At 41.4% G+C, this 56677-nt stretch carries 62 protein-coding genes and 1 riboswitch (2 of these 63 only partly in view); of the genes, 25 read left to right on the forward strand and 37 right to left on the reverse strand.

From position 1 onward, the window contains the following. Positions 1-139, forward strand: partial view of a hypothetical protein gene (locus ACNAZ4_RS17055; RefSeq protein WP_415816275.1) — the 3' portion only. The gene continues 11 nt to the left of window position 1, outside the view; the window shows 139 of its 150 coding nt (coding positions 12-150); the start codon falls outside the window, past its left edge; the stop codon is at positions 137-139. Positions 140-236: 97 nt separating this feature from the next. Here the strand turns inward: ACNAZ4_RS17055 and ACNAZ4_RS17060 are convergent, their stop codons facing one another. Both ACNAZ4_RS17060 and ACNAZ4_RS17065 read right to left on the reverse strand, forming a co-directional pair. Continuing rightward, on the reverse strand, positions 237-479 hold the full coding sequence (locus tag ACNAZ4_RS17060; protein WP_415816277.1) for a hypothetical protein: 243 nt from the start codon (positions 477-479) through the stop codon (positions 237-239). A gap of 125 nt (positions 480-604) precedes the next feature. Beyond that, on the reverse strand, positions 605-793 hold the full coding sequence (locus ACNAZ4_RS17065; RefSeq protein ID WP_415816279.1) for a hypothetical protein: 189 nt from the start codon (positions 791-793) through the stop codon (positions 605-607). Between the two features lie 251 nt (positions 794-1044). On the opposite strand from ACNAZ4_RS17065, the gene ACNAZ4_RS17070 reads away from it, so the two are divergent. From ACNAZ4_RS17070 to ACNAZ4_RS17080, 3 genes are all read left to right on the forward strand, one after another. Then, complete coding sequence (locus ACNAZ4_RS17070) at positions 1045-1293, forward strand: hypothetical protein (RefSeq protein ID WP_415816281.1); 249 nt, start codon at positions 1045-1047, stop codon at positions 1291-1293. 70 nt (positions 1294-1363) lie between these two features. Beyond that, a riboswitch (TPP riboswitch) is annotated at positions 1364-1462 on the forward strand. Between the two features lie 50 nt (positions 1463-1512). Next, positions 1513-1911, forward strand: a complete 399-nt coding sequence (locus ACNAZ4_RS17075; protein ID WP_415816283.1) for an ATP-binding cassette domain-containing protein — start codon at positions 1513-1515, stop codon at positions 1909-1911. Then, positions 1901-2677 (forward strand): energy-coupling factor transporter transmembrane component T family protein, encoded by a 777-nt coding sequence (locus ACNAZ4_RS17080; protein WP_415816285.1) that lies wholly within the window; start codon positions 1901-1903, stop codon positions 2675-2677. The genes ACNAZ4_RS17075 and ACNAZ4_RS17080 overlap by 11 nt, the downstream gene beginning before the upstream one ends. A 44-nt stretch (positions 2678-2721) precedes the next feature. Here the strand turns inward: ACNAZ4_RS17080 and ACNAZ4_RS17085 are convergent, their stop codons facing one another. The 4 genes from ACNAZ4_RS17085 to ACNAZ4_RS17100 all read right to left on the reverse strand — a co-directional run bounded on the left by ACNAZ4_RS17085 (position 2722) and on the right by ACNAZ4_RS17100 (position 6178). Next, entirely contained in the window at positions 2722-3654 is a 933-nt protein-coding gene (locus tag ACNAZ4_RS17085; RefSeq protein WP_415816287.1) for a c-type cytochrome, read from the reverse strand. A gap of 142 nt (positions 3655-3796) precedes the next feature. Next, on the reverse strand, positions 3797-4225 hold the full coding sequence (locus ACNAZ4_RS17090; protein ID WP_415816289.1) for a ferritin-like domain-containing protein: 429 nt from the start codon (positions 4223-4225) through the stop codon (positions 3797-3799). Between the two features lie 61 nt (positions 4226-4286). Beyond that, a complete protein-coding gene (locus tag ACNAZ4_RS17095; RefSeq protein ID WP_415816291.1) occupies positions 4287-4880 on the reverse strand; it encodes a class I SAM-dependent methyltransferase in 594 nt (197 codons plus the stop codon). Between the two features lie 164 nt (positions 4881-5044). Beyond that, complete coding sequence (locus ACNAZ4_RS17100) at positions 5045-6178, reverse strand: zinc-dependent alcohol dehydrogenase (protein ID WP_415816293.1); 1134 nt, start codon at positions 6176-6178, stop codon at positions 5045-5047. Positions 6179-6320: 142 nt separating this feature from the next. On the opposite strand from ACNAZ4_RS17100, the gene ACNAZ4_RS17105 reads away from it, so the two are divergent. Further along, a complete protein-coding gene (locus ACNAZ4_RS17105) occupies positions 6321-6527 on the forward strand; it encodes a hypothetical protein (protein WP_415816295.1) in 207 nt (68 codons plus the stop codon). A 3-nt stretch (positions 6528-6530) separates the two neighbouring features. Then, a complete protein-coding gene (locus ACNAZ4_RS17110) occupies positions 6531-6782 on the forward strand; it encodes a sigma-G-dependent sporulation-specific acid-soluble spore protein CsgA (protein WP_415816297.1) in 252 nt (83 codons plus the stop codon). Positions 6783-6856: 74 nt separating this feature from the next. Here ACNAZ4_RS17110 and ACNAZ4_RS17115 read toward each other — a convergent pair whose 3' ends face one another. Together ACNAZ4_RS17115 and ACNAZ4_RS17120 are read right to left on the reverse strand one after the other, a co-directional pair. After that, complete coding sequence (locus ACNAZ4_RS17115; protein WP_415816299.1) at positions 6857-7720, reverse strand: YihY/virulence factor BrkB family protein; 864 nt, start codon at positions 7718-7720, stop codon at positions 6857-6859. A gap of 119 nt (positions 7721-7839) precedes the next feature. Continuing rightward, on the reverse strand, positions 7840-8595 hold the full coding sequence (locus tag ACNAZ4_RS17120; protein WP_415816301.1) for a TraR/DksA C4-type zinc finger protein: 756 nt from the start codon (positions 8593-8595) through the stop codon (positions 7840-7842). A 148-nt stretch (positions 8596-8743) separates the two neighbouring features. Between ACNAZ4_RS17120 and ACNAZ4_RS17125 the strand changes: the two genes are divergently transcribed. Continuing rightward, complete coding sequence (locus ACNAZ4_RS17125) at positions 8744-9523, forward strand: hypothetical protein (protein ID WP_415816303.1); 780 nt, start codon at positions 8744-8746, stop codon at positions 9521-9523. Positions 9524-9569: 46 nt separating this feature from the next. Here the strand turns inward: ACNAZ4_RS17125 and ACNAZ4_RS17130 are convergent, their stop codons facing one another. The 3 genes from ACNAZ4_RS17130 to ACNAZ4_RS17140 all read right to left on the reverse strand — a co-directional run bounded on the left by ACNAZ4_RS17130 (position 9570) and on the right by ACNAZ4_RS17140 (position 15354). Next, a complete protein-coding gene (locus ACNAZ4_RS17130; RefSeq protein ID WP_415816305.1) occupies positions 9570-10334 on the reverse strand; it encodes a 3D domain-containing protein in 765 nt (254 codons plus the stop codon). Between the two features lie 583 nt (positions 10335-10917). Further along, positions 10918-12978: a formate dehydrogenase subunit alpha gene (fdhF, locus tag ACNAZ4_RS17135; RefSeq protein WP_415816307.1), complete on the reverse strand. Its 2061-nt coding sequence runs from the start codon at positions 12976-12978 to the stop codon at positions 10918-10920. A 216-nt stretch (positions 12979-13194) separates the two neighbouring features. Beyond that, positions 13195-15354 carry a PAS domain S-box protein gene (locus ACNAZ4_RS17140; protein WP_415816309.1) on the reverse strand — a complete coding sequence of 720 codons (2160 nt, stop codon included), beginning with the start codon at positions 15352-15354 and terminating at the stop codon, positions 13195-13197. Positions 15355-15665: 311 nt separating this feature from the next. Here ACNAZ4_RS17140 and yhfH point away from each other — a divergent pair, with 311 nt between their 5' ends. From yhfH to ACNAZ4_RS17155, 3 genes are all read left to right on the forward strand, one after another. Beyond that, entirely contained in the window at positions 15666-15797 is a 132-nt protein-coding gene (gene yhfH, locus ACNAZ4_RS17145; RefSeq protein WP_415816311.1) for a protein YhfH, read from the forward strand. An 855-nt stretch (positions 15798-16652) separates the two neighbouring features. Then, positions 16653-16820 (forward strand): hypothetical protein, encoded by a 168-nt coding sequence (locus tag ACNAZ4_RS17150; protein WP_415816313.1) that lies wholly within the window; start codon positions 16653-16655, stop codon positions 16818-16820. Between the two features lie 54 nt (positions 16821-16874). Beyond that, positions 16875-17126 carry a transcriptional regulator SplA domain-containing protein gene (locus ACNAZ4_RS17155; protein WP_415816315.1) on the forward strand — a complete coding sequence of 84 codons (252 nt, stop codon included), beginning with the start codon at positions 16875-16877 and terminating at the stop codon, positions 17124-17126. A gap of 286 nt (positions 17127-17412) precedes the next feature. Here the strand turns inward: ACNAZ4_RS17155 and ACNAZ4_RS17160 are convergent, their stop codons facing one another. The 3 genes from ACNAZ4_RS17160 to ACNAZ4_RS17170 all read right to left on the reverse strand — a co-directional run bounded on the left by ACNAZ4_RS17160 (position 17413) and on the right by ACNAZ4_RS17170 (position 19082). After that, positions 17413-17571: a hypothetical protein gene (locus tag ACNAZ4_RS17160; protein ID WP_415816317.1), complete on the reverse strand. Its 159-nt coding sequence runs from the start codon at positions 17569-17571 to the stop codon at positions 17413-17415. 20 nt (positions 17572-17591) lie between these two features. Further along, positions 17592-17795 carry a YozQ family protein gene (locus tag ACNAZ4_RS17165; protein ID WP_415816319.1) on the reverse strand — a complete coding sequence of 68 codons (204 nt, stop codon included), beginning with the start codon at positions 17793-17795 and terminating at the stop codon, positions 17592-17594. A 111-nt stretch (positions 17796-17906) separates the two neighbouring features. Then, a complete protein-coding gene (locus ACNAZ4_RS17170) occupies positions 17907-19082 on the reverse strand; it encodes an MFS transporter (RefSeq protein ID WP_415816321.1) in 1176 nt (391 codons plus the stop codon). A 205-nt stretch (positions 19083-19287) separates the two neighbouring features. Here ACNAZ4_RS17170 and ACNAZ4_RS17175 point away from each other — a divergent pair, with 205 nt between their 5' ends. Beyond that, complete coding sequence (locus ACNAZ4_RS17175) at positions 19288-19458, forward strand: XapX domain-containing protein (RefSeq protein ID WP_415816323.1); 171 nt, start codon at positions 19288-19290, stop codon at positions 19456-19458. Between the two features lie 56 nt (positions 19459-19514). Here the strand turns inward: ACNAZ4_RS17175 and ACNAZ4_RS17180 are convergent, their stop codons facing one another. Further along, positions 19515-20354 carry a formate/nitrite transporter family protein gene (locus tag ACNAZ4_RS17180; protein ID WP_415816325.1) on the reverse strand — a complete coding sequence of 280 codons (840 nt, stop codon included), beginning with the start codon at positions 20352-20354 and terminating at the stop codon, positions 19515-19517. A gap of 309 nt (positions 20355-20663) precedes the next feature. Next, positions 20664-22583, reverse strand: a complete 1920-nt coding sequence (locus ACNAZ4_RS17185) for an endonuclease MutS2 (RefSeq protein ID WP_415816327.1) — start codon at positions 22581-22583, stop codon at positions 20664-20666. Between the two features lie 481 nt (positions 22584-23064). Here ACNAZ4_RS17185 and ACNAZ4_RS17190 point away from each other — a divergent pair, with 481 nt between their 5' ends. Then, the gene (locus tag ACNAZ4_RS17190) at positions 23065-23748 is read left to right on the forward strand and encodes a Crp/Fnr family transcriptional regulator (RefSeq protein WP_415816492.1); all 684 of its coding nucleotides are present in this window, start codon (positions 23065-23067) and stop codon (positions 23746-23748) included. Positions 23749-23848: 100 nt separating this feature from the next. On the opposite strand, the gene ACNAZ4_RS17195 is transcribed toward ACNAZ4_RS17190, so the two are convergent. Then, the gene (locus ACNAZ4_RS17195) at positions 23849-24529 is read right to left on the reverse strand and encodes an LrgB family protein (protein ID WP_415816329.1); all 681 of its coding nucleotides are present in this window, start codon (positions 24527-24529) and stop codon (positions 23849-23851) included. Next, positions 24510-24908 carry a CidA/LrgA family protein gene (locus tag ACNAZ4_RS17200; protein WP_415816331.1) on the reverse strand — a complete coding sequence of 133 codons (399 nt, stop codon included), beginning with the start codon at positions 24906-24908 and terminating at the stop codon, positions 24510-24512. The genes ACNAZ4_RS17195 and ACNAZ4_RS17200 overlap by 20 nt, the downstream gene beginning before the upstream one ends. A gap of 363 nt (positions 24909-25271) precedes the next feature. On the opposite strand from ACNAZ4_RS17200, the gene ACNAZ4_RS17205 reads away from it, so the two are divergent. Next, positions 25272-25871: an SCO family protein gene (locus ACNAZ4_RS17205; RefSeq protein WP_415816333.1), complete on the forward strand. Its 600-nt coding sequence runs from the start codon at positions 25272-25274 to the stop codon at positions 25869-25871. Between the two features lie 128 nt (positions 25872-25999). Here the strand turns inward: ACNAZ4_RS17205 and ACNAZ4_RS17210 are convergent, their stop codons facing one another. Continuing rightward, positions 26000-26137: a hypothetical protein gene (locus ACNAZ4_RS17210; RefSeq protein ID WP_415816335.1), complete on the reverse strand. Its 138-nt coding sequence runs from the start codon at positions 26135-26137 to the stop codon at positions 26000-26002. A gap of 326 nt (positions 26138-26463) precedes the next feature. Here ACNAZ4_RS17210 and ACNAZ4_RS17215 point away from each other — a divergent pair, with 326 nt between their 5' ends. After that, positions 26464-28083, forward strand: coding sequence for an ABC-F family ATP-binding cassette domain-containing protein (locus ACNAZ4_RS17215; RefSeq protein WP_415816337.1), 1620 nt, complete (start codon positions 26464-26466; stop codon positions 28081-28083). Positions 28084-28130: 47 nt separating this feature from the next. Here ACNAZ4_RS17215 and ACNAZ4_RS17220 read toward each other — a convergent pair whose 3' ends face one another. After that, on the reverse strand, positions 28131-28265 hold the full coding sequence (locus ACNAZ4_RS17220; protein ID WP_415816339.1) for a YuzL family protein: 135 nt from the start codon (positions 28263-28265) through the stop codon (positions 28131-28133). A gap of 95 nt (positions 28266-28360) precedes the next feature. On the opposite strand from ACNAZ4_RS17220, the gene ACNAZ4_RS17225 reads away from it, so the two are divergent. The 3 genes from ACNAZ4_RS17225 to modB all read left to right on the forward strand — a co-directional run bounded on the left by ACNAZ4_RS17225 (position 28361) and on the right by modB (position 30227). Continuing rightward, a complete protein-coding gene (locus tag ACNAZ4_RS17225; protein WP_415816341.1) occupies positions 28361-28612 on the forward strand; it encodes a YkuS family protein in 252 nt (83 codons plus the stop codon). A 178-nt stretch (positions 28613-28790) separates the two neighbouring features. Further along, positions 28791-29564, forward strand: a complete 774-nt coding sequence (modA, locus tag ACNAZ4_RS17230; protein WP_415816343.1) for a molybdate ABC transporter substrate-binding protein — start codon at positions 28791-28793, stop codon at positions 29562-29564. Between the two features lie 6 nt (positions 29565-29570). Then, positions 29571-30227 carry a molybdate ABC transporter permease subunit gene (modB, locus tag ACNAZ4_RS17235; RefSeq protein WP_415816345.1) on the forward strand — a complete coding sequence of 219 codons (657 nt, stop codon included), beginning with the start codon at positions 29571-29573 and terminating at the stop codon, positions 30225-30227. A 170-nt stretch (positions 30228-30397) separates the two neighbouring features. On the opposite strand, the gene ACNAZ4_RS17240 is transcribed toward modB, so the two are convergent. The 4 genes from ACNAZ4_RS17240 to ACNAZ4_RS17255 all read right to left on the reverse strand — a co-directional run bounded on the left by ACNAZ4_RS17240 (position 30398) and on the right by ACNAZ4_RS17255 (position 35446). After that, a complete protein-coding gene (locus tag ACNAZ4_RS17240) occupies positions 30398-31051 on the reverse strand; it encodes a DUF4352 domain-containing protein (RefSeq protein WP_415816347.1) in 654 nt (217 codons plus the stop codon). A gap of 66 nt (positions 31052-31117) precedes the next feature. After that, the gene (locus ACNAZ4_RS17245; protein ID WP_415816349.1) at positions 31118-32506 is read right to left on the reverse strand and encodes an alkaline phosphatase; all 1389 of its coding nucleotides are present in this window, start codon (positions 32504-32506) and stop codon (positions 31118-31120) included. Positions 32507-32670: 164 nt separating this feature from the next. Then, positions 32671-33834, reverse strand: a complete 1164-nt coding sequence (locus ACNAZ4_RS17250) for a D-alanyl-D-alanine carboxypeptidase family protein (RefSeq protein ID WP_415816351.1) — start codon at positions 33832-33834, stop codon at positions 32671-32673. A 412-nt stretch (positions 33835-34246) separates the two neighbouring features. Next, positions 34247-35446, reverse strand: a complete 1200-nt coding sequence (locus tag ACNAZ4_RS17255; RefSeq protein WP_415816353.1) for a DHH family phosphoesterase — start codon at positions 35444-35446, stop codon at positions 34247-34249. A gap of 243 nt (positions 35447-35689) precedes the next feature. Between ACNAZ4_RS17255 and ACNAZ4_RS17260 the strand changes: the two genes are divergently transcribed. From ACNAZ4_RS17260 to pflA, 3 genes are all read left to right on the forward strand, one after another. Next, positions 35690-36058 carry a cupredoxin domain-containing protein gene (locus ACNAZ4_RS17260; protein WP_415816494.1) on the forward strand — a complete coding sequence of 123 codons (369 nt, stop codon included), beginning with the start codon at positions 35690-35692 and terminating at the stop codon, positions 36056-36058. A 345-nt stretch (positions 36059-36403) separates the two neighbouring features. Beyond that, positions 36404-38629: a formate C-acetyltransferase gene (pflB, locus tag ACNAZ4_RS17265; protein WP_415816355.1), complete on the forward strand. Its 2226-nt coding sequence runs from the start codon at positions 36404-36406 to the stop codon at positions 38627-38629. Between the two features lie 75 nt (positions 38630-38704). Next, positions 38705-39445, forward strand: coding sequence for a pyruvate formate-lyase-activating protein (pflA, locus tag ACNAZ4_RS17270; RefSeq protein ID WP_415816357.1), 741 nt, complete (start codon positions 38705-38707; stop codon positions 39443-39445). Between the two features lie 104 nt (positions 39446-39549). Here pflA and ACNAZ4_RS17275 read toward each other — a convergent pair whose 3' ends face one another. Then, entirely contained in the window at positions 39550-41136 is a 1587-nt protein-coding gene (locus tag ACNAZ4_RS17275) for a cation:proton antiporter (protein ID WP_415816359.1), read from the reverse strand. Positions 41137-41256: 120 nt separating this feature from the next. Further along, on the reverse strand, positions 41257-41574 hold the full coding sequence (locus tag ACNAZ4_RS17280) for a hypothetical protein (protein ID WP_415816361.1): 318 nt from the start codon (positions 41572-41574) through the stop codon (positions 41257-41259). A 177-nt stretch (positions 41575-41751) separates the two neighbouring features. Here ACNAZ4_RS17280 and ACNAZ4_RS17285 point away from each other — a divergent pair, with 177 nt between their 5' ends. The 3 genes from ACNAZ4_RS17285 to abc-f all read left to right on the forward strand — a co-directional run bounded on the left by ACNAZ4_RS17285 (position 41752) and on the right by abc-f (position 44962). Next, positions 41752-42030, forward strand: coding sequence for a hypothetical protein (locus ACNAZ4_RS17285; protein WP_415816363.1), 279 nt, complete (start codon positions 41752-41754; stop codon positions 42028-42030). Positions 42031-42056: 26 nt separating this feature from the next. Then, positions 42057-42827 carry a membrane protein insertase YidC gene (gene yidC / locus ACNAZ4_RS17290; RefSeq protein ID WP_415816365.1) on the forward strand — a complete coding sequence of 257 codons (771 nt, stop codon included), beginning with the start codon at positions 42057-42059 and terminating at the stop codon, positions 42825-42827. Between the two features lie 416 nt (positions 42828-43243). Continuing rightward, positions 43244-44962, forward strand: a complete 1719-nt coding sequence (gene abc-f / locus ACNAZ4_RS17295; protein ID WP_415816367.1) for a ribosomal protection-like ABC-F family protein — start codon at positions 43244-43246, stop codon at positions 44960-44962. A 78-nt stretch (positions 44963-45040) separates the two neighbouring features. Here abc-f and ACNAZ4_RS17300 read toward each other — a convergent pair whose 3' ends face one another. The 9 genes from ACNAZ4_RS17300 to ACNAZ4_RS17340 all read right to left on the reverse strand — a co-directional run bounded on the left by ACNAZ4_RS17300 (position 45041) and on the right by ACNAZ4_RS17340 (position 52174). After that, positions 45041-45619, reverse strand: a complete 579-nt coding sequence (locus ACNAZ4_RS17300) for a GNAT family N-acetyltransferase (RefSeq protein ID WP_415816369.1) — start codon at positions 45617-45619, stop codon at positions 45041-45043. A gap of 137 nt (positions 45620-45756) precedes the next feature. Beyond that, the gene (locus ACNAZ4_RS17305) at positions 45757-45963 is read right to left on the reverse strand and encodes a DUF6501 family protein (protein ID WP_415816371.1); all 207 of its coding nucleotides are present in this window, start codon (positions 45961-45963) and stop codon (positions 45757-45759) included. A 70-nt stretch (positions 45964-46033) separates the two neighbouring features. Next, entirely contained in the window at positions 46034-46237 is a 204-nt protein-coding gene (locus ACNAZ4_RS17310) for a hypothetical protein (protein ID WP_415816373.1), read from the reverse strand. A gap of 240 nt (positions 46238-46477) precedes the next feature. Beyond that, a complete protein-coding gene (locus ACNAZ4_RS17315) occupies positions 46478-47146 on the reverse strand; it encodes an SOS response-associated peptidase (protein ID WP_415816375.1) in 669 nt (222 codons plus the stop codon). A gap of 115 nt (positions 47147-47261) precedes the next feature. Then, positions 47262-47531 carry a hypothetical protein gene (locus ACNAZ4_RS17320; protein WP_415816377.1) on the reverse strand — a complete coding sequence of 90 codons (270 nt, stop codon included), beginning with the start codon at positions 47529-47531 and terminating at the stop codon, positions 47262-47264. Between the two features lie 185 nt (positions 47532-47716). Continuing rightward, positions 47717-48262 carry a GNAT family N-acetyltransferase gene (locus ACNAZ4_RS17325; RefSeq protein WP_415816379.1) on the reverse strand — a complete coding sequence of 182 codons (546 nt, stop codon included), beginning with the start codon at positions 48260-48262 and terminating at the stop codon, positions 47717-47719. 114 nt (positions 48263-48376) lie between these two features. Beyond that, positions 48377-50026: an AMP-binding protein gene (locus ACNAZ4_RS17330; RefSeq protein ID WP_415816381.1), complete on the reverse strand. Its 1650-nt coding sequence runs from the start codon at positions 50024-50026 to the stop codon at positions 48377-48379. A 138-nt stretch (positions 50027-50164) separates the two neighbouring features. Continuing rightward, entirely contained in the window at positions 50165-50734 is a 570-nt protein-coding gene (locus tag ACNAZ4_RS17335; RefSeq protein ID WP_415816383.1) for an FAD-dependent oxidoreductase, read from the reverse strand. 306 nt (positions 50735-51040) lie between these two features. Next, the gene (locus ACNAZ4_RS17340; protein ID WP_415816385.1) at positions 51041-52174 is read right to left on the reverse strand and encodes an MBL fold metallo-hydrolase; all 1134 of its coding nucleotides are present in this window, start codon (positions 52172-52174) and stop codon (positions 51041-51043) included. 286 nt (positions 52175-52460) lie between these two features. Here ACNAZ4_RS17340 and sda point away from each other — a divergent pair, with 286 nt between their 5' ends. Both sda and ACNAZ4_RS17350 read left to right on the forward strand, forming a co-directional pair. Further along, entirely contained in the window at positions 52461-52595 is a 135-nt protein-coding gene (sda, locus tag ACNAZ4_RS17345) for a sporulation histidine kinase inhibitor Sda (protein WP_415816387.1), read from the forward strand. Positions 52596-52955: 360 nt separating this feature from the next. Continuing rightward, entirely contained in the window at positions 52956-53864 is a 909-nt protein-coding gene (locus ACNAZ4_RS17350; RefSeq protein ID WP_415816389.1) for a nuclease-related domain-containing protein, read from the forward strand. Between the two features lie 473 nt (positions 53865-54337). Here ACNAZ4_RS17350 and odhB read toward each other — a convergent pair whose 3' ends face one another. Further along, positions 54338-55624, reverse strand: a complete 1287-nt coding sequence (gene odhB, locus ACNAZ4_RS17355; protein WP_415816391.1) for a 2-oxoglutarate dehydrogenase complex dihydrolipoyllysine-residue succinyltransferase — start codon at positions 55622-55624, stop codon at positions 54338-54340. Further along, on the reverse strand, positions 55611-56677 hold the 3' portion of the coding sequence (sucA, locus tag ACNAZ4_RS17360) for a 2-oxoglutarate dehydrogenase E1 component (protein WP_415816393.1). It continues 1789 nt past the right edge of the window; only the last 1067 of its 2856 coding nucleotides appear in the window; its start codon lies beyond the right edge, outside the window; its stop codon occupies positions 55611-55613. Before sucA ends, odhB begins: the two co-directional genes overlap by 14 nt.

Consider the following 56677-nt stretch of genomic DNA (forward strand, 5'->3'; position numbering starts at 1 on the left):
ACGTGATAACCTGAATAAAATGGAATCCGGAAATGAACTTGAGCACAGCATGGTTTGCAATGACCAGCTTTTTTTCCAGGAATTAAGGATTGCCGCTGAAGATGCAGAACGTGACCGTTTTGAAGAAGGAGAAAAATAATAAAAAAAGAGAAAGGCAAGTCTGCCTTTCTCCGTCTTTATAAATCGCTGTTTTCTCACTGAAGGTTGCATTTCGATGGGAGTGTAATACACCCTTTTTAATTGATGAATCTGTCTCTTTCTGCAGCTTCTTCTTCCCGCTGAGCTTCACGGTCTTCATACCAAAATTTAATATGAGTCAAGATTGAGAAAACAAGGAAGAAATTCATTGTCCAGACACTGACAAATGGGGCAATCCCTCCAAAGTCAATCGCTTCATACTGTTTAAGGACCATGACAATATATGATTCAATGAACACAAGGACAAAGCCGGCTACACCTGCAATTGCCATACGCATCATAACCAATAACCACCTTATCGTTTATTATTCAGATTATTTAAATAATACGACTAATTATTGATTAGCGCAACTGTTTTGTTCATTATTTTGCCACATTTACTTATTGACAATTTGTCATACTTTTTTTATCTATTCAGCCTCTTTTGTTTGAGCATGATTTCATATGATTTTTCGATGATATCTGTCAAAACATCACCTTTGTAGATTCTGCCGATTTTTGTATTTTCTTGATAGTATTCTACAATTTCATCAAGTTTGTCCGAGGTTTCCCTGGAGACCCTGACGTTCAATTGAATCCTCTGGGCTTCATTCATAGAGCTGGCTTCCCTCCAAATTCTTATGACTCAAAAAATACCTATCTATCCATCTGCTAGCAATCTGATATTATGTAGATATATGTCGCTACTTATAATGCAACGCCCTCTATTTTAGCATATACCTCCTGTTTTAGACACCATGTAGTTCCAAGAATCCGTTTCTGCCCCATCTGCCAGGGGTATCTTATAAATAAATACATTTAACATTCACTACAAATAGGACTAGGATAAAAAAATGGAGATAGACTATGAAACTGACAAGATGGTCGTATACAAAAAGATATAATATCAAAGCATATTTTGATATCTTCCCGAACTCTGTTGTTGTGTTTCGCAAAATCAAGGATTATTATTTCGTTTATACAGTTAATTGGGGGATGAACGACCCTGTTGTCACTAAAAGCGCACTGGAGGAGATGGAATTGCTTCTGAACAGCGAAATGGGGACTTTGGATGGATACCGCCTTAGAAAAGCTTTTCCTCATGATTCAAAATGATTCGAAATTAACCATTTACAATTCTGAACATTTACTTTAAGATGATTTTGGAAACAACAACTGCATAGATTTTTTGCACTAGGGGAGCTTTTTGCTGAGAGGAACTTTGTTCTGACCCTTATTACTCGATCTGGATAATACCAGCGTGAGGAAGTGCGGGAGAAGCTCATCGTTCCATTTTTTTAAAGCGATAGCATTCGACTGCATCCAACACGCTGGATGCAGTTTTTTGTTTTCCTTGAACACAGCCACCCCTTTTCATTAAGCCAGGGACAAAAGCGGAGATTGAGTGTAGCAACGATGCTGGTCAACGGACAGGAAGTGATGATCCTTGACGAACCGACATTTGGCCAGGATGCCAATACAGCGATAGAACTGATCGAGCTCATTAAAAGGTCTCTTCCCGGAACCGGATGTATCATCATGATCACCCATGATATGGATATCATCGAGCAGCATGCTGATAAAGTATTGGTGATGGACGGCGGAAAGATGATATTTTACGAGTCTCCCCATCTGCTCTGGGAACGGACAGATCTTTTGGCCCAGGCGAACCTAAGGCTTCCGTTCATCAAAGAACTGGAGTTGTTAGCGGAAGGTAGTTATCTTGCTAAATAACATGAATCCCAGCTTGAAGGCTTTTAGCATTCTGGTCAGCATCGTCATCCTATCCGTGTTTTTTGATCCCGTCACTCCAATGATCAGTATTCTTTTAACGATAACCGTCACTTTTGTATTTGGCAAAGTCAGCTTTAAGAGATGGATTCTGCTATTCTCCCCTTTCGTTTTTATGGGGATCGTCTATGTCTGGTCATCCCTATTGTTTCCAAGAACTGCCCCTGGAGACACTCTAATCTTGCAATGGCATTTCATCTCTATCACTTCTGAGGGATTATTGCGAAGTTTTGCATTGGGACTGAGGATATTGAGTTTTGCATCGCTATCACTTTTATTTGTATTGACAACTAATCCAATCAGCTTTCTTCACAGCTTGATGCAGCAATGCAGGCTTTCGCCTAAAATCGCTTATTCAATCATGGCTGGTTATCAAATCCTGCCATTGATAAAAGAAGAGTTTGAGATTATCAGAAATGCACATCGTGTCCGAGGAGCCGGGAGATCAAGAACATTCATGGATAAATTCAGGCAAGTCAGGGAGTTTACCATACCTTTGCTGGCAAGCGGAATCAGAAAAGCGGAGAGAACTGCCACGGCGATGGAGTCAAAAGGTTTTACAGGTGAAAAAAACAGGGATTTTTATCATGTCATCACCATCACAAAAATAGACTGGCTGCTTTGCTGTTTGCTCGTCAGCATCGTATTCATCAGCGTGTATATTTCGTTCCTGCTCGGCTCTCTGAATTTTTATAATGGACAGCTATGAATAAACCCAGCACCTTCTTAAAGGCGCTGGGTTGGATTTTGTCCTTATTTCTTTATTGTAACCAGTTCTTCCCAATCAATTGTACCGTTTTTGACTTGCTCCCGTTTTTCTTTATTCATGATATCTGCTGGTCTGCCGCCCTTTGGCCAGTCTCCTTCATGTCCTTTGAACTCAGGTCTTTCGTGCGACAGGATGTACGACGCTACATCGATTGCCTGTTGGTCAGTCAATGTGCCTCCCTGTCCCTTAGGCATATTCTTCTGGACATATCCCGCCATTTTTGTCAGCCGCGACATTCCGGCTCCATCATTGAAGGAATTCTCACCCCAGACAGCAGGTCCCGTGTTAGAACCAGTTCCTCCTCCATCTGCTGCATGACAGGCAGCACATGATTGTGCATAAACCTTTTCACCATCCTCTACACTTGGTACAGGGAATTGTTTCGGCTCTTTTGCAGCTCTCCAGGGGATTTCCGCCCCTGATGGTACACCTTCAGACATATAATGCAAATAAGCGATCATCGCTCTCATTTCCTTACTGTCTTCAGGAATCATCTTTCCATTCATGCTGCGGATCATACAACCATTAATGCGATCTTCGAGTGTATACACATCTCCTTCACGGGGTCTGTACTCTGGATAGACAGCAGTGAGACCAATCATAGGTGCCTCATCCTTGACTGTGCCGCCGTTCGCATGGCAGCTTGCACAGGATAGGTTATTGCCTACGTATTCATCGGCAATTGTATTTGTTTCCATCATTAAGTCATATCCATATTTAATACTTTCACCCAGCGGCCCATCCGGCACATCGTCCAAGGTTGGCGGATTGAATTCAATTGTACTGCTTGCTGTCCCTTCAGACTGCTGCGGTGCTGTAGCTGTTTCAGCAGGGCTAAGATCCTGACTGATTTTCCAGCCGACAAATAAGGAACCAAAGATTAAAAAACCAATAATGATTGCGAGACTATTTTTCATAATAATTCCTCCCTATGTAGTATTTTCATTTCTGCAATTCATTTCCCATATACCCATCATAGTATAAAAAGCAGCATATTTTTCTATTAAATATGTAGAAATAGTGAATACTATAAAAATAGGAACTGGATTCCTCCAGCTCCTACTTCTCTTTACCATAAAAATAAAGGAACCACACCGCGTGGTTTTGCTCGTCATATGCTGCACGTCTGAAGACTTCTTTAATGACCGGGTCTGCAGCTTCATCGGCAATTTCATGATAGAAATCCGTTGTCACTTGTTCATCGTTAAAAGATGCCTCAAGTCCTTCAACATATGTTCTTGCACACTCTTCTGTCATCTCAAGCTTAGGCTGGTTTCCTGTTAGTGCGGAATAAATCTGAGAAATTTGTTGCAGATGCCTTTTTTCATCTTTCAGTATTTCGTTGATCCGCTGTTTCTGTACTTCATTCGGCGCCATTGCCGCTAGCCTGGCATAACACTTCGTGGCAGTGTATTCCCCATTAATGGCTTTGGTTATGTCACTGATTAATTTTTGATTTTGTCTGTAGTGATCAAAATAAGGATACATTCCGAACCTCCCCAAATTATTTGTAATAGTGTATGGGTAGGTTATTATCGGTGTGCCTGTATCAAACTTTTCCCTCGTATTCAACGAAGATTCCCTTGAAATATTTCTTTTCTTTTATCATCTCTATTCCTGACTCTCTCATGTAACGCCCGGTATCCCTATTCAGATGACAGCCATCACACAGGCGTTTCCATGCAGGAGTGAGGAAATCCTGGAGGGCGGCAAGAGACTTGGACTCTGTCCTTACATGCTCGAACAGAACAATCCTTCCTCCCTTTTTACAAACTCTTTTCATTTCATTGAATACCTGGTTGGGATCTTTTACTGAACATAAAACAAGAGTCGCGATGACTGTATCGAACTCTCCGTCCCTGAAAGGAAGGGACTCAGCCATGCCTTTATGGAATTCGACTTGCAAGCCATTCTCTTCAGCACGTTCTCTTGCTTGATCAAGCATATACGGATTTGGTTCAATTGATACAAGTCTGTCTACATTTCCCTTAGAGTAATAAGGGAAATTCGCTCCAGTACCTGAACCAATCTCAAGTATTTCCCCTTCAAGACCTGAAACAATTTTCCTTCTTACACGGGCTATCCACCTTTTCTCAAGCGGTCCCATTAAAGTGTCATAAACAGAAGCAAATAATTTTGCCACAATGAAAGCTCCTAACTGTTTTGTTTCTCTCATTATATAAAAAAACCACTCTTAATGGCGAATGCTTGCCCAGGTAAATCCTTAAGGAAATAAGATTTAGGTCGCCTTGATAAACTTACTGATGTAAAAAGACAGCCCTCATCAGGCTGCCTTTGAGATGTTCATCATGGTTTTAAAACAACTTTTATACAATCATCTTTCCGGTCGTTAAATATATCATACCCTTTCGCTGCATCTTCGAGAGGCATTTTGTGAGTAATGATATCAGTAGGGTCGAATTCCCCATTCACCACCATATCGAATAATTTTGGCATATAATGAATGACCGGGGCCTGTCCCATTTTCATCGTGATATTGCGTTCGAAAAAGCGGCCAAGCGGGAACATATTATACCTCAATCCATACACACCTGTAAGTTGAACGGTGCCAAATTTCCGGACTGCAGTGTGGGCAATCTCAAGTGCGGAAAGCGTACCGCCCTGCAGCTTCAATTTTTGTTCTACTTTTTCGACAACCGATTTTTTCCCGTCCATCCCAACACAATCGATGACGACATCCGCACCGCCATTCGTCAAATCCTGAAGGAATCTACCAGGATCATCCTCCTGTGTAAAGTCGAAAATTTCTACCTTGTTTGTTTTCTTGGCATGCATAAGCCTGTAACCAAGATGGTCAACTGCGATAACTCGTTTTGCCCCTTTCATCCAGGCAAATTTCTGAGTCATTAACCCAACAGGTCCACATCCGAGGACAATGACAGTATCCCCTTTCTTCACGCCTGCATGTTCGACACTCCACCAGGCAGTTGGGATCACATCCGATAAAAATAACAACGATTCATCTTCCAGTTCACAGGATTCAGGTACGACGAACGATGTGAAATCAGCATACGGTACCTTCAGATATTCTGCCTGTCCACCTGGATGATTGCCGTATTGTTCGGTGTATCCAAAATAAGCACCGGTATCTTTGTACTCGTTCGTATTATCACATTGACTTTCCATTTGGTTTTGACAGTAAAAACACTCACCGCATGAAACGTTGAACGGAATGACGACCCTGTCTCCCTTTTTCAAGTTCTGGACACCAGGCCCTACTTCTTCAACGATCCCCATTGGTTCATGACCTATGATATAGCCAGGCCGCAGTGGCATATTGCCCTGGTAAAGGTGAAGGTCGGATCCACAAATCGCCGTTGAAGTGATTTTCACGATCATGTCTTTTTCATGCTCAACTTTCGGTGCCTCTACATTTTTGACCTGGACATCTTTAGAACCCTGGTACGTAACTGCTTTCAATATTCGCCACCCCATTCCTATTTAATACATTTACAGAGTTCCCTATCGTTCTTCAGAAAAAACATGTTTGGAAGTTTTACCAATAATTAGCTCAATACATAAATGGCGAGGCATTAATGCAACTTAAAAAATGGAGGTGTTTATGAAAATGAAGCAGAAACAGACCGACAGCAAGAGCCTGCCAGACTTCAAAGAAATGTCAGACAGAGTCTTCGCCAACCCGGGTACCGGCCCTCAGCTGGTCATTAAGACAAACTTGGACCCGATCGATGTGACAGAGGAAAACCCTTATGTCCAATCTGATCAACCAACTGATCCCGAAGAATTTAGAAATTATTTCAAGGAGTAGATGATGGAAAAAACACAGGCGTACCTTCGTGAAATTGTATCCACTTATACAGAAACATATCCACTCAGCAGGAAGATCTGTCAAAGATTAGAAAACGGAAGTTACCCTTCGGAAGGGGCATTCGTTAAAGACCTGACAGCTGAGGAAATAGAATTTTTGAATAAGATCCTCCCGGAAGCGATTGAGTATGCGAATAATGAACAAGATGGAATACGCGCGAAGCAGCTAAACGAAGTATATGAGCTGCTTTATTGAAAATCCGTGCGGCTTCTCCTCATTTCATTGTAATTCAACACAAAAAAACAGCAGGATTGTGAATCCTGCTGTTTTTACCCGTTGGCTGAGGCTCGCTGTTCAACATCAATCGGAACCTCCCCCGTCTTGTCACGGTGGTAAATCGCATTGATTTCTCCGCCAAGCACAAGGGCCAATCCTGTCAGGAACAACCATAGCATTAAGACAATTACGCCACCCAGACTTCCATATGTGGCTGAGTAGTTGCCGAAATTGCTGACATAAAATGAAAATCCTAGAGAAATCAACTGCCAGACAATAGTAGCAAAAATTGCCCCAGGGAGGACATGCTTGAATGGATAATGCTTGTTTGGAGCGATTCGGTATAAACCAGTCAATACTGCCACCATTACGGCTATTCCAATTACCCACCTGATGACGTTGAAGATAATGTCATATGGTTCAGGAATTGGGATGATTGTTTGAACCGTATCAAGGATGACATTTCCGAACACCGGGAGCAATAAGGCTACTATGAATGCGAGAATCAGACCAATCGTAAGAAGGATCGAAACTAGCCTCGCCTTGATGAACGACCTCGTCTCCTCAACATCATAGGCAATATTCATTGCTTTCATAAATGCGTTCATACCGTTAGAAGCTGACCATATCGTCCCGATGATCCCAAATGTCAAAAGCCCGCCATTACGCTCACTTACAAGTTTCACGACATTATCTCTTAATAATTGCGCTGATTCTTCCGGCAATAACTGATTGATTACATTGATGGCCTTTTGGGGATCTATATTCAAATAGGGGACAATGGCAATCAACAAAATCAGCATTGGAAACAATGCCAGCATATAATAGTATGCCTGCTGGGCAGCAAGGCCTGTTGCCCGGTCTTTTTTCAGCTCTCCCAACAAACTTTTCCCGTAGTATTTAAATTTCTCTTTCACTGAAGGTACACCCCATTTCTACATGACAAGATGCTTGTCTTTTCCCCGTCTTAGAGTATTTTAATCATGAATAAATTACCGGGAAAACAAAAAAGACCATCTCTGGTCTTTTTTAAAACCTACTTTTCATCTTCGACATAAGGGTCATGCTCAAATGCTGGCAGATCTCCAAAGGAAGTCATGATTCCTTCCCTGTCAAGCTCATTTTCATATTTTTCGTGCTGTTTATTTGGATAGATGGTTATTTCCTTGCCGGTAATATCGTTGCCGACAAAGTTTTCGTAGTCCTCGACATACCCGATATTTTCTTCGGATTCAATATACGTATCGTTATAATCATCCTGCGGTTTCATGAAATCAGAGGGACTTTCCGAGGTCCCCCAACTGGCTACTGCCTGCCACGAATCTTCTGCGTCGAATGCAACATTTTCATCTTTATTATCCAAATCGAATTTCCCGAATGGCGGCATCAATACTCCCTCTTCAATTGGGCGATTATGGGAGACGGTCCTGTCCGGAGTGTGCTCAATACAGAACCTCGTGTCAGGAACTGCCTTCAGCCGGTCAAATGGGATGTCCTTTCCACACTTTTCACATTTTCCATAGCTGCCACTCTCGATTGCCTGTAATGCTAGGTCGATATTCTTGATTTGGTATTCAATATGGTCGTTTAAGGCAATATCTTTTTCGCGTTCGTATAACTCTGTTCCTTCATCCCCAGGATGATTATCGTAGCTTGAAAGCTCTCCAGTTGATTCGTGGGCATGGCCACTTCTTAAATCGAAGTGATCGTTAGCATCTAAATGGGCTTCAAGCTCTTTTTTGTTTTTGAGTAAACTTGCCTGGAATTCCCTCAACTGGCCGTTTGTTAGCATATTTGCTGCCCCTTTCTTAGTACGGTTTTTATTAGCTTGCTGCATTTAGCTGCATTTCATTAACGGTAATAAGTGTAATCTCCCGCAAGTACCACTTTTATGGCTTAGCTCATAGTATGTAGAAAACTTATTCATTGGAGTGATGCCCATGCCTTTATTTGTTAATGGATTTGTCTCACCTCAGGTTTTCAGCAAAAATGAGGAAGTAGCGGAACCGGATAACCAGGAGAAGTTTCGGCTTAATTATCTTCATGAAGTACTGAATGAGCAGCAAAGGTTAAATCAGGAGTTGTCAGGAAGCGTCAGTAAATTCGATAATTCCTTGCAACAAAATAGTCAGGATCAGCTTAAGCAATTCCATGCCTTGCTATCCTCACTGGCGAAGCAGGAAGATTTATCAGAAACAGTGATCAAGAATATTTACGAACAGAAGGAATCAACTTCGGATCTTGATGATAAATTAATTAAGCTCGAAGAAAGTCATGAACAGATTTCAAAAACACTTTTAAGCAAGGAACTGACAAGCCAGGCAATATTGGATCAGCTTGCCTGCCAGCAGTCAATGATCTTTGATTTAAACAGAAAACTACTCGAGTACGAGGACGTCACAAAAGCTCTTGTCATTCAGGCCCAAAAGCAGGAGGAACTGCAGGATATGGTTGCAAAACACATTGATTTGCAAGGTGTATTCCACGAAACAATCATGGAACAACTCGGCAAGCAGGATGCTGTGGGTGAAGGAATTTCAAATCAATTAACTGAAATAAAATCTTCTCTGTCTTCAAAAGCTAATGAAATCCTTGAAAAGCTCGAAAACCAGTATTCTAAGTTGACTCATTTTTTCTTAAGCCTTATTGTCCCTAATATTACGCAAAAAAAAATCATCAACGGCAAAATGTTTAAAAAAGAAAAGAATCAGGAAAAATAAAAAGAGCATTGGCAAAAGCCAACGCTCTTTCTAACCATATTAATTTTTAATCAAGAATAGTGACCTTTACTTGCTTCCGGCCCCAATCAACTGCTCCGTCTTGCGTAGGGATGAATACATCTATACGGTTACCCTTGATCGCTCCGCCGGTATCTTCGGCTGTGGCATATCCATAGCCTTCAACGTAGACTTTTGAACCTAGCGGGATGACAGAAGGATCAACAGCAATTACTTTTGCATTAGGATTAGTTTTCAGGTTGACTCCTGTCTTGGTAATCCCTGAGCATCCAGCGCAATTTGCAGTATAAGCTGTCGCTTCAACTGTGATTTGGTTCGTCGCAGCTGAAGGTTTAGTTTCAGTTGTTTTCTTTTCTGCCGGTGCGGATACAGGTGTAGCCACCGGTGTTGCTTGTTGTTTTTCAGCAGAAGGTTTTTCTTTCTTCATTTCAACGGGCATATCTGTATATACTGCCAGCTTCATCCCAGGATGAATCAAATCAGAAGAAAGTTCATTCCATTTTTTCAAATCGTCCACTGTAACGCCGTAAGCTTTTGAAATCTTCCAGAGGGTATCCCCTTTTCTAACTTGTGCATATTTAATAGGAGATACTTCCAATAAATCATTCGGGTATATTACATCATTTGAAAGGTTATTCCATTTTTTAAGTGAATCTACTGATACGCCGTATTCTTTAGAAAGACCCCATAGTGTATCCCCCTTATGTACGACGATTTCCTCTGCCATTGCTTGTGTTCCGGCAGCTCCAGAAATTGCCGCAGCTGCAACCAAAGATAATAATGACTTTTTCATTTGTTTGCCTCCCATCGGCTAATTTTTATCACGTGAATTATCGTAACATAGAATTTCCGGAGAAAAAGAACAGGCAGATTTAAATTGGATTACGAGAATAACAGAAATATAACGGGAACATGTCTATATTTCCGAATATTTTGATAAAATAATCCTTTCTAATCATGAATTTCTAGTTATTTTGAAAAATTTACTATCTATTTCTTTTATACCCATATTTAACCAAATGGATTTTTTGTTTATTCTAACTGAAAAGTGCAGTTCATGACATTAAACCATTAAAATTCTCCTTCAAACTGAACAAAAATTATATTCAAGAGTGCATATCAATGGAAGGACTTAATGATTTCCGGCCATTAAAAAAATCCCATGGAAATGGGATTTTTGTTTTAGGCTCTTTTCTCAAACTTTGTTGCTATTGGCTACAAAATAGGATTGAATTAGCTAAGATTGTTCACACAATTCACGACTATTATGAGTAAAGAGCTTGCAAACTTAGTACCGACATACACAATGCTATTATCACGATAAAATCGGCTTTAGGATTTTAACAACAATCTTTACGAAAACAGCCTTGTTTTATTTAGGCGATTTTTTCGACTTTCACAGCACATGCTTTGAATTCAGCTGTCCCCGAGATAGGATCGAATTCATTTAGAGTAAGGACGTTTGTTGGCACTTCAGACCAGTGGAAGCTCATGAAAACAAGACCCGGAACCACTTGTTCTGTTATTTTCACTTTTACATCCAGTGTTCCCCGGCGGGAACTTACCCTGACCAGTTCACCATCGCTTACCTTTAGTGCAAGAGCATCCTCAGGATGAATGTCCAGTGTTTCTTCGGTTTGTTTTATTTTGACTCCAGGCGCATAATGGCGGGTTTGTGTATGAGTGTTATAGGATTCATATCTTCTTCCCGTTGTCAGGGTAAACGGATACTGCTCATCAGGAATTTCCAGTGGCGGAGTGAATTCTACCGGCACAAAGCTGGAACGCTTCTTGTTTTCCTTATCAGCATGGAAACGTTCATGCATGATTTTTGTACCTGGATGATTTTCATCAGGGCAAGGGTAGTGTATCCCATACTCATTCTCCAGGCGATCATAAGAAATTCCCCCGTACATTTCCCAAGCAAGCTGCCTAACTTCGTCCCAGATTTCTTTACTGGAGTTATAGCTCATATGATAACCCATCTTGGAAGACAGCTCACACAGGATTTCCCAATCCTCTTTGACACCTGACTGTGCGTTGACAGCAGTACGAACACGCTGGATCCTGCGATCAGTGTTCGTATAAGTTCCATCAACCTCGCCCCATGATTTCGCAGGCAGCACAACATCAGCCATTTCAGCCGTTTCTGTCATGAAGATATCCTGAACAATCAGTAAATCGAGTTTCTTTAATAATTTCCTGGTATGGTTCATGTGGACATCTGCCACCAATGGATTCTCACCAATGCAGTACAAAGCTTTAATCTCTCCAGTCTCAATTTTATCAAAGGTCCTTGTTTGAGTATCACCGACTTTTTGGCTAATTTCCGTATTCCACGCTTTCTCGAATCGTGAACGGTAATCATCCTCAAGTAAACTGATTGCGCCTGTAAGCTGGTTCGGCAGGCATCCCATATCTCCGGCACCCTGGACGTTATTTTGTCCCCGCAGCGGCATAATGCCTGAGCCTTTCTTGCCAATGTGTCCGGTGAGCAGTGCAAGATTTGCGATATCAAAGACATTGTTCACGCCGCAATGATGCTCGGTAATCCCTAAAGTATAGGCAATCATCGATCGATTAGACGCTACATACATCCGTGCCACCTCGATGATGTCTTCTGCGGCCAGTCCGGTGATTCCTGCTGAATATTCCGGTGTATAGCGGTCGACTTTTGCCAGCAGGGAGTCAAAATCGTCCGTATTCTTGCCGATGAAACCTGGATCATATAATTTCTCCGTAATGATGATCCTGATCATCGCATTGATCAATGCGATGTCGGTACCAACATTAATTTGCAGATGTTTATGCGCGGATTTGACCATATCGATCCGTCTTGGGTCGATAACCACGATTTTCAAGCCATTCTTTGCCGCCTTCTTCATTCTATTGCCAATTATCGGGTGAGCTTCAGTCGTATTTGATCCCATCAGCAATAAAACCTCGGCATCATCAATATCTTCTAAAGTATTTGTAGGGAAACCGCTTCCAAAAACAGTCGCCAGACCGGCGACACTAGGAGCGTGTCAGGTTCGATTACAGCCATCGATATTATTGCTGCCAATAGCTGTTCTCATAAACTTTTGGGTAACATAATTGGATTCATTAGTCGTCCTGGCACAAGCAAACATTGAAATTGCTTCTGGCCCAAAATCTCTCTTAATAGAAGTTAAATGGCTAGCAATATACTCATAGGCTTCATCCCATGTTGCTTTAACAAGCTTGCCCGCCTTTCTGATCAATGGGGTATTCAATCTTTTCGGCGCATGGACATATTGATAGGCAAAGGCCCCTTTCACACATGTTTGCCCTTTATTAACAGGAGCTTCCTTATCCCCTCTGATTTTCACAATTTTATTATCTTCAACTTCCAAAATCAGCCCACAGCCTGTACCGCAATAACCACAAACAGTCTTTACCTGGCTTATCGATGACATAGCTTCCCCTCCGGTAACTTTTTATACGGCTATTCGAAAAACAGCCTTTTATACAAACCCCTACTTCCATATTAGTCTAAATTTTCAAGACGATGTAACAAAACCAAGCGTTTTTTTTGTCATATTACCAACATTTTATCGACAAATATTAACCTCGACTTAAAGTGTTGATAAAGAAAGAAAAAAAGGCAGAAAAATTTCTGCCTTTTGCTGTTTTTATGCAATTTTAGCGGGCAGCACAATCTTGAAGGTAGTTCCTTTATTCTGCTCGCTTTCGATATATACCTTGCCATTATGGCTTTCAATGATTTTAAAGCTGACCATTAGTCCCAGGCCATTCCCATTTTTCTTGGTTGTATAGAAAGGTTCACCAATTTTCTTGAGTGTTTCCGGCGGGATACCCACTCCTGTATCTTTGATTGAGATAAGGACCTGATCATCCTGAATTTCAGTTTTAACCTTTAAATCCCCGCCATCCGGCATGGCTTCGATTCCATTTTTAATAAAGTTAAGGAAGACTTGCTTGAGCCGGTTTTCATCACACTCAATCTGGATAATTTCATCGGGCGCTTCAACTTCCAATTTGACATTTCTCTTTCTCGCTTCAAATTTAAGCATTGAAACGACATTATCGACAATTGGGATGATGTTCTTTTCCTCAAGTTCAACAGCCTTCGGTTTAGCAAGAACCATGAACTCTTCTACAATATTATTGACTCGGTCTATTTCATCCAGGATGATTTCGATAAACTCCTGACGCTGGGAATCAGTTTCGTCAAGCTGCAGGAATTCAGCGTATCCTTTCATTGAAGTAAGAGGGTTCCTGATTTCATGGGCCACACCTGCGGCAAGCTGGCCGACCGCGGCAAGCTTATCCTGGCGGTGCAGCATTTCCTCAGATTTTTTCTTCTCCGTGATATCGTTCCGGATTGCCAGGTACTGATACGGCTTTCCGTTTTCATTCAAAAAAGGAACAATCGTTGTATCAACCCAATAATAAGAACCATCCTTCGCTCGATTACGAATATCCCCTTTCCACACCTGTCCAGAACCGATCATTCTCCAAAGATTTTTGAAAAACTCCTTAGAATGCAATCCTGAATTCAGAATACTGTGGTCGTTTCCAATCAATTCTTCCCTGCTGTATTTAGAGATTTCACAAAACTTGTCATTTACATTTTTTATGATCCCTTTTGCATCCGTAAATGCAACGATGGAAGACTGATCGAGGGCAAAATTTATGTCACTTACTTCTTTAAGGGTATCTTTCAGGCTGGATTCCGCTTGTTTTCTCTGTGTTATATCAGAACGGATCGAAACATATTGATATGGTCTGCCTTTACTGTTTAAAAAGGGAACAATCGTCGTATCAACCCAATAATAAGAACCATCCTTCGTCTTATTGCGGATTTCACCCTTCCACACTTTTCCTGCGCCGATTGTACGCCAGATTTCCTTAAAGAATTCTTTGGGATGAAGTCCGGAATTAAGAATGGAATGATTCCTACCCAACAATTCGGCTTCACTATATCCGGAAATCTCAACAAACTTTTCATTTACGTATGTGATATTCCCTTTAGGGTCTGTAATAGCAACAATCGCTGAAATATTAAGGGCGTCCGTAATATCCTTTAAATTCGTATCGGTGACGGCCAGTCTTTTACTGATCAGCGCACTGGAGCCAATCAAACCGGCAAGAATTAAAATGGAAATAAAAGCAATCAGGTAACTGACCAGGGACTCTGGAATCCCATTTTGTTCCGACAATCCAATATTCAGATTGATCATTGAAGCCTTGGTTAAAAGTAAGTGACCTTCTACGATCGCTGCAGTCACGAAAAGAGCGCTTAAAGGCTTAATCCAACCATGGGCACCTTGGGTAAAGCTTTTGGAAAAGAAAAGCATCCAGAATGAAAAGTAAAATGATACAAAAATAAGTGCAAGCCCTACAAAGAGAATGGCAGGCTGATAGGTAAAGTTTAGCCTCATTGAGTACATTCCCAGAATGTGTACCGACATGACTGCAAGCAACATGAATAAACTGCCAACCAGCAAATTACTTTTGTTAACTGTCTTTCCAGTCATCGTGTAAAATGCCATGGCAGTAAAAGAAATGACCAGGATTATCGATAATATGGTAATCGGAATTCGATAAGAAATATTGCCATTTAAATTCAATGCAAGCATTCCGAAGAAATTCATCACCCATATCCCGATCCCGAGTGAAAAAGTCCCGCCAAGAAACAAAAACCTTTTATTGCGATCCGAAGATTTAATTAAACTGAATAGGTCCAGTGCTGTATATGATGACATGATTGTCAATAAAACGGCAACTAATAATAAGATTGGATTGAAGGATAATTCTAGATTATCCATTAGCATCATTCCTCATTTGTAGATTCATATCGATTGTATGTTAAAAACGATAAGAATAAAAGGGGTTATTAAATAATTTGTAATAAACTTGTCACTTTTATCTCTTGACTCAATAACTAAATTGAAAGTTGTATTATAACAGGATTGAGTCCACCAACTTCATTTTTTGCTATTACCTTAAGAAGACAGGTATAAACACCTAATTTTGAAATTTTTTAAAAAAAGTCTACACAAATTGAAAAAGAATGTTTATACTGTACTATAACAGGTTAATTAAAATATAAATTGTACTATAAAAGGAGGAAATACTTATGATGAGTCCGATGGAGTTTTTTCGCAATTTGCCAAAGAAGGTATGCCCAGAATGTGGTGAGGGAATGCATGAGCAAGCAGAATCCTACATGATGGAATGCGATCGCTGCTTATCAAAAAAGGAAGAATAAACTGTAAAGGCACCTTTTATGGAAGGTGCCTTTTAGATTGGGAATATAAATCATATGAATAATAAAGAAAAAAGAAGCTCATTAGCGAGCTTCTTTTTAACATCTTAGGAGACCCAACCAGCATCAGCCCAAAACTTTTTTGGAACTATTGAGTTGTAAAATCCTCTTACTATAGCCGATGTGTGTTTGTTCCGCATATAAGGTGTCAATTCATAAATAGGTTTCCCCGTTTTTATGAATGATCCTTAACAAACACATGATTCGGTATAATCACCGAGAGACTCATTATTCCTTTAAGAAGTGTTTAGCTCACCTCATCATTTGTTCATGCATCCCTACTCACCGTTTCACTGGTTCGTTGCTTTTAGGAATTCACAACCTAATGACTGTTCCACCATTCCTTTGTTTGATTTCCCTTTTTCTGTTCTTTCCCAAGCATCCTTGAAACTTAACTTAATGGATCCTCTTTTGGTAAAAAGCTTTGTTTCTGCGTATCAGTGAGGAATAGGCAGAAATTCCGCTCTTTCCCTTTTGGCCGAACAAGGTAAAAATCATAACAAATTTTGGTTAACTGGCTTGATTAGGATGAATCCTGGCAGCTGGTGATGCTGACAACTTGATGAAGGCTAACTCAACTTTAGGAATAAACCGTTTTTCGTTCACTACGGAACGAACACAATTGGTTGAGCCTCCTAAGATGTTAATTGCTTTCTTCTTACACTCTTATTATACCACCCTTGACAAATGTAAACCCTTACATTTGTGACGATTTGGTGACTTTTCAATACTAATTGACGTTAATTTTCCGGTATAACCTATATCCCATTACAGAAACTATAAGTACCAGGGGGTGAGATGATGACAAATAGAACTGAGGAGAACAGCAAAAAAACCATTAAATCCACATATACGCCGAATCAAAGATTCGTGCCTGGAGAATCCGTAGAAGAGCATCGGGATATCGAAGCCGGAAATATCTTTTTTGCGGAAGAAGAAATAAAACAGCAGAATGAAAATCTCTAGTTGGCCTTTTGGACAAATTTCATATTTTACCCTAACTGAAAAGAGGTGATTACCTTGGATTTAATCGATCCGAAAAACCTGAAAAATGGGGATGAAGTTTATGTTATATACCGTAACCCTCACGTACCTTCTGTTTCTAATGTAAAGGCCGGAGAAATTGTTCAGCATCCAAAAGACCCCAATGCTCTGGCTCTTTTCCTCAATGAGACTTTGCATGTCATTGAAGATGATGATGCTCTATTTTCTACACAAGCAGCAGCAGAAAAAGCCTGCAGCGAGGCAATGGACCCCTATGATGGTTTGTGATCCAAACGGGGTTTTATCCTTTATACTAGAGGGTATTTTATAAACGCAAGCCAATTTCCATTAGGAGGGACCGAATGTGAAAGTTCTTTCAGCATCTTCTAAACTCGTCATTGGCTCCGCACTCGAAGGAGGATTTGTTTATCTAAAGAAAGGCACCCTTACCCCCAACAAAGTGATACGACGCGGAAGACTTTAAATGCACAAATCCTCTTTGAAAAAAAGCACATCCAATCAGAGGATGTGCTTTTAGCATTGTGCAATAGCTCTTCAGAAAACAATGTACTTTTCAGAGATCAGACCTTTTGACTGGCTCCTCTTCGTTATTCGTTTGATTTCCCGTACTTGACGTATAGCCTACACGATACACAAAGTCTTTCTTTTTCTTTAATGCATCTGGCATCTTATACTGTAAATCGTTTGATTGGAATTCACCTTTTTCCGACACTCTAATCCCCCCATTCCTGCCTATTGATAGCCTCTTCTATTCAACTCATCATTTGCATCTGATTTGCGTTCAACTTTCCCACCAACTTCACCCTCTGCATAACTGTCGCTGGCTTGTTCGTGGGTCATGGCAAGTCCTTTTGAAAGTTCATCATCCCTTTGGTAATCCGCTGTCTCATACATACGTCCAGCTACTTCAGTACGTTTACTTTTGTCTTTTTCCACTGTTCATTCCTCCTTTCGTTTACTCAGGTTATTTTTTGACATTAATTCATAAACCATACTTCAGAATTCTTTATAAAACCAATACACCCCTTCATTTATGAAGGGGTGTATTTACTGAAAGCCTGTTTCCGCTGATGTTTTTTTATGATCCTGCAGAAGCCAGACTGTCAGGAAAACGCCTACTAAAGTTAAAGCAGCAAAAAACAAATAAACAGCATAAATGCTATATTCCTCAAAAAGAATTCCGCCTATAAATGTAAAGAACCAGTTACCCAACCCATTGCCGACAGCTGAGTAAACCGTCACTGCCGTAGCTGTGACATGTGAAGGTGTGATGTCACGGATATACTGCAATCCTGCCGGGATGAATAACCCAAGGGAAAATCCCTGGATGACAGCGGACGCATAGACAAGGCCAAGTGCAGGCTCAGTAAAATAAAAAATCCACCTGATCAATGATACAAGAGCTGCAATAAAAGTAACCTGAAGCAGCCCTAATTTGCGAATCCAGCTGCCTGCAGCCCTCATGAATGGGATTTCGGATAGTACCGCAATAAGAAATGCAATTCCAATCCCGGTGTATGTCCCGCCCCTATCCTCTACGAACAGACTGAAATAAAAATTGTTCGCAAGATTAGGGCCAAAAATCATGAATGTTACACCGAGGAAAACCAGAAATTTTTTCATTCGCAATAAATCCTTCATACCGGAAAAGAGACTGCTGGACCTGTCAGAGGATTCTTTTGGCATTTTCAATGAAAAACCAGCAGCAATCACCAATGTCAAGAAAAAGGCATAAAAAATAACCTCTGGCTTCCATTCAGATAATCTCCCCATTACGAATACCGCAAGGCCAAACCCCAGTGATCCGAATAATCTCACATTTCCATAGTTGACACCGACTTTGCTTGTATATTTTAAGGAGATACTATCGGATAATGGAATGATCGCACTTTGGAAAATCGCCAGGATTGTGGCTACAATTAAGAATAATAAAAACTTGTCAAATACAAGATAGCCCAAAGCAGCAATGCCTGTTATTAATGTCGTTAGTGTTAACAGCCGATTATGATAATTTTTCATATCGGCAAGCATTCCCCAGAATGGCTGGAAAAAAATCATGATTACAGGGCCTATCGACAAAATCAGACCGATCTGATAACCATTCAATTTCTCCACTTCTGTTAAATATATACTCAATAGAGGGAAGAGACTTCCGATCCCGAAAAATACAAAAAGATAAAACCCTTGAAGCGTAAGGATATTCTGCTTTACTTGCTTTTCCATCTGAATCCTCCATGATGACAATTTATAGAGTTATATTTTACCACTATTCTAGTATAAGAATAGAAAAAATCATTTTATACAAAATAAAGCAATAATAAAGCGTTTTCATTCGACTGGTGTCATGTTAAAATAATGTTGGTTTAAGTGATCAGACGTCTGCTCACCTATTCATTTAATCCATCTTGCCATAAAAGGCGGTGAAATCATGAGAGAAATAATATTAAGCCTGGTTGCTGGTTTGATCGTTGGGATGTTATTTAAATTCCTCAAGCTTCCGCTTCCTGCACCACCAGTATTGGCCGGTGTACTGGGTATTGTCGGGGTTTATTTAGGTGGAGTAGTTGGAGAATGGATTTTGAACTCTTTTAAAGGATGAAGGTACCTGATCTCAAAAACAAAAAATCCACGGAGCATCCGCGGATTTTTTTTGTTTTATGAGTATTGTTTCATAGCTTTTTGCCGATATAATACGTTTGATTCCACTTGTTTTTGTTTCCTGACATGCTTTGTACCATCCAGGTATACATAAATAGTTCCCACGAAAAATGCCCCTCCAATGATATTCCCGATAGTAACGGTTAAGAGATTCTGAAGCCCCCCAGCAATACTGATGGTTTCTGGGTGTTCAACAAGAAGGGCAATCGAAAACAGCACCATGTTTGCTACACTATGCTCAAACCCTGAAACCACGAAAGCAAACACAAGCAGCATCATTACCCCGATTTTCGCTCCATCTCCCTTAATATTATATGGCACCCAGACAGCCAGGCAAACTAGCCAGTTACAGAGGATTGCGCGGAAAAACAGTTCACTGGCTGGGGTATTCATCTTCATACCAGCGACTTCCATCATATACTGTGTTTTTTCCGGCGAAGTGAAGATTCCCGATAACATAATGACCACCCCAAAAAATATAGCACCCACTAAATTACCTGCATAGCAAGCCAGCCAATTTTCGACGGTATCCTTCCACGAAGTCGCCTTTTTAAGTGAACTGATGGTCAAAAGCATCGTATTGCTTGTAAAAAGCTCTCCGCCACCGTATAAAATAAGAACAAGAGCCAATCCGAAAAAGATTGAGGTTACGATTGGTGTTGCTGGAGAATGCACATCAGAGAAGTACTCCCCCAGGCGATAGGAAACCATAATGCCAAAACCAATGTAAACACCTGCAAGTGCGGCTCTCATTAGATACTTCGATTTCGACTCTTTTAAGTAATCTCGCTTTTTCAAAGCATAACCAATGGCAATATCGATAGGCTGGCTGCTCAAGTGTAAGACCCCGTTTCATTTGTGAAAAAAATCACAATTTGTTGTTGATTTAATCATATACCTGATCAAACCGTTTGTTAATAGGTAAACACTTGAACTGTTTATGACCTTTTTTAAAGCGTTTCCATCATATATTTACTAACAGTTTAAGTTCTTTTACTGCTAATTTCTTAAGTGCGAATAGGGGGTTTCCCCTATAAGACCTCATTAAATAAAAGCAGGGTGACTTTGAACAATTGAATCGAATATTGCCTGTCATGGCCAACAATTCCGCTCCTTGGCCTGCCACCCTCACCTTTATTAACCCCATCAGTCTTCCCTGATCATACTACCTTCAATATGCTTTTTCTCCATTTGGTTCAACAGCTTCCGATGTTCTTTTGATTCAAAAAGAATATTGAAATCGTAGTCTTCCGGGTATAGCTCTGCAGCAGGGATGTTCAATTTCAGACGTTTATGATTCACGTCTACTTTTCCATTCCTAAGCTGCACAATATAATTACCTTTGCTGTCAGGCCCTTTATAAATGACGCCAAGTTCTCCTGAACTCGTTACATAAACACTGTCGCCCATATCGAATTGACGGGCTGTTTTACTGATATCGGCCGCTTTTTTCCTTTTATGCTTGTTGACGAGAATCTGCTTATCCCTATCTTTTAATTCACTGTTATCTTGAAACAGCTCTGTGTAGTTCTTTTCTGATTTATAGGTGATCATATGTGCCCTTTCTATTAATTTAGGATGGACCCCCAGCTTCAGGGCAATTGCAAAAGCCTGGCTTTCGCCTCCCTTTCCAATGCGCAGCCGATAAGTAGGCTTCAATGTTTCCAGGTCGAATTCCATTGAGCCATTCATGAAATCTTCATGAGCATCAGCAAATTCTTTTATTTCGCTGTAATGCGTAGTAGCGAATATGGTTGCTCCCTTATTGTTCAGGTTTTCAAGTATGGCTGTTGCCAATCCCATTCCTTCTCCCGGGTCGGTTCCGGATCCCAACTCATCCAGCAGGACAAGTGTCCTGTCATTTGTTTTCTCTAAAATATCAATGATATTCACGATCCTCGAACTGAAGGTGCTGAGGTTTTGCTCAATGCTTTGACCATCCCCTATATCGACAAGGACTTTATGGAAAACTCCTGATATACTGCCCTCTCCAACCGGCAGCAGCAATCCACTCTGTGACATCAACACCAGCAGCCCAGCTGTTTTAATAGACACCGTCTTTCCGCCAGTATTTGGACCTGTAATCACAAGTGCATGGTAGTCTGTTCCTATTTCCAGCGTTAATGGGACAGCATTATTGCCAAGAAGCGGATGTCGTGCTTCTTTAAAATCGATTACCTGGTCATCCACGATATCGACCTTTTTCGCTTCGATCGATCGGCAATACTTTGCTTTGGAGAATAAAAAGTCATAATGGACCATTGTCTCGATTGCGAGCTTAATTTCTTTTTCTTTTCCTTCTGCAAGACCTGTAAGGGCAAATAAGATTTTCTCCACCTCTGCCTGTTCTTCTAAAATGAGCCATTCCATCTGGTCCTGGAACGAGCCGATTTCTTCTGGTTCTATAAAAAGTGTCGATCCTGAAGCAGATGTGTCGAGCACGGATCCTTTTACCTTACCCCGATATTCCTTCTTTACAGGGATGACATACCTTCCATTCCTCTGGCTGACGACCGCTTCCTGAAGGTATGGTTTTATTTTCGCGGATTTCAGCACTTGGGTAAGCCTTTCCTTCAATCGCTCCTCCTGTATGCCAATTTGTTTGCGGACTTTTAAAAGCTCTTTTGATGCGTAATCATCAATTTGGCCATTGCGGATACATCTCTGGATTTCAGCAGCGAGTTCCGGCAGTTCCTCAATACTATAGACGTAGACGGATACTCTTGGTGCGCAATACTCCTTCTCCTTCATAAATCGGCGAAGCTTGCCGCAACTGTCAAGGAATGAATTCAGCTGCACAAGTTGATCCACACGCAGGGGAATACCCTTGTTAAAACCATTGATGATGGCTTCCATGCCTTCAAGGCCATGGATTGGCACACTTGAGCTGATCTTTAGGATTTCAATCGCTTCTGAAATTTCTTCATGCCAGGCCCTAATTTGTTTCAGGTTTGTGGATGGTGCCATTTCCATTGTTTTCTTGCGGCCTGACCCAGTTAAAGCAAATCCGGCTATCGCTTCTTTGATTGTTTCATAACCAAGAACAGTGTAGGTTTGTTCGTTCAATGTTTTTTCCTCCTTAAATTAAAAAAAAAGCCGCAATGGACAGGTCCAAAGCGGCTTTTCAATTCTCGCAGCTGGGCTGCGAGTAATATATTCACGAAAAAAAGCTGTGTATATGCACACAGCTTATGCTCACGAATATCAAGCATGCTTCTATGTTCATTGTTCTTAACATCCAATCCAGACCATGTTGAAATAAACCTTCACAGAGGCTTCTTTTCAAACTGGATTGACCGTATGAAATTAACGGTTAGTTAAGAACGACACCTAACATAAAACATACTCCTTACATATCAATAATAATCTCCCCATTAGGATACGTCGTTTCTGCTCCTTTTGTCAACCAAATTCATCCATTTTTTGAAAAATGACGTTTAAAATGAATGTTCACATTTTCTCTATTGACCTGTTGTTTATATTTCATTATAAATTAGTGGTAACCATGGTCGAAAAAGGTGGAGATAGTGTGGCCAACCAGGAGAATATTAGTAATTTGAATTATGAGATAAGCGAACTGATCAAGGCGTCCGAAAAAGTCATTAAATTTAAAAAAGGAACTTTTTTATTCCGTGAAGGCCAGGAAGCAAAGGAAATGTATATCATCCTTTCAGGAAAAGTGCAGGTTTCAAAGATGAACGCCGAGGGCAAGGAATTGTACTTACGGTTCTGCAAGAAAAATGATATTGTCGGCGAACTGACTCTTTTTACGATTGGGCCAAGATATCTGTTCAATGCAAAAGTAGTTGAGGACGGAGAAGCAGCTGCCATCAATATCGAGAATCTGGAAAGCATCTTATTCAACAATAGCCAGCTTGCTTACCAGTTCATGAAATGGATGAACGATCATATCCGCAGGACGATCACTAAATTCAGGGATCTTGTGTTGCATGGAAAGAAAGGCGCACTATATTCTACTTTGATCCGCTTAAGCAATAGCTATGGTATTAAAAAATCAGATGGCATCTATATCAATGTACCGATTACAAACCAGGATCTCGCTAACTATTGTGGCACTGCAAGGGAAAGTGTAAGCAGAATGCTCGGGGAATTGCGGGACGAAGGAATTATATCGATTAATAAAAAAAGAATCATCATACATGATCTTGTTTACCTGAAGCGTGAAATTGAGTGTGAAAACTGCCCGATTGAGTTCTGCAATATGGATTGAAGTATTTAAAAAGGAAGCTTATAAATTGTCAGCTTCCTTTCGGATTTTTATCAAAGTTTTTTTCGTAGAATGCTTCAAAATTTCTCACCAATAATTCCGCCTATAAAAAGATGGGGATTATAGTAGGCAGCAGCAGTGAAGTCAGGATCGCCGCCAATCCCATCGCTGCACCTGATACTGCACCCTGCAGTTCCCCTTCTCTTGCAGCTTCGGCAGTGCCAATCCCATGGGCGATGGTGCCGATGGCCAGTCCTCTTGAAAAAGGATCATGGATTTTCATGACATTCATAAGCCACGGTCCGAGCATAGCTCCCGTCATCCCTGTGATCATGACAAAGGCTGCCACCAAGATTTGATCGGCATCTATGATCCTGGCAACCTCGGAAGCTACTGGTATCGTAATGGATTTGATTGTTAAAGAAACCAGGATGATATTAGTCAAGTTCAGTAAATAGCCGATCAAAACCGCTGAAAGAATAGTCGAGACAGTTCCCGCGAAAAGCCCTGCCAGAGCTGGAAGCAAGTTGGCCGCAATTATTTTTCTTTGTTTATATAATGGCACTGCCAGGGCTACCGTAGCCGGTCCCAGGAAATAGGTGATGATTTCGCTCGCAGCTTCATACTCTTTATATGGAATGTCTAGGATCAGAAGAACGGATATCACGATGGCTGTACTTAAGAAAACCGGTGATGTCAGTGGAGAAGGGTACTTGCCTGCAGCTTTCCTGGAAACTATGTAGGCCAGCAAAGTTATGAAAATACTAAATATCGTGACCATCATTTTGAGCTTCCTTCCTCTTCTTATGTTTTACAATGGCATGTGAAGTCCCTCCAGCTATCGCCATACCAAGCAGTGCACTAGACACTAATATCACTGCAAGCTGAATGCCAGCTTCCGCCATCAATCCCCCTAAAGTCATCAGACCAACTGATATGGAAACAAAAAAGAAGGATAAGTGCCTGACAAGGAAGTCGGCGGCCCCTTCAATCCAATCAAGCTTCACAATCTTCAGCCATAACAGCAGGAAGAGGATGATCATCCCCATTACATTCCCTGGGATGAGCAGATTAAATAAATCAACGATATAAAAACCGGCTTTATTGATCAAGATCAGGCCGCAAATTTGCAAAATGTATATAACGAATTTTCCCGCTTTCAAAAAAATGGCTCCTTTTTCGTTCCCATCATTATTACTATTATTATAATAGATTTCTTTCCCTTATTTGCAAGATTGTGTACTGCTTTTTCGAAAAGGTTCTTTTCTAAATCTTTGTTGTTTTTGGCTACAAAATTGGATTGAAAGACATATGTTTCTTCACAAAAAAAAACTTATTTAGAGAAAAGAGCCTGCACACTTAATTCCGAACTACAAATGGCTTATGATCACTTTAAAATTGGCTTTAGGATTTTAACAACAATCTTTACGGAAACAGCTTTCGATAAAAGAATAAACATAGTTCACACAATGTCCATATGATTTTCCTCTTGTTTCTTATATCTTATAAAGGGGGAGGCTTGCGTTATGAAAAAAATCTATCTTATCAGCTCACTTATTGTATTGATTGGAATTGCGTCTGGAATCTCATATTTTTTAGTCAGGGATGCCAATGCCCAAATACCAGAAGGCATTACCTTGTTGACCATGGATGAAGAGAAATATACGTTCGGAGAAGATACGGACACAATCAAATTGGTGGAATTCATATATACACATTGCCCGGATATCTGCCCTACAACAACCCAGGAGATGAACCTTCTGCGCAAGGATTTGATTAAAAAGGATGTTTATGGAAAAAAGGTCCAGTTCATAACGATTACGATTGATCCATACCGTGACAGCCCTGAAGTTTTAAGGAAGTACATGGACAATTTCGGACTTGAAAATGATGGCAATTGGATTTTCCTTACCGGGGACCCCGCTAATACCCTCGAAGAACAACAAAAAATCAAGAATGTTGCTGATACATTTAAATTCCAGTACCGAGATCCTGGAAATGGCTTTTATGTCCACAGTACATTCACTTACCTGATCGATGAGAACAATAAATTCATCAAGAAATTCCCTATGGGCGAAGATTTCAAAAAAGACGAAGTTTTCGAAGCCATCATGGATGAGTTATAAAAATAAAAAAAGCGGTGGCTGCACCGCTTTTTTTATTCCTATTAACTGTACTAGATCGACTTTTACTTCATGTCTGTATGAAATAGTCCTATGCAGATTAAAGTGAAGTGCAAAAGCCTGTCTGCCTCTTAATGTGAGTTTACTGTGCTGGGATGTTTTTCTGTTTTTTGCAGGGAGAAAAATTCTGATTTTGGCTTAGTGAAGCTGACTTTTATCCCTGAATCCTTTAGGCGGTTAACAAAATCAACCAGCTGCTTTTTAGCCATTTCAAAAACTCCTTTTTATCCATCTTTGTCTATTATTATTTTACATGAAAAATATGAAAAATGTGTGAAAATGAGCAAAAAAATTGACATCCATTCAGAAAAATATTCATTTATTTTCCCAATATACTTCTGTACTCAGTTATGTTATCCAAACCGAATCGAACTCCTATCAAACTACTCTTGCTTTTCCCATTTTTTCTCCAACGAAAACTCCATTTGCGAAAAATATTTCCTTCCACTCCCCTTTTGGCAATAAAAGAATTCGCCCCTAAGGTTCAAACATGTTATAATCTTTGGGATATATATTAATGGAGGCTACTAAATACATGATTACAGTTCAAAATGTTGGCCTGAGATATGGTGACCGCAAGCTTTTTGAAGATGTTAATATCAAATTCACACCTGGAAATTGCTATGGTTTGATTGGCGCTAATGGAGCCGGTAAGTCCACTTTCCTTAAAATATTGTCAGGTGAAATCGAACCACAGTCAGGTAATGTTTCAATGACACCTGGCGAGCGAATGGCTGTACTAAAACAAAACCACTTTGAATACGAAGATATTGAAGTATTGAAAGTCGTCATTATGGGACATGCGCGGCTATATGAAGTCATGCAGGAAAAAGATGCGATTTACATGAAAGCAGACTTCACTGATGAAGACGGCATGAAGGCCGCGGAACTCGAGGGTGAATTTGCTGAATTGAATGGTTGGGAAGCAGAATCTGAAGCTGCAATCCTTCTTAAAGGTCTTGGAATCGGCGAAGATCTTCATACGAAGAAAATGGCTGATATTGGCGGCGGAGAAAAGGTAAAGGTCCTTCTTGCCCAGACGTTATTCGGTAAACCGGATGTACTCCTTCTTGATGAACCTACCAACCACCTTGACATCGCAGCGATTCAGTGGCTGGAGGAGTTCCTGATCAACTTTGAGAACACGGTTATCGTCGTTTCCCATGACCGTCACTTCTTGAATAAAGTATGTACAAATATTGCTGACCTTGACTTTGGCAAAATCCAGCTTTATGTTGGGAACTACGATTTCTGGTATGAGTCCAGCCAGCTTGCTTTAAGAATGCAGCAGGACACAAACCGGAAAAAAGAAGAGAAAATCAAGGAACTGCAAGCGTTCATCGCAAGATTCAGTGCTAACGCATCGAAATCAAAGCAAGCTACTTCCCGTAAAAAGCTTCTTGATAAGATTTCTCTGGATGATATCAGGCCTTCTTCCCGTAAATACCCATATGTCGGATTCACACCGGACCGTGAAATCGGCAATGACTTATTGAGGGTAGATGGTATTACCAAAACGGTTGACGGCGTAAAAGTACTTGATAATATCAGCTTCATCATGAATAAAGATGATAAGATTGCCTTAGTCGGAAAAAATGAATTTGCCATTACGACCTTGTTCAAAATCCTGACAGGTGAAATGGAACCAGACAGCGGTACATTTAAATGGGGAGTGACCACTTCTCAGGCATATTTCCCAAAAGACAATTCAGAGTACTTTGAAGGATGCGACCTGACACTGGTGGACTGGCTGCGCCAGTTTTCACCAAAAGATGACAGTGAAAGTTTCTTGCGCGGGTTCCTAGGCCGCATGCTCTTCTCTGGAGAGGAAGTAATGAAGAAAGCCAGTGTTCTATCCGGAGGAGAAAAAGTACGCTGCATGCTTTCCAAAATGATGCTTTCTGGCGCGAATGTGCTTCTCTTGGATGAACCAACGAACCACCTGGACCTAGAATCCATCACTGCTTTGAACAACGGAATGATCAACTTCAAAGGGTCAATGATTTTCTCTTCTCATGACCATCAATTTGTTCAAACCGTGGCAAACCGAATCATGGAAATCACTCCATCAGGATTAGTCGATAAGCAGATGTCTTATGACGAATATCTTGAAAATGAAGAGATTCAGAAGCAAATTGCTGAAATGTATATATAAACTGCAAAACCCCTCGGAGTGCCTCCGGGGGGTTTGTTTTAAGAAAATCAGCTTTTTTTCTGCTTCCTTCTTGAGGAATCAGCAGCCCTGCTTCCTGTTTCACTTGCTGTAGTGCCTTGCCCCTCTGTCTGGCTTGAATTAAGACCAATGGTTGACGGATCTTTCTTTCGCTTGTTAGACATATTTGCACCTCCTTTGCTTGCATTTAATATTGTGAAGCTCTGGGAATAAATTATTCTTGCCGCGGACAAGTTAAATGGGTGAGGAGGTGTAGAGAATGGCCAGAGTAGGTGTAGAACAATCTTTATCCAATATTTCTGATGCATTGCGCCAGAAGGGCTATGACGTCGTTGAACTTCGCCAGGAAGCAGATGCACAGGGCTGCGATTTTTGTGTCATCAGCGGGATTGATTCAAACGTCATGGGTATGCAGGATGTTGTGACCCAGGGATCTGTCATTGAAGCAAACGGTCTTTCTGCGGAAGACATCTTAAGGCAGATTGATCAAAAATCCGGACAAATCCAATAACTGTTACCGAAACTGCCGATAGGCAGTTTTTCTTTTCCCCCAAAAGCTGTTTTGCGCCACTAATCATGATATTTTCACCAACTTGTGATATTTTCTTCATGTAGCTTCCTGGTAAATCCGATATAATCAGTTATAACCATTGCTTATGATTAAAAGTTTTTTAAGGGGTTGTCTTTGTTTGAGAAAATTACATATATTGCTTTTCGCAGCTTTGTTTATCCTTTTGACGGGATGCGGAGCCAACAGCAATCCTAATAGGACAGAACTTACCGTATCTGCTGCCGCAAGCCTGCGTGAGGCGTTGGAGGAAGCAGGGAAAATCTACTCGAACCAGAATCCTGATATAAAAATCGTTTACAACTTTGGCGGTTCCGGATCCCTGCAGCAGCAAATTTCCCAGGGGGCACCGGTAGATTTATTTGTTTCTGCATCACAGGACCAGTTCAATCTATTAATGTCTAAGAAACTTATCGATCAAAGCAATAATGTCAATCTATTAAAAAATGAACTGGTTATCATTACCCAAAAAGATAACGGGAACCTTCCTTCTGTAATATCACTGGCAAATGATAAGATTTCAAGGATCGCGATTGGAACACCGGAAACTGTCCCAGCGGGTATGTATGCAAAGCAAGCATTACTCTCATTAGGTTTATGGGAAGGACTCGAAAAGAAACTCATCCAGACAAAGGATGTACGCCAAGTTCTCTCCTATGTCGAAACCGGAAATGTAGATGCTGGCATTGTCTATAAAACCGACGCTATGGTTTCTGATAAAGTGAAGGTTATAACCCTGCAGAATGAAGGCTTGCACGACCCAATCATTTATCCTGCAGGGGTCATTGCAGGAACCAAACACCAGCAGGAAGCGAGCAGGTTCCTCGATTTCCTGAAAGGAAATGAAGCAATGAATATTTTCGAAAAATATGGCTTTAAAGCAGCTTTGGAATGATTATTTATGAGCAGTGAATTTTGGAACCCAATCAAACTATCTGTGGAGATCGCATCAATGTCAGTGGTGTTTGTCTTTATATTCGGTCTATTGTCCGCGAGGTTCATGGCCAAAAGACATTTCTTTGGCAAAACAGCAGTAGAAACACTTCTGACATTGCCTTTAGTTCTCCCGCCAACGGTAGTTGGGTTTATTTTGATCATCATCTTTGGCATCAACAGTCCAATAGGCAGGACGGTTGAGAATCTTTTTGGCAGCACCATCATGTTTACCTGGTGGGCTGCCGTAATCGCTGCATCAGTAGTGGCCTTCCCTTTGATGTATCAATCAGCGAAAACAGGATTCCTTCAAGTGGATACAGGAGCTGAAGAAGCAGCAAGAGTAGATGGAGCAAATGAATGGAAAGTATTTTGGTATGTAACTCTGCCCCTGTCATCAAGAACGCTTGTTACAGGATTGATCCTCAGCTTCGCAAGGGCTCTCGGCGAATTCGGCGCAACTCTCATGTTTGCCGGTAATCTGCCTGGAAGAACACAGACAGCCCCAACGGCAATCTATATAGCCATTGAATCCGGGAATCTGGACGCTGCCTGGCTTTGGGTTATTGCAATGGTCGGAATCTCATTCCTCATGCTGCTTTCAACGTCGTTCTTAAAGCAGTGAATTTAGGAGCACTCAACAATAATACCTTGCAGTCATCATCTTTTTCAGAACCTAAAAGGGAAGCCATTTGAAAGTGGCTTCCCCTTACTGATTATTCACTAATCAATTTTTTCGTCCGCTTAGCTGTTTATACCAAAATTCCGCACAGAATCTGGTTTGTTAACAGTCTCCTAGTTATCGGTCACCACAAGCTTTACTGGATCAGCCACTTTCTTCTCGCTTTCATCAACGAAATCCCCAGACAAAATTTCCACTTTATCAAGGCTGTCAACCTCTCCTACAATAAAACCAAGATTCCCACGCTTCATCTGTCCGGCAGTAATCTCACCGTTAAGATTCTCCAGGTAAAAATCATCTTCCCATGTCTTGTGGATTGAATCGTTGATATTCACCATCGCTACAGGGCCGAAATGGTAGTTATCCTTTGAATTGTTCTTGATTTCCACGCTTATTTTCACAAAATCAAATTCTTCCTCATGAGTATAGGCGTGGAAGAAATCAATCAGGCTGTAAGCAGGTACAAAGTGCAATAACTTAACATCTTTTACTTTATATTCAATCCCATTTACCTTAAAGGTCTTATTGACGTCGTTCACAGCCTTAAGGGTTAATTCACCTTTGTCGTCAGTTAGAGAATCGCCAGCTTTCTTAAGATCAATGTCCTCCGACACTTGCGGGTTCGGCACATAGACTTCCGTATTTTTCGTTACGGGGTTCCCAGTTGCCTCTTCTGAAGATTTTTGAGCTTCATTTGACTCAGCCTCTGCAAAAGAACAGCCAGTCAGCAATGAAGCAGCCAGTAATAACTGCAGATATTTCTTCACTTTGAAAACCCCTTTTCAAGAAATCCCCCGCTCGGTCCAAGGTTCCTGCGGGAGATTATAAAGTATTTATTTCCTTTTGCCATTTGAGAGAATATCAAAAATATTTTTCGCATTGTCCGTGTTTTCAATATTGCCGTAGAAACGCTCTTTTCCAGGACCGAATGCATACACAGGTACATCTTCCCCGGTATGGCCGCCAGTTGTCCAGCCTGTATTCGAACGCTTGTCAAATATCTTTTCAATTGCATTGTCAATGTCTAAAGCTTTCTTGGTTGCTGAAGCATCTTTAACAGTTTGAATTTCTTCTGTTGTCAACTCAGGGAGACCTACAGATGCAAAGTCGATATATTTCTTCAGTGTTGCCTCTGCATCCGCCCCATTTGCTATTTCAGCAGCCATGAAATCAGGTGTGCGTTTAGCAGCTTTGATCGGAGCACCGAACCAGTTATAGATTCCGTTGGCACCGATAGAATACCCGCCGGTTGAATGGTCAGCAGTCGCCACGACTAATGTGTGCTTGTCCTTCTTCGCAAATTCGATAGCCGTTTTATATGCTTTTTCGAAATCTTCCATTTCACTCATCGCCGCTACAATATCATTATCATGTCCAGCCCAGTCAACCTGGCTGCCCTCTACCATCAGGAAGAAGCCATCTTTATCCTTATTCAAGCGGTTGATTGCCGAATTCGTCATTTCTTCCAGAGAAGGAGTTTCTTCATTGCGGTCGATCATTTTGTCCATTCCGCCTTTTGCAAAAAGGCCAAGAATTTTATCATTCTTATCATTCAGCATATCTTCTTTATTATTTACAAAGGTATAGCCATCTTTCTTGAATTCTTCTGTCAGATTTCTGTCATTACGGACAAAGTTGCTTAACCCGCCGCCAAGCATGACATCGATTTTATGATCACCATTAACCAATTCATCATAATAATCATCTGCGATTGCATTCATATTCTTCCGGCTTTCATCATGCGCACCAAAAGATGCCGGGGTTGCGTGGGTAACTTCAGAAGTTGCTACAAGTCCTGTTGCTTTTCCTTTTTCCTTAGCGGCTTCCAGGACTGTTTTTACTTCAGTTCCATCATTATCGACAGCAATCGCATTATTATAAGTTTTGACCCCTGCAGACATTGCGGTTGCTGCTGAAGCTGAATCCGTTACATTTTGTTCGGGATCCTCAGGGTAAGTCATTTGATTTCCTACCAGGTATTTATCAAATTCTGTTCTCTCTGCTTCAGGGGTATCAGGATTATCCTTTAAGTAACGGTATGCTGATGTATAAGAGACTCCCATGCCATCACCAATCAGGAAGATTACATTCTTAATTTCTGCATTGTTTTCTTTTCCTTCATTTTTTGCCTCTGCATTGAATGTTCCTACTAAACTGCCAAACGCCACAGTTGAAAGGACAGCGAGCGGAAGAATCTTCTTTTTAAAGTTAGCTTTAATCATTGCAAGACCTCCAGGTAAGTTATTTTCTACGGTTCCTACTATACTGCCTGTCTATTAATCTCTTATTAACACACTGTAAAGTTGTTTTAAATCCTTGTAAAATCGATTTACAATCCGAAATTTTCCTGAAATGGTGTTTTTCTCCACGAAAAAAAGCAGGCTTATTACCTGCTTCGAAATCTCCTGTTTTTCTTTTGCTTTCTGTTCATGAGCCATAGTATGGCGGCTGCAATCAAAACGCCTCCGAAAATGGCATTGGCAGAAACCAATCCACTTTGCTTGGGCTCCTGAGTGGTTTTTTTCACTTCTGGTTTCTTTTCAATCAATGGCACCAATTCAATCGATTGAACGGTACTGTCATTTTCACTCTTTATATTCAATATTCCGTCATCGTTGACTACTCTCTTGCCATTTTCAACTGGCTCAGTCACGAACAGGTCCTCACTCGCTTTATACTTCAGCTCTCCGCTTGTGAAAGTTTCACCTTTTCTGATTTGTGCCGACTTAAAACCGGCAAAGCCATAATCAAATAATTTGATCGTATCCTTATATATCTGCCTTTTAAATTCCGATTTCAATAAAATAGCAGTCAGTTTCAATTGGCCGTTTTCTGCCGTCGTCGCCAGCGTTTGTTTGGATTGGTCGACAAAACCCGTCTTCCCGCCAGTCACACCTTCATAAGGAATTTCACCCTTTAACATCCTGTGGTGGGAAAGAAGCTTTGTACTCCATGACTCACCTTCCCACTTTAGTTCCTTAGTACCGAAGATTTCTCTGAAGTTTTCGTTTTTCATCGCGTAGTTCAGAATTAGAGCGAGATCCTTTGCCGTGGTATAATGATTCTCGTCAAATAAGCCGTGGGGATTGACAAAATGAGTGTCCTTTACTCCGACTTCATTTTCCAGGTATTCATTTATGCTTTTGGAGTAGTTCTCCATGGTCCCATCGAGATGAATGGCAATCGCCAGTGCTGCATCGTTTCCCGAATTGATCAGCATCCCCTGGATCAGCTTCTTTAAGGTCACTTGTTCACCAGGATTCAGATACACTCTGGTTCCTTCGATTTCATTGACTTTTTCACTAACGACTACCTGATCATTCAAATTTGCAGTTTCGATCGCATAAATAGCTGTGGCAATCTTTGTAAGACTTGCAGGATACATCCTCTTCTCTTCATTCTTTCCAAACAAGATGGCACCTGACTGTGTATCCATCAGAATTGCGGCGTCAGAAGTTAAATCAGGAACACCTTCTTCCGCATGGACAAAACTCGAAAAAGAATACATGCTAATCAGAAGCACAATGGAAAGCGCCAAAAAATTTCTCATCCATAACACATCCAGATATAAATTCTTCAATCATTTTACCAGAAACCAGCTTGTAATGGGGCAGTGTTATTATTTTTTAACCCAAATGGAATAGAAGGAAACATTGGGAAAGTAAAAAAAATGAATTTAGAAACCTGAGTTGATTGGAGTGGAAGGCGCGTAGACTCCTGCGGGCGCAGCTGGTCAGGTGAGACCCCGCAAGAACGAAGCGATGAGGAGACTCAGCGACAGCCTCGCGGAAAGCGAAGCGCCTGGAACGGAAATCAACGGACTAATTTTAGAAGCTAACTTAAAAAAGAGGGTGTCCAAAAGTTGATACCTTTTAGGACACCCTCTTGCTGTTTTACTATGAATCAGCTTTTTATAACAGTAAAAATTAGAAGCAGGTTATCTTGGTAGCCGGATTAAAATTTCAGGAAAACAGACTTTGATTATAGACTATATTTTCAAGGTATCCAATATATACTTCATCCCTGGCAAGTGCTGCCCCATAATTCCTTTTCAAGAAACGTTCAGCTTCTGGGAAATCATTATACGGCCCCAGTTTTTCCTTCTGCTCTAGCTTTATAAAATAGCGGGTTCCATCCTTAAAGATGAAAAACAGGTCCCTATCCCTATTCTCATAGAGACAGCCATTTCTAGAATCCTTTATGTTATAGGTATTTTTGAATGCGTCCTGTTTGATCGGTTCAAGAGGAAACACCTGGTCAATATAACGTTTATAAGCCTCCCCATTCAATGTACATCCAGAAGCCTTCGCGTGTCCCCCGCCTCCAAATTTCCCAGCCAAAGCAGATACGTCCACATGATCATGAATCGTCCTGAAACTGATTTTCCTGCCTCCAACATTAAGGATCGCAATATAATCCAGCTGTGGAAACTCCTTCCCCAGTTCATTCCCCAGCTCAGAATGATAGGATTCGGCGTGGACGACGCCTCCAAACAATCCATCATGTTCCATTTGGATGATTTCCCTTTTCTTCCTCCTAATATAACGTTGGATTTTATCTTCTTCCATTTCCAGTAACTTCTGTTCAAATTCATCGAATTCAAACTCATCACCTGTTTGCAGCCTGGATATCATACGTTCTTCAAAATCTTCTATCGAAACCATGAAAAATAAATCATTAAGATTCTTCGCTTTGAAATTCTGATGAATATCCCACTCCCAAGTATCATACTGGCGCACCAGCTCAACAAACTCATCAAGTGCTCCTCTTTGAGCCAAGTGCTCGTTGCTTATCAGATACTCATACACTAACGAAGCAGCACTTGTAAGGGATCCCGATTCATCTTCCACTTTTACAAATCCCCAGCTATAGTCGTTAAAATGCAGTGCCGTTTTATGATGGTCAATCAGATTGGCCTTCCCTCCTTCTGACACGAAACGATTGATCCTTTCGGTAATTTCTTGGTTTACGGAAAGATCGGTTATGTATAGATGGTCTTCCTTTTTCATGCGCTCATTCATTCTCTCAAAGTATTTTTCCATCTGAAAATTCAATTCAGACACAGAATTATAGCGGATATCCGCTTTTTCCCCGAATGCAAGCCGGAATAAAATCCCGCATGCCACTCCATCCAAATCATTATGTGTAAATAAACGGTACATCATTTCCACCTTCACTTTCCCAAACTGTTTTCTCATAATAGCCTAGTTAATAGTCTGTTGTTGGGCAGATAATCTATTCAAAAGAAAATCCAAAAAAAAATTAGACAAGTTCAACATAGGGACGAGCATAGATATTTAAAGAGATCATAAGGAGGTGAAAACATGCATTTCTTTGTACTTAAAAGAAGGGCTTTATATTTAATTGGCCTCATTGTCTTCCTTGCCATCGTTGGCTCGATTTGGATGAACCTTAAGCCTGATGCCACTCCAGCGATTGGCGGACAGAATGAACAAATCAGGGAAATACACCTGGTGACAGGAGAATTCAAATCGAAAACCGATGACGGCAAAGAAATTGAAGCATACCGCTGGGACCCAGGTACCATTTTCGTGGAAAAAGGAGAAAAGGTCAGCCTGAAAATCCTTGGTGTGAACGGCAAAGAGCATCCTTTCATCATTGAAGGAACAGAAATCAAGGGAGTTGTCAAAAAAGGCGAGGAAACCGTTGTGCCTTTGCAATTTGACAAGGAAGGAACATACAGGATGATCTGTCTTACCCATCCTTCAGCAGAACACAATGGGCCGATGATAGCTTATATCGTGGTGGATTGAACTATATCCGAGAGCAGGGAGCCGATCCCTGTTCTTTCTTTTAATTGGAAGTTGCTTTCCCATTGAAAATAACAATTGACACAAAACATACAAATCACTACGAACACAGTGGAAACATTTCCTGTTAGCATTAAGTACATAAAGATTTTTATATAACAGACTTCTCAAAACAAAATATAATTATAGTACAGTTTTTTAAATACCCAAGAATAGAACCAAATAAACTCAATATTCATTTGCCTTGTTCATAATTTCACAAATATGTCACACTCATTCTGTTATATCCGTAGTATGATAATAGTGTGATAACTGTTATACAAACATCCACTTTAGAGGTGAACCAAAATGGAACAATGGAAAGGCTTTAAAAACGGCGCTTGGCAAGAAGAAATCAATGTACGCGATTTTATCCTGAATAATTTCTCTGAATATACCGGGGACTCAAGCTTCCTGGAGGCTGCCACAGAAGAAACACTCCAATTATGGCAGCAAGTAATGGAATTGACAAAGCAGGAGCGCGAAAACGGCGGGATTCTTGATATGGATACTAAAGTGGTATCCACCATCACTTCACATGGCCCTGGCTATCTTGACAAATCTAAAGAAAAGGTTGTAGGTTTCCAGACTGATCAGCCATTCAAACGCTCAATGCAGCCTTTTGGCGGAATTAGAATGGCTAAGGCCGCGTGCGAGGCATATGGTTATGAATTGGATAAAGAAGTAGAAAAGATTTTCACAGACTTCCGTAAAACACATAACCAGGGTGTTTTCGATGTCTATACAAAAGAAATGATCCAGGCCCGTAAAGCCGGCATCATTACTGGCTTGCCAGATGCTTATGGCCGCGGCCGGATCATCGGTGACTACCGTCGTGTAGCTCTTTATGGTGTCGACTTCCTGATGGAGCAAAAGAAGAAGGACCATGGAACGACAAGCAGCGTTATGACTGAGGACACTATGCGACTGAGAGAAGAAATCTCGGAGCAATATCGTTCATTGAATGAATTGAAGCAGCTTGCTCAGAGCTATGGCTATGATATTTCCAAACCAGCAACAAATGCTGCAGAAGCTTTCCAATGGGTCTACTTTGCATATCTTGCAGCAATAAAAGAACAGAATGGTGCAGCAATGAGCCTTGGACGCGTCGCGACCTTCCTGGATATCTATATTGAACGCGACCTTCAAGATGGAACCCTGACTGAACAAGAGGCACAGGAGCTTGTCGACCATTTCGTCATGAAACTCCGTCTTGTGAAATTCGCACGCACACCTGATTACAACGAGTTATTCAGCGGGGACCCTACCTGGGTGACAGAATCAATCGGGGGAATGGCTCATAGCGGGCAGTCACTTGTAACGAAAAACTCTTTCCGATTCCTTCACACTCTTGATAATCTTGGTCCTGCACCGGAGCCTAACCTGACCGTGTTATGGTCCCCTGCCCTGCCAGAGAACTTCAAGAGATACTGTGCTGAAATGTCCATTAAAACAAGTTCAATCCAGTATGAAAACGACGATTTAATGCGCTGTGAATATGGCGATGACTACGGAATCGCCTGCTGCGTGTCAGCGATGGAAATCGGCAAGCAGATGCAATTCTTCGGAGCACGTGCAAACCTGGCAAAAGCATTGCTATATGCTATCAATGGCGGTGTTGACGAAAAGCTGAAGGTCCAAGTGGCTCCAGCATTAAGCCCGATTACTTCCGATGTACTTGACTACAAAGAAGTAATGGCTAAATTCGATAATGTAATGGAATGGCTTGCCGGCCTTTACATCAACACTCTCAATGTCATTCACTATATGCATGATAAATACAGCTACGAACGGATTGAAATGGCGCTGCATGACACTGAAGTCCTTCGCACGATGGCAACTGGAATCGCAGGCTTAAGCGTAGTAGCGGATTCATTGAGCGCAATCAAGCATGCAAAGGTAAAAGTAATCCGTGACGAAAACGGCATTGCAGTTGATTTTGAAACTGAAGGCGACTTCCCTAAGTATGGAAACAATGATGATCGTGTTGACAGCATCGCAGTTGAACTCGTGAAAAACTTCATGACAAAACTGCGCAAGCATCCGACATATCGCAACTCTGTCCATACCATGTCGATCCTGACCATTACTTCAAACGTTGTTTATGGCAAGAAGACTGGCAACACACCAGATGGACGCCGCGCAGGCGAACCGTTCGCACCAGGTGCCAATCCAATGCACGGACGCGATACAAAGGGAACACTCGCTTCCCTTTCATCAGTAGCAAAACTGCCTTATAGCTACGCGCTGGATGGTATCTCTAACACTTTCTCCATTGTTCCTAAAGCACTTGGAAAAGATGAAGACAGCAGAACAAACAACCTTGTATCCATCCTTGACGGATATGCGATCAAGGATGGACATCACCTGAACGTCAACGTATTCAACAGGGAAACTCTATTAAATGCAATGGAGCACCCAGAAGAATACCCTCAGTTGACAATCCGTGTTTCTGGATACGCAGTGAACTTCATCAAGCTGACACGCGAACAGCAGATGGATGTCATTAACCGTACCTTCCATGAAACAATGTAAATAAGTTTGTGTACAGAACCAGGAGTTCCCTCCCCTGTGGCGGAAACTCCTGTTTTAAAGAAAGGGGAAATCATCATGAACGGAAACATTCATTCTATCGAAACCTTTGGAACTGTAGACGGGCCCGGAATCCGCTATGTTATCTTCACGCAGGGGTGCCTGCTGCGCTGCCAGTTTTGCCATAACGCAGATACGTGGGAAATTGGCACTGGCAAACAAATGTCTGTTTCCGAAATCATTGATGATTTGAAGTCTTATCTGCCTTTCATTGATGCTTCTGGTGGCGGAATCACAGTGAGCGGCGGTGAACCGCTCTTACAGATTTCTTTCATTACGGAACTCTTCAAAGAGTGCAAAAAGCTAGGAGTGCACACTACCATCGATTCTTCTGGAGGCTGTTACTCAACCGCTCCCCTTTTTCAGGAGCAGCTTGCCGAACTTTTGCATTACACTGACCTGATCCTATTAGATTTAAAACATATCAATAGAAAAAAACACATCAAACTGACAGGTATGGCAAATGATCATATCTTGGATTTCGCCCGCTTTTTATCGGATCATCAAGTACCGATCTGGATCCGCCATGTCCTTGTTCCAGGTATCACTAATGAGATTAAGGACCTCTCCGAATTAGGGGAGTTTATCGGCACGCTGGAAAATGTGCAAAAACTTGAAGTATTGCCTTATCATAAGCTTGGCGTTTATAAATGGGAAGCCTTAGGCCTCGAGTATCCACTTAAAGATGTCGAACCTCCATCAGAAGACGAAGTGGAGAATGCCTATAGACTATTAACAGCCAAGACAAACTTAAAATGATAGCAGGACTCTTTCCTGCTTGTTTTTTAATTTAATCATTCTCTGAATCATGGATACATTGACATATTGGATACAGATTCTACAAGAAAAGGCCGACATGACAGTCAGCCTTCTTCTTTTTCATGGGACAATTCCACTAAAGCCTCGGTCAACTCTTTCCGCTCTTTTTCTGCTGTCTCCGAGGAAATGATTTCTTCCTTTGACAGCTTATCAACAGCTTCATGTTCCGCATAGAAAATAACTTTTCTCAATGTTTCAGTTTGCTTTTCCTTCAGTTCCGGTTTCCTACGATACAATTCTTCCATTTCAGCAATGGCTATTTCCAGCTTCTGTTGATATTTCTGGACATACTCGTCCGTAATCGTCTTAGTCAGGTAATATCTCCCTTTTGCTTCCCTCATTTCTTTTATAGCTGTCTCATATCTATGAATTTTTGAAAGCAGCTGTTCATATTCAAAATATACTTCCTCTTTTTTGTTGATTCCCAGGAAAGATATGAGAGGCTTAATCGTCAAACCTTGAACGACAAGGGAAAAGAGCACCACGCTGAATGCCAGGATCAATAGTTCCTCCCTCCCCTGGAAGTCCCTTGGCAGACTCAAGACTAGTGCGATGGACAGTGAACCCTTCAGTCCTCCCCAATTCAAAATATGTTTCCACTTCAGACTGAAATCTCTTATGACAGACATGCTGGCATATACGGCTGCACTGCGGGCTATAAGAACAATGATAATCGCAAGGAAAATCAGTCCCCATTTATCCTGCATGTCGATCCTGGTTATTTCCAGCCCTATCATCAGAAAGACAATTGAATTCGCCAAGAGGGCAGCAACATCCCAAAAATTGTTGATGTTCAGTTTAGTAGTCGGGCTCATCCCAATCTTGGAACCGAAATTCCCAAAAATCAACGCTGCGATTACCACTGCAATAACACCAGAAGCATGCATGCTTTCTGCTATCAAAAAAGATCCGTAAAATAAGAGGATACTGAATATAATCTCCAAAGGATAATCATCAAAATACTTCGTCAATAGAGAGAATCCATAGCCCAGTGCACCTCCGACAATCAATCCTAAGGATACTACCCTGATAAAATCCCATAGGCCCATGCCAAGACCAGACCATCCGGCATCCAGGTATGTAATCAATGAAAAGGCTGAAATCTTGAAAAGGACTACAGCCAGCCCGTCATTGAACAGGCTTTCTCCTTCAATTACGACTGCCAGCCGCTTTTTCACACCCACGCTTTTGAAAATCGATAGGACGCTTACCGGGTCGGTTGCACTCATCAGCGCTCCAAACACAAATGCAGCAGGCAGAGAAAGTCCAAGGAAATAGTGAGCAGTGAAACCTATAAAGAGAAAAGACAGTAATGTACCGCCAAATGCCAATGCCAGGATCGGCTTTTTATTTTCCTTCAAGTGGGAAAATGGCAGCTTCAGTGCCGCTTCCCCCAGCAGTGCCGGGAGAAATAGAGTAATAATGACGAAGTTGAAAATTTCACCTTCTGTAATGAACATCTTCAACGGTTCAAGCAAAGGGATATTCAACAAGCCAATCAAAGCCCCGACGATGACAAGCGCAATAGGATAAGGTTGTTTAACCTTCTTTGCTATTGCCGTAATCCCCGCTGCAAGTAAAATCAAAAAGAATCCGGTCCGGAAAATTTCATGCAGATTCACTTCTTCCAATACGCTCACTCCAATTCTTTGTTACTATTCTTAATTTCCCCTATTCGACTCCTTATAAAAACTTTTTTGTTTAATTCACTAGGAAAAAGAAAAGCCATGGATATACCACGGCTTTTTAGCTTATGCTATATTCATGTTTTCTTTATAACCGGGCTCGCAGTAAAGGCAGACGGCTACGTCGTAATCCTCGGTATTGACGTCTTCAGGATTATATTCAATTCCGCATAAGTTGCACTCTACCATATCTGCCTCCAACTCTTCAGCTGCTTCCGGGATGGCGTCATTCACCTTCAGTTCACCAACCCATATACCACTGATCGCGGACATTTCATTTTCAATATATTCATTTGCTGCTTCTTCTGTTTCCCACACGCCATGGTCCCACAGCATTTCGTCAGCGTCACCTGTGTTTACCATTAATCCATATACTTTTGTCATTTTGGCTGCCCCTTTCGAATTGGCAAGTTTGTTCTTTATAATTAGCCACTCCTTTAACCCTTGAAACCTCCAGTATATGGAAAACGGAACTTTTTCCAATTAAAAACGTATATATACAGATTGTTAAAAGCGTTAATTTAAAATATACTTGATTAATGAAAGAAAAGAGGTGATGGCATGCTAATGGAAATTTACGCTCAATCGATAGAAACGACAGCAATGTATAGTGTTTATTTAACTTTGCTAATCAGCATGTCGATGTCCGTCTTATGGGCCATGCGTGACACCTCTTATATCGAATCATGTTTTCTGCAGATCAGACTTAAGCCATCCGTTTCTGAAAAAGCTTTTAAAAATAAAGCTGACCTTGGAACAAGATTTCAGCTCCTGCTTCTTAAACGGATAAAAATAAAGATTGATCCAGGTGATGAAGACAGCATTTTTCTCCTAAAGTGAAAAACTAGAACATTAGGAGGAGAATAATGAAAAATCGATTCACCATCTTTATGGTACTTCTGATACCAACACTATTAACAGGATGCCAGGCTATGACTAGCGAAGGTTCCTTTTTCCAGACAACATTCATCAATCCATTTACCTGGCTGATTCATTTCTTTGCAAGCATAACAGGTGGAAGCTATGGGATTGCGATCATCCTGATCACTATGCTCATAAGACTGACCCTTATGCCGCTTATGCTCAAACAGTATAAGAATCAGCAGAATATGAAGGACAAGATGCAAATACTCAAGCCCGAAATGGATGAAATCCAGAAAAAAATTAAACAAACTAAGGATCCAGCTGAACAGCGGAAACTGCAACAGGAAATGATGGGCCTATACCAAAAACACGGAGTGAACCCGCTATCTGTCGGCTGTCTGCCAATGCTTATCCAGATGCCGATTTTGATGGGATTATACTACGCTATCCGCGGATCTTCCGAAATAGCCAGCCACACTTTCCTTTGGTTCAATCTCGGGCATTCGGATATATGGATCACTGCAGCAGCCGGAATCATCTATTACCTGCAGTTTAAGGTATCAATGTCAAATGTTACCGAAGATCAGCAAAAGCAAATGAAACTAATGGGACTCATGTCACCAGTTATGATCGTGATGTTCTCATTAAACGCGCCATCCGCCCTTCCCCTTTACTGGACGATAGGCGGAACCTTCCTGATCCTGCAAACACTCCTTGGAAGAAAGATCTACGAAAAAAAAGAAAATACCATAAAAGTTGAACATCAGCTTTAAACTTTGAACGGCCCGGGATTGACTTTCCCGGGCTTTTCTTATGAAATTGTATCCTCACCTGAGAAGTGGAATATTATGGTTGACACCTGTGGATTTATGGAGTTATACTTTTACTTAATGAAATCCGAAGGGAATGGTAAAGAGCCGATGAAATACTAATCTTATTTTCTGCCCGATTTTTCTAATACGAAAAAACGCGTGCCTGGAGATAGCATTAGTCTGCCCATTTGCCATTCCCAATCGATTTATACGTCCATTCAAAGCATGTAGCCTCCCCGGGCTGCCATGCCTATTCATGACGTTTTAAATCTGGTTAGAATGCCAAGCAGAACCTTCCAGGACACTGGGAGGTTTTTTTAATGGATAAAATACTCACCTTCAATCAATAGTCACATAACGAAAGGTGGAATATTCCTATGGCAATCATGAAAATAAGAGGAATTCAGAAAAGCTTCAATGAAAAACAAGTAATCCAGAAAGCGGAATTTGATATAAAGCAAGACAGCCGGATCGGCCTGGTAGGCAGTAATGGTTCCGGCAAAACAACGCTGGCCAATATTATCAACGGTGAAATCCCCGCTGATAATGGGACGATTGAAATGTTTAACGGAACGGTGAAGATCGGTTATTTAAAACAATCTACAGAGCAATCAGTCCATGAATATGAAGATGCATATACCCTGGCAGAAAATGGCCTTTTCCATCACTCAAGCCAATTAGGACTCACAAAGGAAGCCGATTTGTTCAACGAAGATTGGAACAATCTAAGCGGCGGTGAAAAACTGAAGCTTTCGCTTGCACGTGTCTGGGCCAGCAGGCCGGAACTGCTCATACTCGATGAGCCGACAAATCACCTTGACCTCCAGGGCGTTGAATGGCTGATAGAGGAATTAAAAGCTTTTAAAGGGGCGATTGTGATCATTTCACACGACCGATATTTCCTGGATAAAATCGTTACAGAGATCATAGAAATTGAAGATGGCATCACCAGATCATTCACTGGCAATTATTCAGCGTACCGACTGGAAAAAGAAAGATTGTATCAGGTTCAGCTGCATCAATACGAACTGCAGCAAAAGCATAAACAGCAGATCCATCAGCAAATGGCCAATCTTAAGAACTGGTCTGATAAAGCACACCGGGATTCCACGAAACAAGGCTCAGCATCAGAAAGAAGGCAGATTGGCTATAAGGAATACCATCGGGTGAAAGCGAAGAAGATGGACAACCAGATCAAATCCAAGATGAAACGTTTGAACCAGGAGCTTGAAAAGAATGAAATAAAACAGCCAAAAGAGGAATCCAGGGTAAGATTTGAATTCCAGGAAACGCGCAAACGCGGTAAACGGATTATCGAAGCAGCTTCCCTTTCAAAGTGCTTTGGCCAACGCTGTTTATTTGATGAAAGTCATTTTTATATGAATCATGGAGAAAAAATGGGACTGATCGGGCAAAATGGGAGCGGTAAAACAACCATGATGAAAATATTGCTTGGTCAAGAAAAAGCTTCATCAGGTGACGTTTGGCTTAGTGAATCCCTTAAGATTGGCTATCTAAGCCAGGACGTCACTGACCTTCCTGCTGAAAAAACCGCAATAGAATACACAGGCCTGACAGACAGAGAAGCGATTGGCAGAGCGAGAACGATTTTTGCCAATATTGGTCTTAACGAAGAAAAGCTTACTGTCCCTATCGGACAATTGAGCCTTGGAGAGAGAACAAGAGTGAAGCTTGTCATGATGCTCCTTGAGGAACTCGATTTGCTGATCCTCGATGAACCGACCAATCATCTCGACCTTGCGAGCAGGGAGAGCCTTGAAAAAACATTACTGGATTTTGTAGGCTCGATCCTGGTTGTTTCACATGATGTTTATTTCCTTGAGAAGATCAGTGAAAAACTGTTAGTGATTGAAAATGGAAAAATAACCAGAAAGGAATTCGGCATGCGGGAGTATAATGAGGCAAACACCCGCAAGAATCGCGATAAGGAAAAAGCAGAACAAATGATGGTACTCCAGAATGAAATCAATGCCATTATCGGCAGGCTCTCCTACATGACAAAGGATGAGCCCGGTTACAATGAGCTCGACCAGAAGCTTGCAGAGCTATACAGGAAAAAAAGAGAACTTGCCTAACACAATAAAAAGACAAAAAAGCACTTGGCTGCTTTTTTGTCTTTTTGATAGACTGGCGGCATTTCGATGTCATGCCATTTATTTCATTTTGTCCCGCAGCAAAGGCTTCAGGCCTTCCCACTCTTCCTTAATGATACTGAAAACCACAGTATCTCTTACATAACCATCGGAAATAATCCTGTGTTTCCGCAGTACTCCCTCTTTTTTTGCACCGAGTCGGGAAATTGCTTTTTGGGAACGGACATTCCTGGAATCTGTGCAAAACTGCACCCTATTCATATCCACCTTTTCGAAAGCATACTGAAGCATCAGGAATTTGGTTTCTGTATTCACCCTTGTTCTCCAATAATCCGGATTATACCAGGTCCATCCTATTTCCAATGATTTATTTGCCATGGAGAAATCGAGGTATCTAGAGCTGCCAATGATTTTACCTGTTTTTTTCTCGACGACCGCGAATGGAATTTGAGTCCCTTTAGCTGTTTCCGTTACCGCAGCTTCAATGACCCTTTTCATCTCTTCCTTGCTTTGGATCTTCGATGCTGTAAATTCCCAGATTGATTGATTCTTGCCCGCTTCCCATAATTCATCGAGCTGGTCACGCTCCATAATAATCAGCCTTACTGTTTCTCCTTCCAGTGGTAGCTTATCGTCCATCTTACCCACTCCCTAACATCCTGTTTTTATTAATCATATCATTCAAGAATATGATTAAGGAGTGCTATTTTTAAAGTTTTCGCGAGCTCATAGGTTTACAAAATAAAAACTGCCCAGTATCCCGGGCAGTCATTATCTTACTTCTCTTCTTCAAAATATTCTTTATAATATCCGCCAACTTTACCGGAATTATCAACGATAAAATAAAACTCTTCCGTTTCGTTTTTTACATCATAAATTTTTCCTGCTGTCAGCTTTTGATCGACGATGTATTTTTTTGCATTCGTATGAACGCATTTGAGTTTCTTGATCGTTTCACGTTCATCCCAGTTTGTATGGATCATCTAATGCCACTTCCCTTAATTGAATTTCATATTATATAGTATAAGGAAAAGTTGATCCAAAAGGCAATACTCAGCTGGCATTCGCTTCGTCCCCAGCGATGCGCAGTCCGCGTATTTCCGATTTATCGAATGTCATGGTTTCACCTGTAATCACATTTTTCAGCGTTATATAACAAACATCACAAATGATATCTTTTCGAATATATTGTAAGAAAGATAGTCGTTCATTCTTATAAATCAGTTCATAAAAATCAGTTTTGGTAAATCCATTCATGTTAACCCCTCTTTCCAGGATGCTTTTTCATCTTGGTGTTTGGCTGTGCATATCTATACCACCATTAAGACTTGTATTAAACATCCTGCAAAAAAAGGAAAAGTATTCTTATTTTTATACGGATCTCGTCGTAAGATCATCTCGAGATCAACAACAAGTTTTCCGGATTTTCATATACAGTAAGGATATTTGTATATTATTCATTTTTTAGCCCTAGAACTAGCTTGACGATTGTAGCAACTACAGACTGTTTAGTGGTGCAATCAGTTGTTCTCCTTCATTCTTTGCCGAGTTGATTTCAGTGGAAACCGCAAAAGACTCCATCTGCCCTGCCTCGAAAGGGACTAAAAGTTTTTTTAGTTCGTCTGCGTTTTCTACCGAACGGTCAAGCCACATTCCAATTCTGTTTTCCGGAAGAATGACAGGCATTCTGTCATGTACCTTTTCAGTAACTTCATTCGGACTTGTCGTGATGATCGTGCAGGATGTAATACTTTTTCCGCCTTTATTCCAGCTTTCCCACAGCCCTGCAAATGCAAAGGGCTTTTTATTTTTCATCCCAAAACGGTATGGCTGTTTTTGCTTTCCTTCTTTTTTCCATTCGTAAAAACCATCAGCCAGAATCAGACAACGCCTCTGCTTCAATGCCTGCTTAAAACTCGCTTTCTCGTCGACAGTCTCAGCGCGCGCATTGATCATTCTGTAACCAATTTTTTCATCATCTGCCCAGAAAGGGATCAGTCCCCATCTCATCCTCGACCCCACCCTATGATCATCCTGATTGACCACTGTCAGAATTTCCTGACCGGGAGCAATATTATATCGGGCATCTATGTCCTTCGCGAATTCGAATTGAAATTGTTCCCTCAATGTTTCAATATCTTCAAACAATGAAAACCGTCCACACATACTGTCTTCCTCCATTCAATATACTGTTCCTATCATTCCCTTTCCTTTTCGGAAAGTAACGTATTCCTGCATTCAGAAAAAAATAAGCCCAGCTTTTAATTTAAGCCAGGCTACTTTAAACGTTCTTTGGATCTATATTCTTTTTTATTTTAGCTCTGAGCGCAATATTTGCCGCAACCAGGAAAGGAATGAGCGATGCGACTGTAAACCCTATTGCATAGCCAGATATACTTTCATTCAATACGTGATCATTTATATCCATTCCCAAAAAGCTTACGCTGATTCCATCTCCATCCACATGGTTAATGACCGACCACAGTTCGATTCCTTTAAATAAAAATAAAACACTTACGGTCGTCAGCAATAATACCAAAAGCCATTTCATGCGACCATACCCCCAAAATCTCATCCCTGAAGGTCCAGGTACGAGTGTATACACTATATTATAGGGAGTAATGGTATTAATTAATATATCACCATCCTAGTTGTAACAAAATGTTCAAAAAGATGTTGTGAATTTCGTAAATTCGCATTTATTATTTGCTAACTTTAACAATTCGATTTTTACCTTTAAATATTCAGACGGCCCATTACCAGCATATTATAATATTTTCCGTCAGCTAGCTGCTTGTCATTTCTTAAAATCCCTTCGACTTCGAAGCCAAGTTTTTCATAGAGTTTCCTTGCACTTTCGTTTGCTTCCATCACATTCAAAGTCATTTTTTTAATCCCATTTTCATCAGCCCAAGATATCGATTGCTGCAAAAGCTGCTTGCCAATTCCGCAGCCCCAGTATTCTTTTATAACGCCCACACCGAATTCAACTTTATGCCTGAACCTTTTCAAATCAGTGCCTTCACATCTGGAAAAACCGACTAGTCTTCCATTCGTTTCCGCCACTAAAAATAGATTTCTCTCACTCTCTGAATCAGCTTTTATCAGTGAGCGGAAGCCTTCTGAATCAATAAAGGCTTCACCTGGTTCACGATCAAGGTTTTCAGTCTCACCATCTATTTGCAGCCTTAATTCAGATAATGCCAGTGCGTCTCCCTCGACAGCAGACCTGATCGTATATGTCAGGTTGTTAGTATTTTTCACATTATCGGTTATCAGCATCGTTTACCTCCAAAAATTTCTTGCTATATGATTTTAATCTTTGATTGGAAAATTGTACATATTTTTATTAACAGATAGAAAAGGATGGAATGCTTTCATTCCATCCTTGCACATTTATACTCTTTTGAGCTGTTCCACTGCTTCCATAGCTTGTTCTCTGAGCTTGAATTTCTGGATTTTACCCGATGCCGTCATTGGGTAGCTTTCAGTGAACTCAATATATCTCGGGATCTTGTGTTTTGAGATTTTGCCTTTGCAGTATTCTTTGATTTCATCTGCTGTAGCCGTCTCACCTTCTTTCATGATGATCCATGCCATCACTTCCTCGCCATAGACACTATCCGGAATACCAACCACCTGGACATCAAGCACTTTAGGATGGCTGTATAGGAATTCTTCGATTTCACGTGGGTAGATGTTTTCCCCTCCCCTGATGATCATATCTTTTAATCTGCCAGTCACGCGACAATAGCCGTTTTCATCCATTACTGCAAGATCACCAGTGTGCAGCCAGCCTTGTTCATCGATCGCCTCCCTGGTTGCATCAGGATTTTTATAGTAACCATCCATGACATGGTAGCCCCGTGTGCATAATTCACCCTGGACTCCGCGCGGTACCTCCTCCATCGTGCCTGGTTTGACAATCTTGACTTCAACCTCCGGAAGTGCTTTTCCGACTGTTTCAACCCTTAGTTCGAGTGGATCATTCGTTCTGGTCTGCGTGATGACCGGCGAGGATTCTGTCTGCCCATAGGCAATCGTGATTTCCGAAGCACCCATTTTTTCATTCACAGCTTTCATCACTTCAATCGGACAATTCGAACCAGCCATTATGCCCGTCCTCAACGATGAAAGATCATATTTTTCAAATTCAGGATCATTCAATTCGGCAATGAACATTGTAGGGACTCCATGAAGCGCGGTACACTTTTCTTTTTCGACCGTTTCCAGGACTGCTTTGGGACTGAATTCCTGGACAGGAACCATTGTTGCCCCGACAGTCGCGCAGGCAAGTGTACCCATCACGCAGCCAAAGCAGTGAAAAAAAGGGACCGGGATGCACAGCCTGTCCTCATCCGTCAGCTTCATAGCAGAAGCTACATTATATGCATTGTTTACAATATTACTGTGGGTAAGCATGACACCCTTTGGGAAACCTGTCGTGCCCGAAGTGTACTGCATATTGATGACTTCACTCTGTTTTAACGTAACCATCCGCTTATCCAGTTCATCCTCAGACACACCATCGGCCATGTCCAGAATATCCTGCCATCTGAACGTCCCAGGGAAACGTTTTTCACCCATTACAATTACATTCTTTAAGAATGGCAGTTTGGAGCTTTCAAGCTTTCCAGGTTCACTCATTTTCAATTCAGGAACAATCTCATAAACCATATCAATGTAAGACGCATCCTTGAACTGTTCCATAAGGATGATTGTTGTTGAATCTGACTGTCTTAGCAAATATTCCAATTCAGCTGTCCGATAGTTCGTATTGACGGTTACCAGTACTGCTCCCATTTTGCCTGTAGCAAACTGTGAAACCACCCACTCTGGAGTATTGGAAGACCAGGCAGCGATATGCTCTCCTTTTTTCACTCCCAGTTTCATCAATCCCCTTGCAGCTTTCCTGCATAGCTCATTAAATTCGTTGTAATTCATCCTAAGATTCCTGTCTGCATAAACTACAGCTTCATGTTCCGGATACCTTTTAGCCTGAACCTCTAATAACTCCCCTACCGTATAAGGCAGCAAATTCCCCATCTTTGAACCTCCTCAAGTAAAATTATGTAAGCGTTTACTACTTACTATATCACTCAAGTTTGAATATTCAATATTTTTGAAAAATATTCCTTCCTTTTTATTAAAAAAATAAAAAACAGTGAGATTCCCACTGTTTTCTCATTTGTCATGCCACATATAGGATTTACCTGTCTCTGCCGATACAATTGAAATGCCAACAGAGGCGCCATGTCCAGAAGCGATGACTGATTGGCTGGACAAACCCGCCAGCAAGCTGGTGATATATAAATTGGAAAGATGTGTTTTTCCGTCCAGACCAATGCCAAGCACCTTTTTTATTTTGCCGCTGGGTACTTTCTCATTTACAGCAAGCTCAAAGCCAAGGCTCTCGAGAATGGATGTCTGGAGATTGGTAGCGATCACCAGATATTTTGTATACAGCTTCCTGCCGTCTGACATTGACACTTCGTAGGCACTTTCTTTCATTTCAACAGATTCTACTGTTCCTTCAAACCATTCTGTCCCCGCAGCAACAGCTTGTTCCTTGATGTTTTCAAGCAGCTCTGGTCCGCTGACTTCTTTGATTCCCGGATAATTGAACACTTTTGATACCTGCTTGATCTGGGATTTTCCAGAATCAATGACCACGGTGTTCAAGCCTCCTTGGGCAGTGTAAATGGCTGCAGAACCACCTGAAATTCCGCCGCCGACCACTAAAACATCCAACATACCTATCCCTCCCCAAATCAATTACAGCTTTATGTATCCTCCCAAACTGTAGAGGGAGGCTCAAAATAATTTAGAAATCAAATAAATGACTCCTGCCAGGAGCCATAAGAACGTACCTGGTCATATAGGAGGAAAGCCGGAAAACTTCCCCTGTCCTTCATCACCTGTACGCTTTGGTCCGATTCCTCAGGAACCGCCTGCACACTGATCCGTTTTATTTTTTTCTTCTTCCAAAAATGCTCACCTCACATACGTAATGGCATAAACCAGTAAAAAGAGGAAAGCAGTGCTCTCCTCTTTTATTTTTTAATGCGTGTGGTGCACAGCGCAGCGGTTAGGTCCGATTTCCAGCTCCATCGCTTCGTCTGCTGTCACTTCTTTCACACCGCGGTTGATTGCGACGATGTCTTCAAAGTTTGGCGGTGTCTCGCTTGATGCAGATTGTGCGACATGGTCGACAAACTCTTCGACAGTCTTGCCTGCCATGATTTCATTTTGCTTACGGATTAAGCCTAGCTGGCTGCCGATGAAGCCTTCCGCATTTACTTCGTCATCAAAGGCTGCGTAGTGTCCTGGCAAAACTATCACGTCATCGGCAATTTGCGAAACTTTGCTGTACACAGTATCATACAGGTCTTTTGCCCACTCAGCAGCTTTTCCGCCAAGATCCGGACGGCCAAGGCCATTCACAAAGATAGTATCTCCTGAGAATAGGAGTTTATTATTCACAAAGAAAGAAACACTACCAGGGGTATGCCCTGGCGTCTTGACAGCCAACACTTCTAGTGTAATGTTCTCGAATTCAATTTTATCATGCTGCTCCAGCGCTTCAAAGTCAAATACCGCGCCTTCACTCTTCATTAAGTAATATTTTGCTCCAGTTGCTTCCGCAAGCTCCTTGCCGCCAGATAGGTGGTCTGCATGAAGATGAGAATCGACGATATGAGTGATTTTCACGTTTTCTTTTTTTGCCACTTCAATGTAGCGGTTAGTGAACCTTGATGGATCCACAACAAGTGCCTCATTTTCAGAAAGGACCATGTATGACAGGCAGCCTTTCCCTACACGGATGAACTGAAGAACCTTGATTTCATTATCCTTATACACTTCAACCGGATATAAATATTCGCTCCATGACTTCATCCCGCCCGCAAGGTATGATACATCAAAACCTGCATCAGATAGCATCTCAGCAACCATGACGGAAGAGCCTTCCTTAGCGCAGATGACCACGATATCTTTATCTTTAGGAAGCTGGTCAACAACCTCTTCCACACCATCAATCAATTCAAAGTAAGGAATATTGAGATAATCAATCTTCTCGCCCTCTACCTTCCAGTCCTCGAAGTCTTTTACATTCCTTACATCAAAAATGAAAAATTCTTTTTTGCTTACTACCCATTCATTTAAATTTTCAGCAGTGATTGCTTGCATACCCATTTTAAAATCCTCCCTGTGTAAAAAGATATGTCGTATCTGATCCCCATCAGATACCCTTACGGGTATATAATATATCGTTAAAAATAAAAATGCAAGCTTTTTTTGTTTACTATTGTGCAAATGGTGTTTTAACAATCCGGCAGATTCAGCCGGCCATTAACATGAAAAATTTACTAAAAAAAAATCTTCATAATGGGTTTTCAAATCCTTAATAAACCTTTACAATGAATGAAACTATACAATATAGTTTGAAAATTCAATCCATTCTTACCGAGGAGGAATGCAAATGAAAATTATGAGCAATGAACAACTGGTGGTCTCGTATCGTGATGCATTAAAGTCGGAAAGTGATAAAGAATGGGCAAAGATTTTAAAAACTGAAATTTCGAAAAGAGGACTTAGGCCATTCAAAAACCGTTAAACCGTATCTCGACAAGAAAAACAGAGTTATGGAAGAACAAAAGGATTCCGGACTGCTTTGCTAATGGAGTGTAAGTCTGAACAACGAAAAGTATTTTGATTACAATCGGTGCTTTTGGTTTATGGCGGAAACTGACAAATGAGATGAAACATTTGGAAAACGAAAACTGGAAAATCGCACAAAACCTTGGTTTTTGCAGATTTACTTATTGATGAAATACTAAAAAAACGAAAAGAACCTTAGCGACATCGCCGCTTCGCTGCCTGAATGGCAGTGGGGCGGCTTTTATTTGTTAACAAAAAATTCACAAATCTCTCTGCATGTATAGCTTAAAATGGATTTATAGAAAGGAAGTGGACTATGCTACTAAAAGCACGTACCGAGCCAATTGAATTAATCGCATTACGGTATTTAGACAAAAGAATGGATCTGCATCCAAACGAAAAGTACAGGCTGTCGACTCTGGAAAAAGGCTTTACGGGAGAAGTGATCTTCGACAGAATGACTGAGAACCTGATTGAGGAAAGATATATCCTAGATGACCTGCTTCTCCAGGTGAATAACTCATACTTCCAGCTCGATAAAGTCATCATCGCAAAAGATGGCGTTTTCCTAAATGATGTCAAGTATCACGAAGGAGATTATTATTACGAGAGTGACAAATTGTATTCCGCAAATAATGGACGTGAGCGAAAAAATCCTGTTATCCAATTGAAACGAAGCGAAACACTTTTCCGTCAGCTGCTCCAAAACATCAAGTTGAACCACTTAGTCCGTGCATCCGTCATCTTCGTCAACCCTGAATTCACCCTTTATCAGGCCCCGAAGGACCAACCAATCATCTTACCCACACAAGTAAACAGGTTCCTTAAAGAGCTGAACAGCACACCCTCCAAACTAGATGAAAGCCACCAAAAACTTGCACAAACCTTGCTATCCATGCACCACATTAAAAACCCATTCTCCACTTTCCCACAGTACTATTATGAACAACTGGAAAAAGGAATGCATTGCCGGCAGTGCGGGTCATTAAATACTGATATAAATCATTACGACCTCGTTTGCGCAAAGTGCGGAACACATGAAAGAATTGAGAAAGCAATTTTACGGCATATTGATGAAATCAAAGTGCTTTTTCCTGAAATGAAAATCACCACGCAAAACGTTTTTGATTGGTGTAATGGGAAGGTGAGTAAGAGGACATTCTTGAGGGTTTTGAAGAAGAACTACCATGCAGTTGGGAAGACAAAAGACGTCTATTTTGAATGATTATTGAGAGTTGGTGCTTATCTTTAAAGCTGTTAAAAAAATTCGGTATTTTGACAGCTTGAGTCCTTCTTCCTGTAAACCTGTCATAATAACATCGGCTTCTTGATAACTTTGGCTCATCCTCTAGCAAACTTGTCAAAATAACATNAGTTTCTTGACAGCTTTTGGGCTTNCTNNTNCAAACCTGTCAAAATAANATCNGTTTCTTGACAGCTTTTGGGCTTCCNCCTTCAAACCTGTCAGAATTANATNAGTTTCTTGACAGCTTTTGGGCTTCCTTCTCCAAACCTGTCAAAATAAACTGGGTTTCTTGACAGCTCTTGGCCTTCCCTCTCAAAACCTGTCAAAATAACCTAGGTTTCTTAACAAACATTGCTGCATATCGTTCCCAAGATCAGTTGCTAGCAACCACTGAGTAACTTTAAAAGATGAAAAACACTGCCGAATTCCCTCCGGCAGTGCTTTTCCAAATCTTATCCCTGCAACAGCAATGATTCTGGGTCTTCCATTAGCTGTTTGATGTTCTTCAAGAAGGTAACTGCTTCTTTTCCATCGACGATCCGGTGGTCGTAGGATAAGGCGATGTACATCATTGGCCTGTTTTCCATGCGTTCCTTATCGATCGCGACAGGACGGAGCTGGATGGTGTGCATGCCCAGGATGCCTACCTGCGGGCCATTGATGATTGGTGTGGACAGCAATGATCCGAACACTCCGCCATTTGTGATTGTGAAGCTTCCGCCCTGAAGGTCTTTCAGGGATAGCTTATTGGTTCTCGCTTTTTCTGCGAGATCATTAATATCCCGTTCAATCTCGGCAAAGTTTTTCCTGTCGGCATCCCTGATTACCGGGACGACTAGTCCTTCATCTGCAGCCACAGCCACGCCGATGTCGTAAAACTTCTTAATGACAATCTCGTCACCCTGGATTTCTGCATTCAGGTATGGAGTCTTTTTCAATGCAGCGACAACTGCTTTTGTGAAGAAAGACATGAAACCAAGGCGCACATCATTTTCCTCAAAGAAGCGGTCCTTCCATTTCTTCCTTAATTCCATGACGGCAGTCATATCCACTTCATTGAAGGTAGTAAGCATGGCTGCATTCTGTTGTACCTCTACCAGCCTGTTGGCAATGGTTTGCCGTCTCCTTGACATCTTGATGCGCTCAAATCGACTATCGTCTGTATTGGCCGCTGTTGTTGATGACGCTTTTTCCGCGCTGTTTTTTGCAGGCTTGTTGTTTTCAGGTTTTTGTTTTTCAGGAGTATAAGATTCAACATCCTGCTTTCTGACTCTTCCGAGTGGATCTTGAGAAGATACCTGATTTAAATTGATTCCCTTTTCTCTTGCCAGTTTTCGTGCAGCAGGTGAAGCGATGACCCGACCTTGATTGTCTTCTTCTGCAGGTTGATTTTCGCTGACAGGTTGATGATCTGTTGCTGCGTTGTTTTCAGCCGATTCATCAGGTGATTCTTTTTCCTTTCCCTGTTCTGGGGCACCAGCCTGTTCACCGGTATCTCCGCCAGCTTGTTCACCGACAACCGCAATGGCTTCCCCAACCTTTACAGTATCGCCTTCTTCCGCAAGCAGCTCGGTCAAGACACCATCATAATCGGAAATGATCTCAACATTGACTTTATCTGTTTCCAGTTCAACGATATATTCACCTTTTTGGACTTGGTCACCCTTTTGTTTAAGCCACTGGGCAATCGTTCCTTCGGTGATTGATTCAGCTAGTTCAGGAACTTTAATTTCTGCCATCGTCGTTTCCTCCTCTATTTGTCTTTGTCAGTGCATCGCGAATGATCCTCGCTTGTTCCAGCTTATGGGTATTAGGATCTCCCTCGGCTGGGCTTGATCTTCTTCTGCGCCCGATATAGGATACTTTTATGTCGTTCGGAGCGGCTTCATTGATCCGCGGCTCAACGAAGGTCCAGGCACCCATGTTCTTAGGTTCTTCCTGTACCCAAACCACTTCTTTTAAGTTCGGATAGCGGCCAAATATTTCTTTTAGCTCATCCAGCGGGAAAGGATAGATTTCTTCGATTCTTAGGACATGCAGCCAGTCATTGTCCTCACTGTTCAGTTGTTCTGAAATATCGATGCTCACTTTTCCTGAACATAATACGACCCTTTCCACTTTTTCAGGTTGGGAACCAAGGCCAGGCTGTTCGAAAATCGGTTCAAAACTTCCGTCGAACAGCTGCGATGGATCTGCTGCTACCAGCGGGTTCCTTAGCAGACTCTTAGGTGTCATCAAGACAAGAGGGCGCACCGATTCCTCCCTTAAAATCTTTGCCTGTCTCCTGAGGATATGGAAGTATTGTGCCGCAGAGGAAAGATTGGCGACGGTCCAGTTATTTTCTGCAGCCAAAGTTAAGAATCTCTCAACCCTGCCGCTTGAATGCTCTGGTCCCTGGCCTTCATAACCATGAGGCAATAGCATCACAAGACCTGATTTCTGGCCCCACTTCGCTCTTCCTGCTGCCACAAACTGATCAAACAGGACCTGGGCGGCATTCCCAAAATCTCCATACTGAGCTTCCCAGAGTACAAGTGTCTCGGGGGCGAAAACATTATAGCCATATTCAAAGCCGACAACTGCCGCTTCAGATAAAGGGCTGTTATGGATGGAAAAAGAAGCCTTGGCATCCGGCAAGGTATGGAGCGGTGAAAATTGTTCGCCTGTATTGCTGTCATGCAGCACAAGGTTCCTTTGCGCAAATGTTCCGCGTTCTGAATCCTGTCCTGTCAATCTGACTGGTGTCCCTTCTTGTAAAATCGAAGCAAAGGCCAGAGTTTCGGCAAGACCCC

This window comes from Mesobacillus thioparans (genome assembly GCF_965138835.1).
In the GTDB taxonomy this organism is placed as follows: domain Bacteria; phylum Bacillota; class Bacilli; order Bacillales; family Cytobacillaceae; genus Mesobacillus; species Mesobacillus thioparans.

Excerpts from the sequence above, each read along its gene's own strand:
- ACNAZ4_RS17060 (WP_415816277.1), bottom strand. The coding sequence starts at position 479 with ATGATGCGTATGGCAATTGCAGGTGTAGCCGGCTTTGTCCTTGTGTTC.
- ACNAZ4_RS17065 (WP_415816279.1), bottom strand. The coding sequence starts at position 793 with ATGAATGAAGCCCAGAGGATTCAATTGAACGTCAGGGTCTCCAGGGAA.
- ACNAZ4_RS17070 (WP_415816281.1), top strand. The coding sequence starts at position 1,045 with ATGAAACTGACAAGATGGTCGTATACAAAAAGATATAATATCAAAGCA.
- ACNAZ4_RS17075 (WP_415816283.1), top strand. The coding sequence starts at position 1,513 with ATGCAGTTTTTTGTTTTCCTTGAACACAGCCACCCCTTTTCATTAAGC.
- ACNAZ4_RS17085 (WP_415816287.1), bottom strand. The coding sequence starts at position 3,654 with ATGAAAAATAGTCTCGCAATCATTATTGGTTTTTTAATCTTTGGTTCC.
- ACNAZ4_RS17090 (WP_415816289.1), bottom strand. The coding sequence starts at position 4,225 with ATGTATCCTTATTTTGATCACTACAGACAAAATCAAAAATTAATCAGT.
- ACNAZ4_RS17105 (WP_415816295.1), top strand. The coding sequence starts at position 6,321 with ATGAAAATGAAGCAGAAACAGACCGACAGCAAGAGCCTGCCAGACTTC.
- ACNAZ4_RS17110 (WP_415816297.1), top strand. The coding sequence starts at position 6,531 with ATGGAAAAAACACAGGCGTACCTTCGTGAAATTGTATCCACTTATACA.
- ACNAZ4_RS17120 (WP_415816301.1), bottom strand. The coding sequence starts at position 8,595 with ATGCTAACAAACGGCCAGTTGAGGGAATTCCAGGCAAGTTTACTCAAA.
- ACNAZ4_RS17125 (WP_415816303.1), top strand. The coding sequence starts at position 8,744 with ATGCCTTTATTTGTTAATGGATTTGTCTCACCTCAGGTTTTCAGCAAA.
- ACNAZ4_RS17130 (WP_415816305.1), bottom strand. The coding sequence starts at position 10,334 with ATGAAAAAGTCATTATTATCTTTGGTTGCAGCTGCGGCAATTTCTGGA.
- ACNAZ4_RS17140 (WP_415816309.1), bottom strand. The coding sequence starts at position 15,354 with ATGGATAATCTAGAATTATCCTTCAATCCAATCTTATTATTAGTTGCC.
- yhfH (WP_415816311.1), top strand. The coding sequence starts at position 15,666 with ATGATGAGTCCGATGGAGTTTTTTCGCAATTTGCCAAAGAAGGTATGC.
- ACNAZ4_RS17150 (WP_415816313.1), top strand. The coding sequence starts at position 16,653 with ATGATGACAAATAGAACTGAGGAGAACAGCAAAAAAACCATTAAATCC.
- ACNAZ4_RS17170 (WP_415816321.1), bottom strand. The coding sequence starts at position 19,082 with ATGGAAAAGCAAGTAAAGCAGAATATCCTTACGCTTCAAGGGTTTTAT.
- ACNAZ4_RS17175 (WP_415816323.1), top strand. The coding sequence starts at position 19,288 with ATGAGAGAAATAATATTAAGCCTGGTTGCTGGTTTGATCGTTGGGATG.
- ACNAZ4_RS17195 (WP_415816329.1), bottom strand. The coding sequence starts at position 24,529 with ATGATGGTCACGATATTTAGTATTTTCATAACTTTGCTGGCCTACATA.
- ACNAZ4_RS17205 (WP_415816333.1), top strand. The coding sequence starts at position 25,272 with ATGAAAAAAATCTATCTTATCAGCTCACTTATTGTATTGATTGGAATT.
- ACNAZ4_RS17210 (WP_415816335.1), bottom strand. The coding sequence starts at position 26,137 with ATGGCTAAAAAGCAGCTGGTTGATTTTGTTAACCGCCTAAAGGATTCA.
- ACNAZ4_RS17215 (WP_415816337.1), top strand. The coding sequence starts at position 26,464 with ATGATTACAGTTCAAAATGTTGGCCTGAGATATGGTGACCGCAAGCTT.
- ACNAZ4_RS17220 (WP_415816339.1), bottom strand. The coding sequence starts at position 28,265 with ATGTCTAACAAGCGAAAGAAAGATCCGTCAACCATTGGTCTTAATTCA.
- ACNAZ4_RS17225 (WP_415816341.1), top strand. The coding sequence starts at position 28,361 with ATGGCCAGAGTAGGTGTAGAACAATCTTTATCCAATATTTCTGATGCA.
- modB (WP_415816345.1), top strand. The coding sequence starts at position 29,571 with ATGAGCAGTGAATTTTGGAACCCAATCAAACTATCTGTGGAGATCGCA.
- ACNAZ4_RS17245 (WP_415816349.1), bottom strand. The coding sequence starts at position 32,506 with ATGATTAAAGCTAACTTTAAAAAGAAGATTCTTCCGCTCGCTGTCCTT.
- ACNAZ4_RS17250 (WP_415816351.1), bottom strand. The coding sequence starts at position 33,834 with ATGAGAAATTTTTTGGCGCTTTCCATTGTGCTTCTGATTAGCATGTAT.
- ACNAZ4_RS17255 (WP_415816353.1), bottom strand. The coding sequence starts at position 35,446 with ATGTACCGTTTATTTACACATAATGATTTGGATGGAGTGGCATGCGGG.
- ACNAZ4_RS17260 (WP_415816494.1), top strand. The coding sequence starts at position 35,690 with ATGAACCTTAAGCCTGATGCCACTCCAGCGATTGGCGGACAGAATGAA.
- pflB (WP_415816355.1), top strand. The coding sequence starts at position 36,404 with ATGGAACAATGGAAAGGCTTTAAAAACGGCGCTTGGCAAGAAGAAATC.
- pflA (WP_415816357.1), top strand. The coding sequence starts at position 38,705 with ATGAACGGAAACATTCATTCTATCGAAACCTTTGGAACTGTAGACGGG.
- ACNAZ4_RS17280 (WP_415816361.1), bottom strand. The coding sequence starts at position 41,574 with ATGACAAAAGTATATGGATTAATGGTAAACACAGGTGACGCTGACGAA.
- ACNAZ4_RS17285 (WP_415816363.1), top strand. The coding sequence starts at position 41,752 with ATGCTAATGGAAATTTACGCTCAATCGATAGAAACGACAGCAATGTAT.
- yidC (WP_415816365.1), top strand. The coding sequence starts at position 42,057 with ATGAAAAATCGATTCACCATCTTTATGGTACTTCTGATACCAACACTA.
- abc-f (WP_415816367.1), top strand. The coding sequence starts at position 43,244 with ATGGCAATCATGAAAATAAGAGGAATTCAGAAAAGCTTCAATGAAAAA.
- ACNAZ4_RS17300 (WP_415816369.1), bottom strand. The coding sequence starts at position 45,619 with ATGGACGATAAGCTACCACTGGAAGGAGAAACAGTAAGGCTGATTATT.
- ACNAZ4_RS17305 (WP_415816371.1), bottom strand. The coding sequence starts at position 45,963 with ATGATCCATACAAACTGGGATGAACGTGAAACGATCAAGAAACTCAAA.
- ACNAZ4_RS17310 (WP_415816373.1), bottom strand. The coding sequence starts at position 46,237 with ATGAATGGATTTACCAAAACTGATTTTTATGAACTGATTTATAAGAAT.
- ACNAZ4_RS17315 (WP_415816375.1), bottom strand. The coding sequence starts at position 47,146 with ATGTGTGGACGGTTTTCATTGTTTGAAGATATTGAAACATTGAGGGAA.
- ACNAZ4_RS17320 (WP_415816377.1), bottom strand. The coding sequence starts at position 47,531 with ATGAAATGGCTTTTGGTATTATTGCTGACGACCGTAAGTGTTTTATTT.
- ACNAZ4_RS17325 (WP_415816379.1), bottom strand. The coding sequence starts at position 48,262 with ATGCTGATAACCGATAATGTGAAAAATACTAACAACCTGACATATACG.
- ACNAZ4_RS17330 (WP_415816381.1), bottom strand. The coding sequence starts at position 50,026 with ATGGGGAATTTGCTGCCTTATACGGTAGGGGAGTTATTAGAGGTTCAG.
- ACNAZ4_RS17335 (WP_415816383.1), bottom strand. The coding sequence starts at position 50,734 with ATGTTGGATGTTTTAGTGGTCGGCGGCGGAATTTCAGGTGGTTCTGCA.
- ACNAZ4_RS17340 (WP_415816385.1), bottom strand. The coding sequence starts at position 52,174 with ATGGGTATGCAAGCAATCACTGCTGAAAATTTAAATGAATGGGTAGTA.
- sda (WP_415816387.1), top strand. The coding sequence starts at position 52,461 with ATGAAAATTATGAGCAATGAACAACTGGTGGTCTCGTATCGTGATGCA.
- ACNAZ4_RS17350 (WP_415816389.1), top strand. The coding sequence starts at position 52,956 with ATGCTACTAAAAGCACGTACCGAGCCAATTGAATTAATCGCATTACGG.
- odhB (WP_415816391.1), bottom strand. The coding sequence starts at position 55,624 with ATGGCAGAAATTAAAGTTCCTGAACTAGCTGAATCAATCACCGAAGGA.